The following is a 55,205-nucleotide window of genomic DNA, read 5'->3' on the forward strand; positions in this document are numbered from 1 at the left end:
ATCAGGTCCCGCAGGCTCAGGGTCATGGCCTGCATGGCCTGCATCAACTGGCCCAGTTCGTCGCGGCGGTCGCTCTCGATATTGGTGGTCAGGTCGCCGTCGGCGACCTGCCGGGCGATGCCGACCACGCGCTGCAGCGGGGTGACGATGGCCTGGGTGATGAACAGTGCGCAGAGCACGCCGAGCACGAAGGCGATCGCGGCGGCGATCAGCAGGGTCTGCTTGGCGTGGCTGGAGTCGCTCGCCAGCAGCTCGCGCTGCAGCTTGAGCGACTGGCTCGACGCGGCCGTGACCTCGCGCGCGCGGGAGGTCATGTCTTCTTCGCTCTGGTCCAGCTCGCCCAGGTTGTTCTTCAACTGGGCGAAGTGGCTGCGGTAGGCGGCCAGTTGCTGCAGCGCCTCTTCCACCTCGGCGCGCGCGGCGGCGTCCTGCAGCGTATTGAGCAGTTGCCGGCTCTTGTCGTCGAGCGACTGGAAGTGGCCATCGAGGAGCTGCGCGTACTGGTCGTCGCGGCGCAGCAGGAAGTCCTTCTCGCGGCGCCGCGCTTCCAGCAGCTCGCGTGCCAGTTGGCTGGCCTGGTTGGCGCGGTCCAGGGTGTCGATGCTGCTCTGCGCGCCGCTCAGGCGGATCTGTTCGACGGCCAGTTGGCGCAGCTTGGCCTCCAGCTCGGTGAAGCGCTTGAGCGCTGCACGGGCGGATTCTTCCATGGCTTGCTGCGCCTCGCTGCTGGCCTTGCCGACGGCCTGCAGTTGCGCCAGCTCGTCGCGGTAGCCACTGGCGTCTTCCTGGATCTGGCGCATCAGCGCCTTGTTCTCCGGGCGCGCCAGCTCCGCTTCCTTCGCGGCGGCCTGCTCCTGTATCTGCTGCGACAGGCTCAGGGCCTGCTGCATGGCGGTTTGATCGTCGCGCAGCAGGTAGTTCTTTTCCTGCTGGCGCGCGCGCATCAGGTTGGCGTCGATCTCGCTGACGCCCAGCAGGCTGTCGATGCGATCGAGGGTGCTGTCCAGGCTGGTGTTGCCGATCCAGGCCGTGGCCAGGGTGATGAACAGGATCAGGCCGAAGCCGCCGAGCAGTTTTTTACGAACACTAAGGTCAAGAAGCATGCGAGTGACAGTTTTCATGACGATTCCCTGTGCTGTGTGGCGGCTGACAACCTCGAACTGGCCTGATGGATCGGCTGCGGCGAACGGGTCGTTGCCGCCGAGGGACGCCGGCAGGGTAAGGCGTGCCCCGGCGTCCATGCGGCTTGCTGCGTGTTCCTGCCAGGAAAGCAGCGCTGCCCTGTTCACAAGGCAGCATAGCAGGCGAAAGGGTGATGACAATTTGATGTCAGTTGCGCGAGGCGGGGCCGCGCGGCGTTGCAGGCGACGGCCTGAACGCCGGGGTCAGCGCCGGGGCGAGGCCCCCAGTTCGGCGGCGATCTCGTCGGCGCACTGCTGCAGGCTCTCGCGGTAGCGTTCGCGCGCCACCGGGCTGTCCATCACCGCCTCCGGGCCGGACAGGTTGATCGCCGCGACCACCTCGCCCCGGTTGTTGCGTATGGCGCAGGCGATGGCGGTGGAGTAGTCGGAGCGGTGCATGACCCAGCCACGCTCGCGGTCACGCTCGATCAGCTGCTGCAGTTCGGGCAGGGTCTTCGGCGCGGGCGGCGGGTAGTCGTCGAGGCGCACGTGCTGGTAGAGCTTGTCCAGCTCCATGGGCGTCAGCGCACACAGCAGCATGCGCCCCATGGCCGTGCAGTGGCAGGGGATGCGGGTGCCGATGGGGATGTTCACCGACAGCCGCTGGGCGGCGAAGGCGCGGCCGACGTAGAGGCTGTCGGTGTGCTCGCGGATGGACAGGTGGCAGGACAGCGAGGTGCGATCGCGCAGCGCATTGAGGTGCGGCATGGCGATGTCCACCAGGTCGCGGCTGGCCAGGTAGGCGAAGCCGTCGCAGAGCACCTGCGGGCCCAGCTCGTAGCTGTTCTTGCCGAGCTTGCGCAGGTAGCCCATGTCGGTGAGCGTGATGAGGATGCGGTAGATGGCCGAGACGCTGACGCCCAGGCGCTCGGCGATGGCGTTGCTGCTCAGGCTGCGCACTTCAGCGTTGAACATCTGCAGGATGCTCAGGCCGCGTTGCAGCGCCGGCACGCGGTAGTCCAGCTCGTCTTCGTGGATGCCCATGGCGTTGGCCTCCTGGAGGATGAAGCGCCATCCACCCTGCGCTCGGTCGTGGCCGCGCAGGGTGGATCACGTGGTGTCAGGGCAGGGCGTCGATGCCCACCGGGTGTCCAGCGAATTCCTGCATGGCATCGAGCAGCGCGCCCCAGAAGTAATGCGCCGAGGCGCGGTCGCAGAGGAGGTGCAGGCCAGGCAGTTCGCCCTGGGGCAGGTTGGCGACGATGACGTTGACCCGTGCCGCCGAGGTCTGCGCCACGCTGCCGGGCGGGAAGGCCTCGGCGCGCAGGTCGACGCCGCACAGCTTGGCCATCACCTCGCTGCCGTGGCGCCCGCTCAGCAGCAACCAGGCATGGCTGTCCTGGCGCGGCAGCAGGTAGTTGGGGCTGCCGTCGAACTGCCAGTCCTGCTCCTGCTGACGTACGCGCGCGCCGGCATCGAGCAGGCTGCCCAGCAGCAGGTATTCGTTCTGCGACAGGCGCAGCACGGCACTCCCGTCGGCCTGGGCGAGCGCCTGGTTGGGCGCGCCCGGCAGGACGAAGCCCTGCGCCTGCAGGCAGGCCGCGCTGGCGACGCCGCGAAACCCGACCCGTGGCAGATTGCTCAGGTCCAGCAGCGCGCAGCGGGCGGCAATGACGCGCTCGTCCTGGTCGCCGTGCGCAGTGGCGATGCAGCTGTCGCCAATCCGGCCCAGGCGGGCCTCGGCGTGCAACCGGTAGAGCGGGCTGCGCTCGCTGAAGTGTTCGGCTCCGATGCTCATGCTCACAGCTCCTGGCGTTGGTTTTCAGGGTCGTAGAAGGGCAGCTGGACCACCGTGGCCTGGACCATCTCGCCGCCTTCGACACGGATCGGCAACAGCTGGCCGGGTGTGGCCTGCTCGGGTGCGCAGTAGGCCAGGCCGATGATCTGGCCGAGGGTCTGCGAGTATTCGCAGGAGGTGACGTTGCCGCTGATGTCCGCGCCCTTGAGCACCAGATGGCCTTCCAGCGGCTGGCTGCTACCCCGGGGCAGGGTGAAACCGACCAGTTTGCGGATCGGCGCCTGCGCCTCGAGGATCTCCACGGCGCGCTTGCCGACGAAGAACGGCTTGCTGCGGGCGATGGCCCAGTGCATGTCGATCTCGGCCGGGCTGGTCATGCCGTCGGTGTCCTGGCCGATGATCATGTGGCCCTTTTCCAGGCGCAGCAGGCGCTGGGTCTCGACCCCGAACGGACGAATGTCATGCGCCTTGCCGGCCTCCATCAGTGCGTCCCACAACGCCTCGCCGTAGCGCGCCGGTGCGTGGATCTCGTACCCCAGCTCGCCGACGAAACCCACCCGCAGCAGGCGCACCGGAATACGTGTGCCGCAGAGGGTGAGCAGGCTGCCCTGGCGCACTGCCAGGTAGGGAAAACCCTCGGCGGACAGGTCGACGTCGTGGCACAGCCGGGCCAGCACCTGGCGTGACTCCGGCCCGGCCAGGTTGACGGCGGCCAGGGCGGCGCTGACGTTGGTGATGTCGACGTTCAGGCGCCACTGCGCATTCCACTTGAGCATCTGCTGGTAGACACGGTCGACGCCGCTGGTGGTGGCGCTGACATAGAAGTGCTGCTCTTTGAGCCGCGCGCAGACGCCGTCGTCGATCACCACGCCCTGTTCGTTGGTCATCAGCGCGTAGCGCGAACGGCCCACCGGCTGCTTGGCGAAGGCGAAGGTGTAGAGGCGGTTGAGCAGTTCGGCGGCGTCCGGGCCGCGCACGTCCAGGCCGCCGAGGGTGGACACATCGATCAGCCCGACCTTCTCGCGCACGTGGCGCGCCTCGGCCTGCATGCAGGCCTCGCGTTGCTCGGGCGCGCCGTAGTAGGCCGGGCGCTGCCAGATGCCGGCGGGCATCATCTTCGCCCCCAGCTCCAGGTGGCGGGCGTGCATGGCGGTCTGCCGATACGGGTCGAAGCCACGCCCGGCGACCTGCGCCAGGGTTTCCGGGCTGAACGGCGGGCGCGCCGTGGTCACCCCGGTTTCACTGACGCTGCGCCCGGTGGCCTGGGCCACCAGGCGCGCAGTGGGCAGCGCCGAGTGGCGCCCCTGCGAAGGGCCCATGCCGACGGTGGAGAAGCGCTTGACCAGTTGCACGTCGCGGTAGCCGTGGCGGGTGGCGTTGACGATATCGCGCACCTGCAGGTCTTCGTCGAAGTCGACGAACTCCTTGCCCTTGGGGTGGGGGAAGATCGGCCAGGGGAAGTTGACCCGCGCCTCGCCCGCCAGCTCGCGCAGGGGCTGGCCGCTTTCCAGGCTCAGCGCCTGCAGGGCGCGCAGGGCGCCATTGCTGGCGTCGGCCAGCAGCGTGTCGAGGGCGTTGCGCCCGTTCACCGAGCCGACCACCTGCAGCCCGGCAGGCAGGCCGGACAGACTGAAGGCGGCGCTGGCGTCGTCGTAGGCCAGCTTGCCGCCGGCCTGGCACGGCAACTGGTACGCTGGCATGTAACCGGCGGACATGCACAGCAGGTCGCAGTCGATGCGCAGGCCGCCGTCCGCGACCTCGCCCTGGGCGGTGATGCGGCGCACGTCGACGGCGCTCAGGTGGTTGTCGCCGAGCGCCTCGTACACGGTGCTGCCGACATGGCAGGTAACGCCCCGGGTCTGCAGGGCGGTGACCAGGCTGCCGTCGTTGGCACGCTCGCGCAGGTCCACCAGGGCGGCGACCTCGACCCCGGCATCGAGCAGGTCGAGGGCGGCCAGGTAGCCGTCGTCGTTGCCGGTCAGCAGCACGGCACGGGTGCCCGGCTTGACGGCATAGAGGCGGATCAGGCGCTGGGCGGCGCTGGTCAGCATCACTCCAGGCAGGTCGTTGTTGCGAAACACCACCGGCTGTTCGAAGGCGCCGGCGGCGACGATGCACTGGCGGGCGCGCACCTTGTACAGGCGATTGCCCTGGATCACCGGCAGGTAGTGGTCGGTGAACCAGGCGTTGCAGGTGGCCTGCCTGAGCACACGGATATTGGCGTGGCCCTCGACGGCGGCGAGCAGTTCGCTGCGCAGCTCGCCCGCGCGCTTGCCCTCGACGTCGAAGCGGGCCCAGGCCAGTGCGCCGCCGAGGTAGCTGTGCTGCTCGATCAGCAGTACCTTGGCGCCGGCATTGGCAGCGGTCAGCGCGGCGCTCAGGCCGGCAGGGCCGGCGCCGATCACCGCGAGGTCGGTGAACAGGAAGGCCTTGTCGTGGTACTGCGGCTGCAACGCCAGGTTCAGCACGCCGAGGCCGGCTTTCTTGCGCACCAGTGGCTCCCAGACCTTCCACATGCCTTTCGGCTTGTAGAAGGCGCGGTAGTAGAAGCCCACCGGCATGAACCTGGAGAAATGCCCGAGCAGGGCGTCGCGGTCCCTGTCCAGGCTGCCGCTGTAGTTCTGCGCGCTGACCTGGAGGTCGGCGGCCAGCGGCTGCAGGTCGGCCAGCACATTGGGCTCGTCCGGCAGCTGCACCAGGGTATTGGCGTCCTGCCCGGCCATCGACAGCGGGCCGCGTGGGCGGTGGTACTTGAACGAACGCGACAGCAGCCAGCGCCGGTTGGCCAGCAGCGCGCTGGCGATGCTGTCGCCAGCCAGGCCCTGGTAGGTGCGGCCCTCGAAGTCGAAGCTGAGCGGCTGGTTGCGGTCGATCAGCAGGCCCAGCGGGGCCGGCAGGCGGACGTCGGCGCTCATGCGCTCACCTCTTCAGGCTGCTTGGCGGGGAGGGTGAAGTCGACGCGCTGGTCGAACAGTTCCTTCGGGTCGAAGGTGCGCAGGATCTCGTCGCTGACGGTGTGGCGCTCGGCGAGGAACCAGTAGCTGGAGGCGTTGTGCAGCCACCACTCGGTGACGACCCCGGCGCGGTTGTCGCAGTTGAACACGTAGTCGGCCCATTCGGCGTCCGAGCAGGTGCCTGGATCGGGCATGCGCCTGAGTTCGCCGCCGTAGGTGAATTCGTTGATGTTGCGGGGCCCGTTGAGCGGGCAGGGCATGATCTTCATGGTGATCCCCAGTCATTCAGCTTGCGTAGCGGGTGGCGTCGGAACGTCCCCCGAGCTTCGATCTGTTCCCTCTCCCATGCTCTTTGATCAAGGGCTGGGAGAGGGCTGGGGAGAGGGTGCTTTTGATCAATGCAGCCCTCTCCCCCAACCCCTCTCCCGCAAGCGGGAGAGGGGCGTTCGTTCAGTGGCTCGCCGCCGTGGCGCCCATCTCGTTGACCTGGCGGAAGCTGGCGAAGCGCTCCAGGGCGAAGGGCTGGATCAGCGCGGGCGTCCTGCCGCCGCTGGCGACCAGCTCGGCCATGGTCCAGCCGCAGATCGGCGTGGCCTTGAAGCCCCAGGTGCCCCAGCCGGCGTCCAGGTAGTAGTTGTCCAGCGGCGAGCGGCCCATGATCGGGCTGTAGTCCGGGGTCATGTCGGTGCTGCCGGTCCACTGGCGCATCAGCTTGGCGCCGGCCATGAACGGGAACATCTCGATGGCATGGGCCAGCAGGCTTTCCTTCAGGTCCAGGGTCGAGCGCGTGTTGTACAGCGGGTACGGGTCGGAGCCGCCGCCGAAGACGATCTCGCCACGGCTGGTCTGCTGCACGTAGCAGTGCAGCGCGCTGGAGCTCACCAGCGGGTCGAGGAACGGCTTGAACGGCTGGGTGACCATGGCCTGCAGCGGGTAGGTGTGGATCGGCGCCCTGATCCCCAGCTTGTTCATCAGCAGCGAGCTGGCACCGGCCACCGCCTGCACCACGCAGCCGCAGCGCACGTCGCCGCGATTGGTGCGCAGGGTGGTGACCTTGCCGTTCTCGACGATGAAATCCTGCACCTCGGTGAGCTGGTGGATCTCCACGCCGCGCTTGGCCGCCTGCTTGGCGTAGCCCCAGGCCACGGCGTCGTGGCGCGCCGTGGCGCCGTCGATGTGCCAGAGCCCGGCGAGTACGGGGAGGTGGCCGGGGTCGAGGTTGAGCATCGGCACCAGCTCGCGGATCTGCTGACGGTCGATCATCTCGGTGCGGCCACCGAAGTGCTTGTTCACTTCGGCGCGCTGGCGGAAGGCGCGCACCGTGGCATCGGTGTGGGCCAGGGTGAGCTGGCCGCGCTCGGAATACATGATGTTGAAGTCGAACTCGTTGGACAGCGCCTTGAACATCCGCACCGACTCGGCGTAGAAGCGCACGCCCTCGCTGGTCAGGTAGTTGGAGCGGATCACCGCCGTGTTGCGCGCGGTGTTGCCGCTCCCCAGGTAGGACTTCTCCAGCACCGCGACGTTGGTCACGCCGTGGTACTTGGCCAGGTAGTAGGCGGTGGCCAGTCCATGGCCGCCACCGCCGATGATGACCACGTCATAGGCCGGCTTGAGGTCCTTTGGCGCAGGCAGGTCGACCTCCACGGGGTACTCCGAGGACAGGCCGTACTTGAGCAGGGCAAGGGGCATGGCGGTTACTCCTGGGCGCTCGGCGCATGTTGCTGGCGGGCAGCGGTGACGGTGTTGTGCATCAGCATGGCGATGGTCATCGGGCCGACTCCGCCGGGCACCGGGGTGATGGCCGAGGCCACCGGCTGCACGGCGTCGAAGTCGACGTCGCCGACCAGACGCGAGCGGCCGTCGTCCTCGATGCGGTTGATGCCGACGTCGATCACCACCGCGCCCGGCTTGATCCAGTCGGCGTCGATCATGCGCGGGCGGCCGACGGCGGCGACCACGATGTCGGCCTGACCGCAGAGGCGTTGCGGCTTGACGCTGCGCGAGTGCAGCACGGTGACGCTGCAGTCGGCGGCCAGCAGCAGCGCCGCCATCGGCTTGCCGACGATGTTCGAGCGCCCGACCACCACGGCGTGCTTGCCGGCCAGGTCGCCCAGGGTGTCGCGCAGCAGGCGCATGCAGCCCGCTGGTGTGCAGGGCGTGAGCACCGGGCGCCCCTGGCTGAGGCCGCCGACGTTCTCGCTGTGAAAGCCATCGACATCCTTGGCCGGGTCGATGGCCTGCAGCACCTGCGTCTCGCTGATGTGCGCCGGCAGCGGCAGCTGCACCAGGATGCCGTGCACCGAGGCATCGGCATTGAGCCCTTCGACCACTTCCAGCACCTCCGCCGCGCTGGCTTCGGCGCCCAGGCGGTATTCCAGCGAGCGGATGCCCACCTCACCGGCGCGCAGCACCTTGTTGCGCACGTAAACCTGGCTGGCCGGATCGCTGCCGACCAGCACCACCGCCAGCGCCGGCTCGATGCCGCGCGCCTTGAGCGCGGCCACGTCGCCGGCGACTTCGGCGAGCACGCGAGCGGCGGTCGCTTTGCCGTCGATCAGTCGTGCGCTCATCGGAAGATCACCGTCTTGTCGTGGTTGAGGAACACGCGGTGTTCGAGGTGGTACTTGACCGCCTTGGACAGCGCCACCGTCTCGGTATCGCGGCCCACCGCCACCAGGGCATCGGGGGTGTAGTTGTGGTCCACGCGCTGCACTTCCTGCTCGATGATCGGGCCTTCGTCGAGGTCCGAGGTGACGTAGTGTGCGGTGGCGCCGATCAGCTTCACGCCACGATCGAAGGCCTGGTGGTAGGGCTTGGCCCCCTTGAAACCGGGCAGGAACGAGTGGTGGATATTGATGGCGCGGCCAGACAGCTGCTGGCACAGGTCATCGGAGAGGATCTGCATGTAGCGCGCCAGCACCACCAGTTCGGTCTGGGTCTCCTCGACGATCCTCAGCAGCTCGGCCTCCTGCTGGGCCTTGGTCTCGCGGGTCACCGGCAGGTAGATGAAGCGGATGCCCTCGCGCTCGGCCATCGGCCGCAGGTCGAGGTGGTTGGAGACGATGGCGGTGATCTTCATCTGCAGCTCGCCCTTCTGGTGGCGATAGAGCAGGTCGGCCAGGCAGTGGTCGTACTTGCTGACCATCAGCAGCACGCGCATCGGCTCGGTGCTGTCGTGCAGCTCCCAGGTCATCTCGAAGCGTTCGGCGACATCGACGAAACCGTCGTGGATCTGCCGGATATCGCCGGCGAAATCACTGTTGAAACGAAACACCGCACGCATGAAGAACGCGCCGCTGATCTCGTCGTCGAACTGCGCCATCTCGCTGATGTAGCAACCATGGTCGGCGAGGTAGGAGGTCACGGCGGCGACGATGCCGGACGTGGCCGGGCAACTGATCTTGATCACGTATGGGTGCTTGGCGGGCTGCATGGCGAATCCTCTGCTGGGGGCGGCGGCAGGAAAATCTTCATGAGTGAAAGCGCTGTTCGTCTACGAATAAAATTTACTGTGACGAATCTATTTTTCGTGCTGGTGATTTTTATAAGTGAATGAACGTGCGCTGTCCATGCCTGTTGGGAATTTTTTTATCCCCAGGGGAAATATTGCTACAGAAGGCATCCGGGCGTGATGGGGCGGCATCGGGGGGGCAGGGGAGCAGGCCGACACGGCCCGTCGTGAGGCACCTGCGCGCGTCAGCCTGACGGGCCTCACTGCCGGTTGGTGGGCAGCGATTGCCGGTAGGCGCGTGGCGTTTGCGCGAAGGCGCGCTTGAAGCAACGGCCGAACACGGTGGCCGGGCGATCTTGTGTCGCTCTCGGCGGTGCTGCGCGCGAAGGGTTGTCCATTTGCGTCGAGAATACGTCCGTAGAGATCGAATTTGGTCGATTTTGCCTTGCTAGAGTGAACGCCATCGGCCCGACCCGGTGCCGCGAGTCATCCACAAAGGCCGCCCAGAGAGGACCGAGCATGGACAGAGCCACCGAGATTCGCCTGATCGCGCAACTGCTGGAACTCCACGCACGCGGCGAAACCCAGTACCACGAGACGACCCGGAGCCACGCCACCGAGCGCTACACCAGCGCGCAGTGGTTTGCCCGCGAGAAAGCGCGGATCTTTCGCAACCAGCCGTTGGCCGTCGGTGCCGCCAACGAGGTGCCCAACCCGGGCGACTACCTGGCTCTGGACTGGCTCGACGGCGTGTCGCTGCTGATGGTGCGTGGCGAGGACGGTCAGGTGCGCGTGTTCGCCAATACCTGCCGGCACCGCAATGCACGGCTGGTGGCCAATGGCGAAAGCGGCTGCAGGAACAGGTTCGTCTGCCCCTACCACGCCTGGACCTACGACAGCCAAGGCCAACTGGCCGGCGCGCCGGATTTCGAGCGTGGTTTCGTCGGGCTGGATAAGGGCCGGCTGGGCCTGATCGAGTTCCCCAGCCGGGTCATCGGCGGCATCGTCTTCGTCCATCCGGACCGCAACCGGCGGGTACCTGCAGACCTGCTCGGCGCAGAGATGCTGTCCGGCATGCGCTACCTGGATATCGAGAACCAGCAGGTCTACAAGCGCCGCAGCTATGTGATCAAGGCCAACTGGAAGGTCCTGCTCGAGGGAGGGATCGAGGCCTACCACTTCAACGTGGCGCACAAGCACACCCTGGCGCCGTTCTTCCTGGGCAACCTGTCCACCTGGGAGAGCTGGGGCGGCCTGTACATGCGCATGATCCTGCCGAAGAAGCCGCTGCTCGAAGCGCCCGACCTGCCCGAGACGCAATGGGACATGCGCCGGATGGCCAACATCATCTACACCCTGTCGCCCACCGTGCTGCTGCTCGCCCAGCCGGACAACATCTCGCTGATCCGCATGGTGCCGCTGGCGGTCGGGGAAACCCGCATCGAAGAAGTGCTGCTGGTCGATCGCCCGCAGGACGGCGGCAGCGAGTGGTCGGCTGACGAACTGCGCAGGCACGAGACCAACCACAACCTGGTGAACAAGATCCTCATGGAAGACTGGGTACTTGGCGAAACCATCCAGGCCAACATGCAGAGCGGGGTGGTCGATGAAGTCCACTTCGGCCGCTTCGAATCGGCCCTGACCTGGCTGCACGACGAATGCGAACGCGCGATGGATGTCGAGCAGATGGTCGTCGCCAGGCAGGTATGAGCGGCGAGCGATACAGTACGGAATGAGCGGTGTTCCCTGGACTTGTGTGCCCGGACGGTCGCTGAGCTACGCTCAGTACCGGAGCGCTCGCTTCTTGGGGCCAGGCATTTATCTGCAGTCATCTGGCCTCCTACGGTGTTGTAAAAGTGCGCAATACGATTCGCTATTGGCCTGGACCAGCCTTTTATAGCCGGTCGTTTGCAGCGAGAAGTGCGCAGTCATCCCGATAAATGAACCTGTCTCCCTGTTCGCTCAGCTACCCAAAAACCAGGAGGGTTTTCATGAGCAATGATCATCTCAAGTTCTATGACAAGGAAGATCGCGCTTCTGCGCTGCCGAGATTGTTTGCTGGGGCCATTGTTGGCCACACCACGACCAACACCGCTCGTATCTGGGTGCGCGCCCATACACCGGGAGATTACTACCTGATTGTCTCCGCTGATCCATTGCCAGAAAGCGGCCAACCCTACGACATACATGGCCAGCAATTACGCGTGGAGGACAGTACAGGTTTGACGACTGTGATTGGTGAGTTGCATGAAATCTCACTGAAATACAGTACCGATGTAACCGGTGTGATAGACCTCGACAACTTGAAGGCCGGGACACGCTATTACTACGGGCTTTTCAGTCTGCTCAAAAAGCGCTCTGAGCGTTGGGAGGTTGGCCGGGACGCACAACTATCCTTCTGCACGCAGCCTGCCGACGTCGAGCGCTGTGTTTTTGGCTTCTACAGTTGTCACATGCCCTTTAAGGGTGGCAATGCTTACAACATGGACATGTGGTCCATGTTTGCGGATGTCCTAGAGGACAACGACTCGGACTTTCTGATTGGCGGCGGAGACCAAGTCTATACCGATGGAGACAAGAGCATTGACATCTGGCGCTGGCTCGTCAAGCACCTCAAAGAGGTAGCTCAACTGAGTGACAGCAAACAGCGAGATGTCATGCTCTCCTGGTACCGTGACATTTATCGCTCATATTGGGGCGCTAACTCGACCAAGCAGGTGTATCGCTCCTACCCCAACTACATGATTTGGGATGATCACGAAATCATGGATGGATGGGGCTCTTACACTGATGCTGAATTAGCAGACAAGCTGGACACGATATTTCAGTGGCAGAACACAGCCACCAATCTGACCCTGGCCCGTAACATGTTCTATTGCGCGCGGCAGGTCTATTACGAGTACCAGCATTCCCACAATCCACACACGCCATTCGGTCCCAAGGCAGAAGACTGCCAGTGGGACTACACGTTTCGTTGGGGACCGCTGTCTTTCTTTGTCATGGACATGCGCGGGCATCGTCGATACGACCCGGCACAGAAAGCCAATCCTGCCTATAACCCTGTTCTTGGTGATGACCAGTGGGCACGTCTCACGAGCTGGTTAAGCGGACCTGACAATAACGAGGATGCCTTCTTCCTAGTATCACCGGTACCTGTCATTCATGCCAACGACTATATCGTCAACGTCGCTGATATCAACGCCTTGGGCCTGGCTGACGACCTTCGGGACGAGTGGGATCACTACAGCAACCAGCATGAGCGGAATCGCTTGCTGAAAGGGTGCTTCACATTGTCACAAAACACCGGAAAACCAGTGGTCTTTCTCAGTGGTGATGTCCATGTCGGCGCATCGTTCTCGCTTTTCTGTCGACAGTACCCGGGCGCGCGTCTCTATCAAATCACATCGAGTGCCATAACTTATGCCAAGACACCTGGGGGGTTACTGAAACTTATCGTCAAGAATCGCGGAAAACTTTCCAATTCGGATCTGGATATTGACTATGAGCGGCTCGGCGACGTATTTCCGGGGCGGAATTTCAGTTTGATGAAATATCAAAAGGTCAACGGAAAGCCACAGCTATTCTGGGACCTCTATGGTAAATCTGGCGAAATTGATAATGCGGTGATCAAGTTGAAGCGAGTGCACATCCTGTATCCGTGAGAGCTGGTGGCCGTTGAGTTCATCCATGAGGCCAGCGGCCACTCATTAGCGTACATCAACTAGCAACGCCTGTGTCCCCGATTGTTTAGCTCCTGGCACTGTTGTGTTCGAATCAGAGGCGGTTCAGTACCTCCCGAAGGCTTCGGTTGTCGCAGCTGTCCTGCGCCCCTGACTATCCGACCACAGCGATACTGACCAAATGCAAGCTAGGCAACGCAAGTACAGGAAAATACCTGATGCAACATTCAATTTATGACTTCAGAACATTTACCCTTGTCCCGATCACCATCGGTATCTATAGCTTCAAATACAGAGAGATATAATCATGACGACCCCTGGGAATAAATATAGCAAAATTGAGGTTGTAGAGAAGCTTACGCCACTAATAGTTGGCGGGTTGATAGCAGGTGTCGCAACATTTTTTACGTATTTAAACGATTTGCGAAGGATTGAGGTTTCGCAGATAGAGCTGATTGGGAGCGTTGGGGATTTGATCACATCTGAAAAGGAGTCGGTTCGGGCGATCGGCTATTCGATGTTTGTGGCAATGAAAAACGAAAGTCTAGCGCTGGACATTATAAGTATAAATAAGGATGTGGCTGGTACTTTAGTAACAAGGGTTATACTTGAAAGTGACGAACTTCCGGTTTCTACTAGAAGATATGCTCGAGATATTTTGCTGGAGCTCCCGTGGCCGAACGCTACATCGACCGCTCCAAGGTCTGAAAGGGATGTGCACCTTTTAGCAAATATTATTCGTGACCGTTATGGCTTCAAGAGTCAGGTCTCCCTTGAGTGTTTGAAGTTTGCATTAAATAATCATGATGATATACAGAGACTTATCGCTTTGGTTGGCAGGGCCACAATAGAAAATAGAAATATTGGACTGGAGTTTGAACGAAACTGGCTCCTCAATTTACTTAGAGGCATCCGGGAGTCCTCAAATTTTCAAAGTCGAGATCAAGTGAGAAAAATAAACGAGCTCGAAGCCGAAGTTCTTGACCCTAGCTGGGGTAGTTCTGGTTGACAAATAATTGGGAGTCGAAGAGCGCTGTTAAAACTTGAACGTAGCCGCCATGATAAGCAATTGGGAACAAGCCACGATATTGATGCTGAGGGGGCGATGGAGGTTGATTTCCACCTCCGTGACCGGCGGCACTCTACCCCAAAGGCCGGTCATCGTCGCGGTAAGCAGGCGTTCAATGTTCGGTGGAAGAGTTAGTCGCCTCAATAGGGCCGCGCATAGGATGCGACGTTAAGCCTCGCCTCAATACTCGATTTTATCAAAACAAGACTATATCTTGAATACGACGACCGGGAATATCCTGGTCCAGTTCGATTCTTTCAGAACCGCTAGCGAAAACCACGCTTCAAAAACTTCGGCCCCGGTACGGTGCTTCCCGGAATGATAAACGTGGAATAGATTTCATCCCCGTCGGCGCCCCCTCAGGACGCTCTAGCCGACCTCATCCAACTCTTCAATCTCTGTCCACTCAAGGCAATTAACCGGTTTTGGTTTAGAGGCGTCTAGCAGATAATCCAATAGCGCCTTCACCTTCTCAGCAGATTCTGCATCGTTTTGGATACGGACAAAAGCTCGATATGGCTTCTCGTCCTTGGACTCTTTTCCGAACAATGCCGTCTCAAAGCAGGTACGACACGCAACAAGCCTGACGCGTCCTTCTGCGTTGTCGAGCTTTAGCACGGAGGCGATAGTTCTATTCATTCCCCACGCTGGATTGCCTTTACCTGCTGCCGTGAGCGGAGAATCGGTATCGTGAAGGATCGTAAACTGCTTGGAGAACTGCAGGAGGACTTTCGCTAGGGACGGGATAATCCCCTTGCCACGAGCCCGGATGATCTGGACGTCCTTATACTCGTCAACGTACATGTCCCTGATGATGGAGAAGGCCGTGTACTCGGTATCGCCTTCAACGATGATCTGCCGCCCGCCGAAGAAGAACTCGTTGACGTAGGGATCACACACGTTGAGCATCTTGAGGTTTTTCTTATCCTCGTCGTCCAGTTTGGCGCGGGTAGGTCTGTACAGGGTTGTACTTTCCACCTCGTTAGCTTCGCCACGGTGCACGCGAACAATGGTGGTATTATCCTTGGACAGATCGATGAAGATCGGTGAGTGCGAAGTAATCATGACCTGCCAGTTGCCCGTCTGAGGCAGATCGTAAAGCACTGCTCTGGCCTCCCGGATGGCCGAGGGATGAAGGCAAATCTCAGGTTCATCCAGCAGCAAGACGTGCGGCCTTGTACCCTCGGGATCCTTCGCCTCCGACAGGTATTTCAAGGCTGCCCAGAGCAAGGTTCGACGAGCACCACTACCTTGGTTGGCAATGCCTGACAGGTAACCATCTTTAGGGCCCATCAGCAGATCGGCAGTGGTTTTGAATGGGGTGTAGGCCTTTTCGATGTCCAACTCAGGTTTGGCATCAAACTTAACATGATGGTTCGGGAATAGGCGATCGAGATACTTGGTGATCTCAGACTCGATGGAAGCAACCTCTGCCTCAGTTGCTTCCACAGCTTTTGTCTGGAGCAATTTGATCTTCTCAATCACAAGTTCGTAGTCAGATAACGCTTGAGCGGGATTCGACTTGATTTGTTGAACACGCTCTTTAAGCAAGGAACTGATTAGATTGATAATCTCATTTGCTTGAGCGTCGGGTGAAGCAAACGCGTCGATGCGATGTGGGCGTGGGCGTTTGGCGTTGGCCACGTTTGGAGCTCCCCACGGCACTTGGGCATCCCAATCCCCCTTCTGCACATTGAAGCCCTGCCGCACCGGATCTTTGGTTGGACTGTCCCAGATCCAGCGTTCGCGGATCAGGAATTCTCCGTTGGCCTGGACACCAAGCCAGCGTTCTCCCGGCGCATCACTGAACACGACGGTTTGAAGCTCAATGGTCGGAAGCGCTTCCCTCTCTACTACGCCATTTGGGAAGTCGTTGATGTTCAGTTTTCCGGCAGACGACCCGTGAGACATCACGATTTCATAGGCTCGTAAAATGCTACTTTTTCCTGCGTTATTGGCGCCAACTAACACAACTATGTCATCCAGTTCGATTTCAACTGGAGTTGAACCGATTGATCGAAAGCTCTGAATGATGAGTTTATGCAGTCGTGGACGAGGGGTGCCCTCGTCAAGTAGCGAAACAACTTCGGGTATAGCTGACTTCTTAGCCATAGAAAAACCTGTAATTTTAATTCGAGCATCCAAGAATAGAGAGCTTCAGGCGAAGGTAGTGTCTTTGCCGCGGTGTAGCGTCAATGTTCCAATCATTGCGATTGTTTTCAGCTGTGGAAATCGATAGCGAAATGCTAGAGAAAAGAGCACGCAATGGGACGGATTCCGGATGACCGCTCCTGCCCAGGAACAGTCAAAAAACTAGAGGCAACGACAGTTTCGGGACCTTAGCGTTGAAATCCTGCTTGCTCTTTCATTCGTAGCCGATTGCGGCACTGTGTCTATTTCTTAGCTATCGCGGCTTTCGCACAGTCCTCGGAGAATTTTTCCTTTTCTTGTTCATTATCAATGAACTCTGCAATCTTGATGCAGTTCGCGAGAAATTGGCCTATCGCGAGCCCTCTGCCTTCCTCTGCTATTCCTTCGGTTAAGTTTTGTGCCGCCACGCCTGTTGAGAACATCTTGCCTAATTTGTTGGTTATTGAGCTAGAATTACCTCCAGTCGAAGATCCAAAACTTCCATATACAGACATTGCGTCGCGACGGGTCACATACAATGACTCAGCTAATTCATCTTTGGCACCCTGAACAGCCCCTTTGGCTTGATCATATTTTTTCTGCGCTTCGCCTTGAGCTTCTTTCATTGTGCTTATTACGTCTGCCGGAATTGGATTGCCAGCTTCAGCAGATTGCTTAACCCTTTCAGCAGTAACCGGACTGAAGCTCTTACTATTTTCAACAAAAACCCTTGCTTGATCCTTGTCAATGGCAAACTTAGTGTTGTATTCATTGATCGCATCATTTTCAGCCTTGATGGTTGCCAAGGCTGTGGCCGCTGCAGCCTCGTTTGAAAGCGCCTCCCGAAGTTTATCTACTCTTATCCTTTGTATTTCCGACTCATCTTTTTCTTCAGCCTTCCCATCTCCTTTCCCATAGGACGCGGTAATCTGAATTATATCTTTTCCGCCATCCTCACTCTTTTTCGAAACAGCTACGGGGACATATGCAGCGTCTACGTTCTTGAAGCCCAAGTTCATAGTTACGCCAGTAGATTCTGTGGTGGGGGCCGAGATATCCACCCCAAAAACTTGCTTGGATGTATACATTAATGGTGCTTGTTGTAAAGGCGCACAGCCGGCAATAAGGATCAATGACACGAATATAGTATTTTTCATATCAGTTCCTGCTATGTGTTAGGCAGATTTTATCGGGATCGATGTTGGATTTTTCTAGATAAGCAATCAGCTCGTCAGACTGAGCTTGGCTGTTTGTAAAAATGACAACCGAACATGTGCCAAGTGGAATTCGCGCGTATATTTGTTGGACATATCCAAGAGATGCCCCGCCAGGGCTGGTAATTAGCCCGATGCCAGTGATATCGAAGTATACAGCCCCATTGCTTGGCTCTAATAAATAAATTGGGAGTCCTGCGTAACTACTAACTTTAACGCCTTTGTTGTAGACATTGATAACTGTGCATCCGCCTAGGACGCAAAGCATAGAGATAAGTAATATACGCAAGGGTTTCACCTGAAATTCTTCCTTGAATAACTGGATGGCTGGCTGGATATGTTGAGTAATAGACTAGGTTTTGAGTATGTCAAGGTGATATCAGCGCCCGGCTTGCCCCTCTGGCAAAGCGGCGTTAACAAGTAGGTTCTCACCGTATGCTTGCGATAGATTGCGGTGCGTGGAAATTAGGACATAAGGAAAAAGGGACGTATTTATTTAAAGGCCAGACCGTCCGCTTTTGGCCGAAAGCAGCCAACCTCCTAACCACTGCAACTACCTGAAATCCCGGCTCCGTATATCCAGCCCGGTCAGCAGCTGGGTCAGGTCGATCAGGCGGCCGGCGATGAGGTGGCGTACGCCGTCCACCGTTTCCAGGTGGCCGTCGATGCGCAGCAGTTGTGACTGCACGAGTACGCGGCGTTGGCGTTCGGCGAGGTCGTGCCAGACGACCACGTTGATCATGCCGAACTCGTCTTCGAGGGTGACGAAGATGACGCCGCTGGCGGTTTGCGGTCGTTGCCGGCCGATCACCAGGCCGGCGACGCTGACGGCGCGGCCGTGTTCGACCGCCTGCAGGTCGTGCGAGCTTTTGCAGCGCTCGGCGCGCAGCGTTTCGCGCAGCAGGGCCAGGGGATGGGGGCCGAGGGTGGTGCCGAGGGTGTCGTAGTCGGTGAGCAGGTTCTCGCCCACCGTGGGTTCGGGCAGGCTCAGCGCGCTTTCCTGGGGGGCGGCGATGCCGGCGAACAGCGGTAGTTGTTCCTCGACGCCGGCGACGGCCCAGCGGGCCTGGTAGCGATGCCCGACCAGGCCGCTCAGGGCGCCGGCATCGGCCAGGCGTTCGCTGGCGCTGGCATCCAGGCGGGCGCGGCGGCAGAGGTCTTCCACGCCGCTGAACGCGGCGGCCTGGCGGGCCGTCTCGATCCGTCGGGCTTCCTCTTCACGCATGCCGCGAATCATCCGCAGCCCCAGGCGGATGGCCGGCTGCGTGCCGTCGCTGGCTTCGAGGCTGCAGTCCCAGTCGCTGTGGCGGACGTCGACCGGGCGTACCTGAATGCCGTGGCGCCGAGCATCCTGCAGTATCTGGTCGGGGCTGTAGAAGCCCATGGGCCAGCTGTTGACCAGGGCGCAGGCGTAGGCGGCGGGTTCGTGGCATTTCAGCCAGCAGCTGGCGTAGGCGAGGAGGGCGAAGCTGGCGGCGTGGGATTCGGGAAAACCATAGCTGCCGAAGCCTTCGATCTGCCTGAAGATGCGTTCGGTGAACTCCACCGTGTAGCCCTTTTCCAGCATGCGCGAGGTCAGGCGCTGGCGGTGTGGTTCGAGCCCGCCATGGCGCTTCCAGGCGGCCATGCTGCGGCGCAGTTCGTCGGCCTCGCCGGGCGTGTAGTCGGCGGCGACGATGGCCAGTTCCATCACCTGTTCCTGGAACAGCGGCACGCCCAGGGTGCGCTCGAACACCGGCTTCAATTCCGCCGAGGGGAAGTCGACGGGTTCCTCGCCATTCCGGCGGCGCAGGTAGGGATGAACCATGTCGCCCTGGATCGGCCCGGGGCGGACGATGGCGACCTGGATCACCAGGTCGTAGAAGGTCTGCGGGCGCAGGCGCGGGAGCATGGCCATCTGCGCGCGGGATTCGATCTGGAAGGCGCCGATGGTGTCCGCACGGCTGATCATGGCGTAGGTGGCCGGGTCGTTGGCGGGCAGGGTGGCCAGGGTCCAGAGCGTGCCACGGTAGCGCTCGATCAGGGCGAAGCAGCGGCGCAGGGCGCTGAGCATGCCGAGGGCGAGCACGTCGACCTTGAGCAGGCCGACCAGGTCCAGGTCGTCCTTGTCCCACTGGATGACGGTGCGCTCGGCCATGCTGGCGTTCTCCACCGGCACCAGGGTGTCGAGGGCGTGTTCGGAGACCACGAAACCGCCGGGGTGCTGCGACAGGTGACGAGGAAAGCCGATCAGCTCACCGGTCAGCACCAGCACCCGGCGCAGCAGCGGGTTGTGCGGGTCGAATCCGGCCTCCTGCAGGCGCTCGGCCGAGGGTGGTTCGTTGCTCCAGCGACCGCAGCAGTCGGCCAGCGCGTTGACCTGGTCGGGTGGCAGGCCGAGCGCCTTGGCGACGTCGCGCACCGCGCCGGCTCCGTGGTAGGTGTTGACCACGGCGGTCAGCGCCGCGCGGGTGCGGCCGTAGCGGCGGAACACGTACTGGATGACTTCCTCGCGGCGCTCGTGCTCGAAGTCCACGTCGATGTCCGGCGGCTCGTTGCGCTCGCGCGAGAGAAAGCGCTCGAACAGTAGCCGGTTGCAGGTGGGGTCGAGTTCGGTGATGCCGAGCACGAAGCACACTGCCGAGTTGGCCGCCGAGCCGCGCCCCTGGCAGAGGATGCTCTGCTCGCGGGCGAACTGGACGATGTCGTGGACGGTGAGGAAGTAGCTCTCGTACTGCAGCTCGGCGATCAGGCTCAGTTCGTGTTCCAGCTGGGCGCGCGCCCGTTCGGGCACGGCCTTGGGCCAGCGCCAGCAGGCACCGCGCTCGACCAGGTGGCGCAGCCAGGAGGTGGCGTCGTGGCCCGCAGGCACCAGTTCGCGGGGGTAGCGATACTGCAGTTGGCCGAGGTCGAAGCGGCAGCGTTCGGCGATGCGCAGGGTCTCGTCGAGCAGGGCGCCCGGGTACAGCTCGGCCAGTTCCTCATGCCGGCGCAGGTGGCGTTCTCCGTTGGCGAACAGGTAGGCGCCCGCGTCGGCCACGGGCAGGTGCTGGCGGATGGCGCTCATGCAGTCCTGCAGGGCGCGGCGGCCACGGGCGTGCATGTGTACGTCGCCGCAGGCCACGGCGGGCAGGGCGCAGGTACGGGCCAGGTCGAGCAGTCGCTGCAGGCGAGCGTTGTCGTCCGCGCCCCGGTGCAGTTCGACGCCGAGCCACAGACGTTCGCGGAAGCGGCTGCGCAGCCAGGGCAGGGGCTGGGCATCCTGGGCTTCCAGCCAGATCGCCAGCAGCCCATCGAGCGGGGCCTCGAAGTCTTCGCGCAACAGGCGGTAGGTGCCTTTCGCGGCCCGCCGTCGGGCACGGGTTATCAAGCCGCAGAGGGCCTGATAACCCGCCAGGTTCTCGGCCAGCAGCACCAGCTTGGGGCCACCCTCGATCAGCACTTCACTGCCGACGATCAAGGCCACGTTCTGTTTCTTGGCCGCCTGCCAGGCGCGCACGATGCCGGCCAGGGTGCATTCGTCGGTGATCGCCAGGGCTCGGTAGCCGAGGCGGGCAGCACGCTCGAACAGCTCCTGGGCGCTGGAGGCGCCGCGCTGGAAACTGAAGTTCGACAGGCAATGCAGTTCGGCGTAGCCGTTCATGCGAACCAGCCGTGCAACTGCAGGGGGCCACTGCTGCCGACCGGGCGGAAGGCCCAGCCGCGCTGGCCGCTGCGGGTCTCCACGACGTAGTAGTCGCGGCGTATGTCGTCGCCGTCCCACCAGCCGGATTCGATGCGCTCCGGGCCGCAGAGGATGCGCAGCGATGCCTCCTGCAGTGCCTGTGGTTCGGCGAGCAGCCAGCCGGGGCGCGGCGCACTGGCGGGCAGCGCTGCGGCGATTGGTTCCTGCGTCCAGGCGCGTTCGGGGCGGTGATCGGCACGCGCGCCGAGGCCATGTACGGCCTCGTCACCGAGTCGGGCACGCAGGCGTTCGCGCAGCTGTTCCCAGGGTTGGTTCTGCTGCGGGCGTTCAGTGAACAGCTGATGATGCTGCGGGGCGAAGGCGGGCAGTTCGCGTGCGACCAGGCGCACCGCCAGGACCGGCGCGGGCAGTTGCTGGTGTTCCAGCCGGCCACGGGTCAGTTCGAAGAGCATGCCGGCGTCGCGCTCGGCGCTGAGCAGGCCGATCTGCACCCGGGTTTCGTTGCCGGTGCGGTGTTCCAGGTGCAGGGTGAAGCGCTGCACGCCACTGTCGCGGCCCGCCAGGTAGGCGGCGAGGTCAGCGGTCAGGCGGCGTAGCGGGAAGAGCAGGGCCTGGTGCGACGCCACTTCGAAGTTCAGTTCGATGCGGGTGTCGAAGACATCCGGCGGTGTGTAGAACTCCAGGGCCAGGGGGCGCTGCCCGAGCAGGGTGTCGAGCTGCGCCAGCACCTCGGCCGGGAAGCGCCTGGCCACGCTGGCGCGCGGCAGTTCCCAGAGTTGCCGCAGCTGTCTCAGGCCCATGCGGTTGAAGGCGCTGCTCGCGGTGGCGCTCAGGCCGAGGCGATCCACCGGCAGCGGGGCAAGCAGCTGCTGCAGGCCATGCGCATCGCTGGCCAGCAGACCGTCGCCGACGTTGACCAGCACGCGTGCCGCCGCCGGGTTAGGGGCGGCGGCGATGCGGTGCTGAAAACCCAGGGCGGCGAGCTCCGTGCGCAGGCGCGTCTCGAAGGATGGCCAGGGGCCAAACAGACCCAGGCTGGATTGCACCTCCAGCAGCAGGCAGCGTGGGTAGTGCAGGCTGACCTGGGCACTGAAACCATAGGCCCAGGCCGCCAGGAAGCGGTGCCAGCGTTCGATCTGCCCGACGTCGTATTCGCAGGTGGCGAAGTCGTGCGTCAGGGCCTGCGCGGCGGTCAGCGACAGGCCCGGTTTCAGGCCGAGCGCACGTGCGGCCGGGTTGACGGCCTGCAGCACGCGGCGCTGAGGCGAACCGCTGAGCAGCGCCAGTGGCGTCTCGCTGTCGCTGCGCTGGCGCAGCACGCCGTCCATGGCCAGTTGCGGCAGCAGGATGCAGGCCCAGAGCATGTGCGCCTCAGTGCCAGGGGGCGGCGATGGGGCGTGCAGGGGCGAGGCCGCCACGGCACTTGAGCACGCGAATGCGCGCCGGCTGGCTCTCCACGGCCAGGCGCAGCGCCGCTGGCGAAGGGTTTGCGGCTTCCTCGAGCGGGCGATAGGCAAAGGCCAGGGTCTGCCCGGTCGCGGCGGCCACCTGCAGGCGGCGCAGCGCGCGGTCGTCGGCCTGGCGCAGCCAGCACAGCACGGCGCCGCAACTGCCCGAGCGCAGGCACTGCTCGGCGGCCCAGAGGGCATCGCGTGCCTGGGCGCGGATGATGCTCAGGTAGCGCAGGTCGATGCCGGCATCCTGCCAGGCCTGGGGATAGGGCAGGTGGGGCGGAGCCACCAGCACCACGCGCTCATTCGCCTGGGTGAGGCGCGCCAGGGTCGGCCACAGCAGGCGCAGTTCGCCGATGCCGGTGGCGGCCGTCAGCACTTCGCTGAGCGCCGCAGCCGGCCAGCCGCCACCCGGGAGTGCGGCATCCAGCATGGCATGGCCCGTCGACGGATTGGACGGTGAAGGGGCGGAGACGACCTGCCCGCGCCAGACACGGCGGGCATCGAGCAGGCGATCGAGAGCGACCACGGATGACATGCGGGTAATGCACCAAGAATACTGTATGGATGAACAGTATTTGCTGCCGGCTGGCCAGGGTCAAGTCGCGGGCGATGAAGCGTGCAGCTCGCTGCCCGGGGGCGCCGCTCGCGGACTCAGGAGGGCGCCCGCTCGACCCGGTTGCGTCCGGCCGACTTGCCTTCGTAGAGCGCGGCATCCGCGCGGGCGATGCTGTGGCTGAGCGATTGCCCGGCGTGGTGCTGGCTGATGCCGATCGACAGGGTTACGCCGATGTGGCTGCCGTTGCCGTCGATCCGCAGCGCCTGGACGGCCTCGCGAATGCGCTCGGCGCTGGCCGCTGCCTGGTCCAGGTCGGTGTGCGGCAGCAGCGCGAGGAATTCCTCGCCTCCCCAGCGACCGATGAAGTCCTGCTCGCGCATCGAGTCCTTGAGCACGCGGCTCACGGCTTTGAGTACCTGGTCGCCCATGTCGTGCCCGTAGGCGTCGTTGATCGCCTTGAAGTGGTCGATGTCCATCAGCATCAGGGTCATCTCGGCCGGCTGCTGCACCTTCTCGGCCAGGCTGATCAGGTGGCGGCGGTTGAACAGTCCGGTCAGCGGGTCGGTGGTGGCCATGCGTGCCAGCTTCTTGTGCGCGCGGGTCACGGTGACCACGTAGAACAGCGCCAGGTAGCTGAACATGCAGAACACCACCGTCAGGTTGAAGACATGCACGGCCAGCAGGGCGTTCGACGAGATCGGCTGCAGCGGTGGCAGGTACCACATCAGGACGTCCAGCCCCACGTAGTAGGCCCACAGGCAGATGGCGAGTATCCAGGCGCTGCGTGCCCGCATGCTGACGAACAGCGCCGGGATGAACATCAGCAGGTAGTAGTGAAAGCCACTCTCCCAGCCGACCATCAGCGTGCCCAGCCCCGCATGCACCAGCACTTCGATGCGGATCAGCATCACCGCCAGGCGGTTGCGCCGCTGCTTGAAGGCGCGATAGGCGTAGACGTACATGGCCACGCTGATCACGTTCACCCAGCCGAGGATCGGGGAGCCGAGGCCGAGGAAGATGAACAGGAAGGCGACGTCCACGCAGGCCGCCAGCTGGCAGCAGCGCATGGACAGTTGCCAGAACTCGGGGCGGGCCTCGCGTTTATGAGGGTTGTCTGAGGGCATCGCTGAAGGCTTCCTGGCCGTTGCTGGAGCGCCCGGCGCACAGGCGTCGGGTCAGCGCGGCGACGCCGTCGCCGTGCCGGGCCACATTACGAGGCCGCTCGTCGTACGTCCAGTGGCATTCGGCCATGTGCGCGATGTGGCGTTCAGGCGCTGACCCAGCGCTGGCGTGCCCAGCCGCTCAGTGCATCGACCGCCAGCACCAGCAGCAACATGGCGAGAATCACCGTGGCCGCCTGGGCCTCCTGGAACAGGCTGAGGGACATGTAGAGCATCTGCCCCAGGCCGCCGGCGCCAACGAAGCCGAGCACGCTGGCCATGCGGATGTTGTTCTCCCAGCGGTACAGGCTGTAGGCCACCAGTTGCGGCCAGACCCCCGGCAGGGTGCCGTAGCAGAAGGCGAGCAGGCGGCCGCCGCCGTTCTCGCGGATGGCGTCGGCGGGCTCGCGCGGGGTGTTTTCCAGCGCTTCGGCGAACAGCCGGCCAAGCACGCCGGCGGTGTGCAGGGCCAGGGCCAGGGTGCCGGCATTGGGGCCGAGGCCGGCGGCCAGCACCATCAGCGCCGCCCACACCAGCTCGGGAATGGCGCGCAGGGCGTTGAGCAGCAGGCGCGTGGCGTGCAGGGCAAGGCCGCCGAAGCGCCCGGCAGCCGGCAGGGCCAGGGCCAGGCCGAGCAGGGCGGCGAGCAGGGTGCCGATGGCGGACATGGCCAGGGTTTCCAGCGCGCCACGGCCAATGGCCTGCAGGTGCGCGGCGGAGAAGTCCGGATGCAGGAAGCCACTGGCGTACTGGCCCATCTGCGCCAGGCTGTCGCCGGCCACCAGCGCGCCGAGGTCGATGCCCAGGTAGACGAATGACGCAACCACCGCGCCGAGAAGGGCGAGGAGCAGGATCAGGTTGCCGCTTCTCATGTCAGCCTCGCGCGCAGCAGGCGGCTGAGCTGGTCGGCGAGCAGCACCAGCAGCAGGAAGGTGAGCAGCATGCTGGCCACTTCGCCGCCCGCGAACATGCGCAGCGACAGGTCGATCTGCTGGCCCAGGCCGCCGGCGCCGACGAAGCCCATCACCACCGAGGCGCGAATCGCGCACTCCCAGCGGTACACGGTGTAGGAGAGCATCTCGCCAGCGGCATTGGGCAGCACGCCATAGGCGAAGGCCGCCAGGCGGCTGCTGCCGGCGCCGAGCAGGGCGCGGGCGGGGCGGGTATCGACCGACTCGAAGATTTCCGCGTAGACCTTGCCGAGCATGCCGGCGTAGGTGATGGCGATGGCCAGCACCCCGGCGGTGGGGCCGAGGCCGACGGCACGCACGAACAGCAGCGCCCAGACGATCTCCGGCACGCTGCGCAGGAAGATCAGCAAACCGCGCACCGGCCAGCGCGCCAGGCGGGCCCACCAGGCCGGGCGGCCGCCACGGTGCAGCGCCGACAGCGACAGCGCGCGGCTGGCCAGCAGCGAGGCGGGAATGGCGATCAGCAGTGCCAGGCTCATGCCGGCGGTGGCGATGGCCAGGGTTTCCAGGGTGGCGCGGCCGAGCAGGGCGAGGAACTCGGCATCATGCGCGGGCGGCCAGAAGCCGGCGAGGAAGTTGCCCATGGCGCGGGTGTTGTCGCCCGCCACCAGCACGGCCAGGTTCAGCTCGCTGAGGTCGATGCCCGGCCACAGCAGGAGCAGCGCCAGTAGCGTGATCAGCAACCGTGGCAGGGCGGCGGGGTCGCGTGGGGCGGTTGTCAGCATCGCGGGATGTGCACCGGCTGCACCTGCACGGGCAGGCTGGGCGAGGCTTGCAGTTGCTCGTTGGCGTACAGCGCCTGCAACTGTGCGGGCTGCACGTCGGCGGCCGGCAGGTCGAAGGCGATGCGTCCGTCGCGAATGCCGATCACCCGTGGGAAGTGCGCCAGGGCCAGGTCGACGGCATGCAGGCTGGCGAGCAGGGTCATGCCGCGCTCGGCGGCCTCGCGGTTGAGCACGGCCAGGGTGTGCCCGGCCAGCACCGGGTCCATGGCCGAGACAGGCTCGTCGGCGAGGATCAGCTCCGGCGCCTGGTACAGCACGCGGGCGATGCCGACGCGCTGCAGCTGGCCACCGGAGAGCTGGTCGCAGCGTTGGTAGAGCTTGTCGGCGATGTCCAGGCGCGCCAGGGCCGTCTGGGCGCCGGAGGCATCCAGCGGGTAGAGCAGGTTGAGCAGGCCCTTGGCCAGGGGCCACTGGCCGAGCTTGCCAGCCAGCACGGCGGTGACCACGCGCTGGCGCGGTGGCAGCGGCGGCGCCTGGTGGATCAGGCCGATGCGCGCACGCAGGCGCTGGCGCTGGCCGGCAGCCAGGCGCCAGGGGTCGTGTTGCAGCAGGTCGAGCGTGCCGCGCGTGGGTTGCAGGCTGGTGGCCAGCAGGCGCAGCAGGGTGGTCTTGCCGGCCCCGGAGGGGCCGATGATGGCCACCCGTTCGCCGGGGGCGATGTGCAGATCGATGGCCTCGAGCGCGACCTTGCCGTTGGCGTGGGCCAGGCCCACGCCACGCAGCGTGACACTCACTTCAACAGGCCGGCGGCGCGAGCGGCCTCTTCGATGCCTTCGTAGTTGGCGGGCTGGGTCTCGATGAAGCGGCTGGCAGCCTGCAGGTCGAGAATCGCCTTCTGCTCCGGCTTGGCCGGGTCGAGGGCGAGGAAGGCGGCCTTGATCTTCGCCTGCAGGTCGGCGTCGAGGTTGCCGCGCACGGTCCAGTTGTAGTCGTAGTAGGTCGGGGTGGTGGCGAAGACCTTGACCTTGTCGGTGTCGACCTTGCCGGCGTCGACCAGCTTCTGCCACACCGAGGCGTTGAGCACGCCCGCGTCGGCCTTGCCGGCCTGGACCCAGGCAGCGGTGGCGTCGTGGGCGCCGGAGTAGGCCACGCGGCTGAAGAAGTCTTCCGGCTTGATGCCGTCCTGCAGCATGAAGTAGCGCGGCATCAGGCTGCCGGAGGTGGAGGACACGGAACCGAAGGCGAAGGTCTTGCCCTTGAGGTCCTGCAGCGATTTCACCGCCGGGTCGGAGGTGATGAACTTGCTGGTGAACTCGGCATCCTGTTCACGCTGTACCAGCGGCACGGCGTTCCCGGTTTTCAGGCGCGCCTGGACGAAGGTGAAGCCACCCAGCCAGGCCATGTCGATGCGGTCGGCCGCCAGCGCTTCGACCACGGCGGCGTAGTCGGCCACCGGCACGAACTCCACCTTCATGCCCAGCTCCTGCTCCAGGTAGGCACCCAGCGGCTTGAACTTGCGCAGCAGCTCGGTGGGGGCTTCGTCGGGGATGGCCGAGACCTTGAGGACGTCGGCGGCGTGCGCGAATACTGCAGATACGGACAGAGCGATGCCGGCGGCGAGTGCCAGGGTTTGCTTGAACATGACGGATTCTCCGGTTCAATAGCGGGGAAGGCGTGCGCAGTATAGTGGCCGAACGACGCGCTTGCAGCACGCGCGCGCTGACTGCGGGGTTAAGATGCGCGCTGGATACGAACTGCCTGGAGTTGATCGATGACTGCAACGCTGCCCGCCCTGGCTTTTGCCGGCATTGGCCTGATGGGCCTGCCGATGACCCGCCGCCTGCTCGCTGCCGGCTACCCGCTGACCCTGTGGAACCGCTCGCCGGACAAATGCGCGCCGCTGCTGGAGCTGGGGGCGCATCGCGTGGAGAACCCGGCGGAGCTGTGCCGCGATGCCAGCGTGGTGATGCTCTGCCTGGCCAATACCGAGGTGGTGCGCGAGGTGGTGTTCGGCCCCGGCGGGATAGTCGAGAGCGCGCGCCCGGGCCAGCTGCTGGTGGACTTCTCCAGCCTGGACCCGGCCGCCACGCGGGAGATGGCCGCCGAGCTGGAGGCGCGCAGCGGCATGCGCTGGGTCGACGCGCCGGTGTCCGGCGGCACGCCTGGCGCCGAGGCCGGTAGCCTGGCGATCATGGCCGGTGGTCGCGACGAGGACGTGGAGCGGGTGCGGCCGATCCTGGCACACCTGGGCCAGCGCCTGACGCGCATGGGCGACGTCGGTGCCGGGCAGGTGACCAAGGTGTGCAACCAGATGATCGTGGCCTGCAACGCGCTGGTGATCGCCGAGGTGGTGGCGCTGGCCGAACGCTCCGGGGTCGACGCCAGCCAGATCGCGCCGGCCCTGGCGGGCGGTTTCGCCGATTCCAAGCCGCTGCAGATCCTGGCGCCGCAGATGGCGGCCAGCCAGTTCGAACCGATCAAGTGGCACGTGCGCACGTTGCTCAAGGATCTCGACACGGCGGTGAAGCTGTCGCGCGAGCAGGGCGGCGCCACGCCCATGAGCGGCCTGGCGGCGCAGCTGATGCGCCTGCACGGCAGCCAGGGCTTTCTCGAGCGCGACCCGGCCACGCTGGTGGAGCTGCTGCGGGAGCAATGCCCATGAAGATCGCCGCCAACCTGTCCATGTTGTTCACCGAGTTGCCGCTGCGCGAGCGTGTGCTGGCGGCGATGCGTGAAGGGTTCGACGGCGTGGAAATCCAGTTTCCCTACGAACTGCCTGGCATCGCCCTGAAAGAGGTGCTGGCGCTCAGCGGCTTGCCGCTGCTGCTGATCAACGTTCCTGCAGGCGATCTGATGAGCGGCGGCCCGGGCCTGGCCGGCGTGCCCGTGCGCCAGACCGAGTTCGACGCCGCCCTGCAGGAGGCGCTGAGCTACGCGGCCATGGTCCGCCCGGCGTGCGTCAACGTGCTGCCGGGGCGCCTGGCCGAGGGCGTGAGCCGCGAGCAGGCGCTGGACTGCCTGGCCGCCAACCTGCGCAAGAGTGCCGAGGCATTCGCCGTGCTGGGCATCCGGGTGCTGGTGGAGGCGATCAACCCCATCGACATGCCGGGCTTCCTGATCAACACGCCGGAGCACCTGGATGAGCTGCTGCGCGCGGTGGATCACCCCAATCTGGCGGCGCAGTACGACCTCTACCACATGGCCCGGCAGGGGCTGGACGTCGCCGCCGGTGTGCGCCTGCTGGCCGGGCGTGTCGGCCATGTGCAGTTCGCCGATGTGCCGGGGCGGGGGGCGCCGGGGACCGGGGAGCTGGCCTTCCCGCCGTTGCTGAGCGCGCTGCGTGACAGCGGCTATGACGGCTGGCTGGGCGCCGAGTACAAGCCGGGAGAAGCGGGTACGCAGGCCAGCCTGAGCTGGTTGCCGGCGTTCAGGGCTTGAGTGTGAGCTGCCTGGATCGCGGCTGAAGCCGCTCCTACGACCCGCCCCGTAGCCCAGATGAAATCCGGGAATGTAGGGTGGACGTCGCTTTTCACGTCCACCGCAACGGTGGATCGGTGAAGCGTGATCCACCCTACGTTCGCTGGCGTGAGGTGTACGTTTCGCGGCTGAAGCCGCTCCTACGGGGTTTGCATGGCTGCTTGTGGGAGGCGCTTCAGCGGCGAGCGTCTGCTCAGGGCGTGAGGGCTCAGGAGCCGCTCGCTACCCGCTCCAGCGGCCGATAGTGTGGCGGGAACAGCGAGATGATCTCGGCCAGCGGCACCGGTTTGCTGAACAGGTAGCCCTGCACCTGATCGCAGCCGCGTTCCTGCAGGAAGGCCAGTTGTTCGACGGTCTCCACGCCTTCGGCGACCACTTTCAGATGCAGGGCGTGGGCCATGGCGATGATGGCGTGGACTATCTCGCGGTCCGGGCTGGAGTTGACCACGTCCTGGATGAACGAACGATCGATCTTCAGCGTGTCCAGCGGCAGGCGGCGCAGGTAGGCAAGGGATGAATAGCCGGTGCCGAAGTCGTCGATGGACAGGCTCAAGCCCAGCGCCCGGATGCTTTCCAGCAGGCCGATGGCTCGGTTGATGTTGCTCAGCAGCGCGCTCTCGGTGACCTCCAGTTCCAGGCAATGGGCCGGGCAGTGAGTCGAACGCAGCAGCTGTTCGATGCGGCCAGGCAACTGGTCGGTGCCCAGGTTGAGTGCCGAGCAGTTGACCGCGATCTTCAGGCCGGAATACCCCATGTGCTCGAGGTTGTTGAGGTCCAGGCAGGCGCTGCGCAACACCCAGTGGTCGAGCAGGTCGATGAAGCCATTGGCTTCGGCGATGGCGATGAAGCGGTCCGGCGTGAGCAGGCCGTGCTGCGGGTGGTGCCAGCGCACCAGCGCTTCCAGCTTGCTCAGCGCGCCACTGCGCAGGTCGATGATCGGCTGGTAGTAGAGCAGCAGGCCGCTGTCCTGCTGCAGGGCCAGGCGCAGGTCTTCCTCCAGTTGCAGCTCGAAGGAGGCCTTCTGCTTGAGGTGCGGGTTGAAGAAGTGCACCACGTTGCGACCGCTGCCCTTGGACTGGTACAGCGCCAGGTCGGCATGCTTGAGCAGCTCGTCGGCATTGCTGCCGTCCTGCGGGAACAGGCTGATGCCGACGCTGGTGGTCATCACGATCTTGCGCCCGGCCAGGCTGATCGGCTCTTTCATCTGCTCCAGCATGCGATTGGCCAGGGCACGCGGGTCGGCATTGCTGTCGAGGCTGGCGACCACGCAGAATTCGTCGCCGCCGAAGCGGGCGATGATGTCACGCTCGCGCAGCGCCAGGCGGATGCGCTGCGCGACCATGCGCAGCAGCTCGTCACCGGCGTCGTGGCCGAGGCTGTCGTTGATGCGCTTGAAGTGATCGACGTCGAGGAACATCACCGCCAGGCTGCGGTTGGTCACCGCATGCTCCTCGAGGGCGGCGGCGAAGACCCGGTTGAAGCCTCGGCGGTTGAGCAGCTCGGTCAGGGGGTCGTAGTGCGCCACCTGTTCCAGCGAAGCCTTGGCCTGGTCGAGCTGCACCAGCAGGCTGTTCACCCGTTGCAGGTCACGGTCCTTGTCATCCAGCTTGTGCCCGATCCACGCGGCCGCCAGGCTCAGGCCCAGGATCAGCAGGGTGATCGAGGCGACGATCAGCCCCAGCTGCAGGCTGTTGTCGGCACTGCGCAACTGCAGGGGCGTGCCATCCGGCACCACGAGGTTGAGCGCCGCCATGCCGGTGTAGTGCATGGCGGCGATGGCCGCGCCCATCACCAGGGCAGCGCAACAGCGCATCCAGCGCTGTTGTCTGGGCGAGCCGACACGCACGTAGCGGTCGATCAGCAGCGCCGCGAAGCTGGCGCTGATGGCGATGAGGATGGACAGGCTGAACAGGCCGCCATGGTAATAGGCGTGCGCCGGCGAGCGGATGGCGGCCATGCCGCTGTAGTGCATGGCAGTGATGCCCAGGCCGATGATCAGGGCCGCCAGCAACTGCCGGCCCAGGCCGGCCTGCGCCATGCTCATGCAGTAGAGCGCGAGCAGGGCGGCGGCCAGCGCCACCAGCAGTGACAGTGCGGTGGTGGCCAGGTGGTAGTGAATGACCACCGGGGCCTGGAACGCCAGCATGCCGATGAAGTGCATGGACCAGATGCCGCCCGCCAGGCACAGCCCGCCGACCAGGCCCCAGATCAGGCGCATGCTGCGCCTGTGAACCTGCTCCAGGTGCTTGGTGATGGTCAGCGTGCTGAGGCTGCCGATGGTGGCGATGGCGTACGACAGCAGCACCAGCCAGGGGTCATGGCTGCAGTCCAGCAGGAGCTGCCCCTGAACGGGCAGGTCACTGAGGAACCTGATCGAGAGTCCTTCCATTACCACCCCCGCTTGCCTGCGGTATGCGTGCCCGGTTCAGTGAAGCACAGGCTCGCCGTTACGGCCTACTTGCCGTAATCGTTGAGCGAGATCACCCGGGTCTTGCCGATGCGATGGCGGTAGATCTCGCGCAGGTACTTGATCGCCTGCTTGACGCTCTCGCGCGACAGGCGGATGTCGTTGATCGAGACGAACTTCTCGGCATCGTGGATCAGCTCGCGGTACTTCTTCTCGTACATCGGCTTGATCGCGTACCAGTTGGTGTCGAGGATCTTCGCCGGGTCCTCGTGTTCGTTGAGCATGGCGTCGAGCTGCGCCTCGTTGAAGCGCTCGGCGACGATGAAGTCGAGCATGGCGTCGTCCAGGCTGTCGTCGAAGCGGTACTGGTCGCGGGCGAAGCAGCGCTTGATGTAGGCGACGATCAGGGTCAGGAAATCGTCCGACAGGCAAGGGCTCTTGACGATCAGGGTGGTCAGCGAGAGGTTGGCCGAGGCGCCGATCACCAGCGCATAGCGCTTGAGCGTGGTGTTGGGGAAGAGGTTGTTGAGGTGGGTCTTGAGCCGGTTCAGGTCCATGTAGGACAGCTTGTAGTCCTTGGGCAGGGAGACGATGGACACCACCGACGAGCAGTTCTTGAAGAAGTGCAGGTCGCTCAACTGCGCCGCGTCGTAGCCGCTGGCCTTGTACTGCTCGAGGGCCTGGCGGTAGCGCTTGGATTCGATCGGCAGCAGGCTGATGCCCTCGATGGCCTGGGTGACCTTGTTGAAATGCGGCAGGTCGATGGAGCGGAAGAACAGGTCGTCGATGTTCAGCCGGGGCGGGTGCTGTTCCTTGTCCAGCACGCGGAATTTCTCCGATAGCTGGGCGTGCTGCTCGGGCACCACGGATTCGGCGTAGGCCACGGCCACCGGGCCTGCCAGGCTCATGAACAGGTCGTTGGCATCGAGGCGGATGGTCTCGCCGATGTCGATGCCGGCGCGGCGGAAGTAGTTCTGGTCGTAGTCGCTGGTCACCGCCTGGGCGGTGAGGATGTTGAAGATCTGCTGCGAGATGTACTGGTTGGCGTGGCGCTCCATGGCGGTCACGTCGATGTTGTGGATGCTGCCGTCACCGCTTTCCTCGGCGTAGCGCATGATGTCGTTGGAGATCAGCATCATGGCGTTCCACGGACGGATGCGGCGCATCACGCTCTCGGCGCTGTTCTGCTCGTTGTCGAAGTTGTAGGAGAAGTCCCATTCCTCGGCCAGGTACTTGCAGAGCAGGCGCCCGGCGTTGATGTGCAGGGCCTCGGACATCTCGCTGCGCTGGTCGGAGATGTTCGGCAGGATGCAGATGCCGCTGGTGAAGATCGGCTCGAAGACGAAGCCACGATCGCGCTCCGTCTCGGCGTCCTCCGGCGCCTTGCTGTCGAAGGTCTTGCTCATGTAGGCAAACTGCTGCGCCAGGCCGAACTCCGAGGCCATGCCGGAGCCGGTGCCGCCGCCGGCGCTGAAGATATAGAAGTACAGCCGCGACTGGTTGGCCTTGATGCCGCAGGAGTCGATCAGGTAGCTGTGGATGAACTTCCAGTCTTCGTTGGAGAAGCGCTGGGTGTCCTTGTTGAGGATGATCTTGGCCAGGTACTGGCCGAGGATCGGCGCGTTGCCGGCCCCACCGGCATGCACCTCGGACAGGTCCATGATCTTCATCTTGCTGTAGTCGTCGAGAAAGCCGCTCATCTCGCCCTTGCGCGAGAAACGGATGCGCCCGGCGATGTCCTTGTCCAGGTCGCCGAGCATCACCAGCGGCTCGATCAGGAACACCGGCTTGCTGCTCTTGCTCGGCGCGCGCAGCAGGTTGCTGCGAATCCAGCGGCTGGGACGGGAGGCCTGCTCGATGGCCGCCGTGGCTTCGCTGTGAAACTCCTCCAGGTAGAACTGGCGGGCGTTGTAGACCAGCGAGGCGACGTCCAGGGCGATGTTCGAGCCGCAGCGCCCCAGGCCGATCAGGCACACCGAGGGGAACTGCTGGATGCGACTCGACTCGCTGTCGTCCAGTGGCTCGCCCAGGGGGAACACCATGTTGCGCAGGCCATCGAGGTTGTCGAGGATGCGCTCGATGTCGCGTTCGGTGAAGTACAGGTACTGCTCGCCAGTGTCGCTTTGCACCGCCAGCGCGGATGGCGCCAGCAGGGTGTCGGCGAGATCGGCCAGGGTGGCTTCCTTGGCGGGGGCTACGGCGTCTTTTTTAGTTTTCATCAGCGACAGTCCGGCGAGTCAGTGGGATGTTGGCCATTGGCCATGAAATGACCAGTCCCATTGGTTCTAGCACGGAAAAAAACACTTTGCGTTGTTCGGCCGGATATTGGCGCTGGTTGGCCGTCGCTCCCATCGATCTGCATAAATCAAGCGAATGGTCGCAGACAAAGCCAGGCAAAGCCTCTAGATTGCGCATCACTCAGCGTTCGGTCGGTGCTGCCAAGGTAGGCGCCACCGCAGTAGGCCGCACGCGGACAACAACATGGAGACCTTGCCGTGCAGCCCAATCAGCAAGCCGCGAATGCCTGGCGCATTCTGTTCCTGCTCTTCCTGGCCAACCTGTTCAACTTCTTCGATCGCACCATTCCCGCCATCATCATCGAGCCGATCCGCCTGGAGTGGGGCCTGAGCGACCTGCAGCTCGGCCTGATCGGTACCGCGTTCACCATCGTCTACGCGTTGGCCGGCGTCCCGCTCGGACGCATGGCCGACACCGGCGCCCGGCGCAAGATCATGGGCTGGGGCCTGGCGGCCTGGAGCGGCCTGACGGCGCTCAACGGCATGGCCTGGAACTTCTGGAGCTTCCTGCTGATTCGCATGGGCGTCGGCATCGGCGAGGCCAGCTACGCCCCGGCGGCCAACTCGCTGATCGGCGATCTGTTCCCCGCGCACAAGCGCGCACGGGCCATGGGCATCTTCATGCTCGGCCTGCCACTGGGCCTGCTGCTGGCATTCTTCAGCATCGGCGCCATGGTGCAGGCCTTCGGCAGCTGGCGGGCGCCGTTTCTCATCGCGGCGCTGCCGGGGCTGATTCTCGCGCTGTTCCTGTTCTTCATCCGCGAGCCGGCGCGGGGCGCTGCGGAAAGCATGCCGGTCAGCAGCGCCGCGGTGCAGCAACCGCTGCGCAAGGTGCTGGCGATCCGCACCTTCTGGTGGCTGGTGCTGGCGGGGCTGGCGTTCAATTTCGCCGCCTATGCCTGCAATGCCTTCATGGTGCCGATGCTGCAGCGCTATTTCGGCCTGGGCCTGCAGCAGGCGGCGATGGCCACCGGGGTGATCGTCGGGCTGACCGGGCTGGTCGGCCTGACACTGGGCGGCTGGGTGGCGGACAAGGTGCACCAGCGCTGGGCCAATGGCCGTCTGTTGTTCGCCGCGCTGAGCATGCTGGTGGCCTGCCTCTGCAGCACGTGGGCGCTGACTGCGGGACGCATCGATACGGCGCTGTTCGTCGCGGTGTTCAGCCTCGGCTGGCTGTTCTCCTACAACTTCTACACCTGCGTTTACACGGCGATCCAGGATGTGATCGAGCCGCGTCTGCGTGCCACGGCCATGGCGCTGTTCTTCGCCGGCCTGTACCTGCTGGGCGGAGGGCTGGGGCCACTGGCGGTGGGCTGGCTGTCGGATCACTACGCGCAGGCGGCGATGCAGGCCGCTGGCGCCAGCGAGATGACCGAGGCCTTCAAGGCCGTCGGCCTGCATGATGCGATGTTGCTGATCCCGGTGGCGCTGCTGCTGACGCTGCTGGCATTGCTGCAGGCTGCGCGCTGCTTCCAGATGGACGCCGTGCGCATGCGCGAGGGCCTGGGCGGGGCGGTGCCGGCCTGAGACAGAAGCTGCGCGCAGCGCACCCGGCAGACTGGCGCATCCGTGGATGCGCCATGCAGGGCTGTCGCCGGATGCCTCAGGGCACCAGGAGGATCTTGCCGTCCCGCTCGCCGCTGGCGGCAGCGGCCACGGCATCCTTGATGTGTTCCAGGTCGTAGGTCGCCGCGACACGGGTCTTCAGCTTGCCGCTGGCGATCAGCTGCACCAGTTCGCCGAACACCTTCATCTGCTGCGTCGGGCTGGCCTGCTGGAACCACTTGGCCAGCCAGAAGCCGCGCAGCGTCACGTCACGGAACACGAATGAGGCCGGCGACACCTGGCAGGCCTGGCCGCTCATCATGCCGTAGTTCACCAGCACGCCACCGTTGGCCAGGACGGCAGCCAGGTTGTCGGTGCTGACGCCGCCGACCGCATCGATACCCAGGCGCACCTCGGCACCACCGGTGGCCGCACGCACGCGCTTGGCCAGGTCCGGCCCGTCCACCAGCACCAGATCGGCGCCTTCGGCCTCCACGCCGGCGACCGCCGACTCGCGGCGTACCACGTTGATGGTCTTGAAGCCGCGCAGCTTGGCCAGCTGGATCAGGTAGCTGCCAACGCCGGAGTTGGCGGCGTTCTGGATGACCCAGTCACCCGGCTTGAGGTCGACGAACTCGCTGAGCAGCAGCGAGGCGGTCGGCGGGTTGACGGTGAGCATGGCCAACTGCAGCGGATCGGCGTCCGGCAGGGGGATCAGCTTGTCCGCCGGGGCATTCATGGCGCTGACCCAGGTACCGCTGCCGACCGGCAGGAGCACGGTCTGGCCAACCTTGAACTGGCTGACGCCGGCACCGAGCGCCTCGACCTTGCCGACCCCTTCGTTGCCGCCGACAGCAGGCAGCGGCGGCAGCATGCCGTAGGCACCGGTCAGCGTGAGCACGTCGGAGGGGTTGATCGGCGCCGCCAGCACCTTGACGCGCACCTGCCCGGCAGCAGGCTCCGGCAGTTGCAGGGCAACCGCGCTGATGACGTCTTGCGGCACCGGGCCGCGCTGTTGGTATTCGGCTTTGAGCATGGTCAGGGTCTCCAGAAGGCAGGCGCAGAAATGCGTGGAGCCAGTCTAGTCGCGATAGTGCACAACGGAGTGAATCGACCTGCATCCACTCTGGTGATGACTCCCGCGAGCCGTCTATGCTCAGCTGGACCGACAACGGGGACCGTGATGTTCAGATGGTGGGTAGCAGCGGCACTGGCATGCCTGAGCCTGACGGCGCCGGCAGATGTGCTTAACGTTGGCTTCGGCACGCACAAGCCGCCTTACATCTACGAGGGCGAGCGGCGTGGACTGGAGTACGAGTTGATCGAGCGCGCGGCGCAGAACGCCGGCTTCGAGGTCACCGTCTACTATGCGCCGATGGAGCGCCTGCACCTGATGCTGCGCCGTGGCGAGATCGACGCGATCGCCACCACCCACCAGCGCAGTGGCGTGAAGGCCTACTACTCGCAGACCTACATCTATTACCACAACGTGGCGGTGGCCCTGGCCAGCCGCGGCTATCGCATCGAGCACATCGCCGACCTCGGCAACTACTCGGTCAGCGCCTTCCAGCGTGCGCGGCTGCTGTTGGGCCCCGAGTTCGAGCGCATGGCCCTGAGCAACCCGCGCTACCGCGAGGAGGCCCTGCAGATCAACCGCAACCGCCTGCTCTACAGCGGCCGTGTGGACGTGGTGGTGGGCGACAAGCGCATCCTCCGCTACTTCAATCGCGAGGTGGCCGACCAGGTCGACGTGACGCAGGCGCTGTCCTGGTTCGAGATATTCCCACCCACGCCGTACCGGGTCGGCTTCCGCCTGGATCGACAGCGCCAGCGCTTCGACGAGGGCCTGCGCAAACTGCGCGAGTCGGGCGAATACCAGCGCATCGAGCAGCGCTACCTGGCGGACTGAAATCTGAGGAAACTGTTGCGCGGCTGCCGGCGGACAGGGCCTGTTGCACTATGACGCCTCGCTCGCCACCTGCATGGAGACGCCAGGATGCCGCTCAAGTCGCTCGCCACCTTCGCCGTGCTCGCCCTGTTCGGCAGCCAGCCCGGCCTTGCCGAGGAGCGCCAGCTGCCCTCCGAACTGGGGCCCGTGGACGTCGTTACCGTCGCCGAGGGCCTGCGCAATCCCTGGGCCGTCGCCGTGCTCCCGGATGGCCAGGGGTTCCTGGTCAGCGAGCGGCCGGGGATGCTGCGGCGAGTCAGCGCCACGGGGGAGTTGTCGCCGCCGCTGCGTGGGGTGCCCGGCGTGTTCGCCGTGGGCCAGGGCGGGCTGCTCGATGTGGTGCTGTCACCCGACTTCGTCGAGGATCGCCTCGTCTACCTGTCTTACGCCGAAGCCGGTGACGGTGCGGCGGGCACCGCGGTCGGGCGCGGACGGCTGTCCGCCGACAGCCGCGCGCTGGAGAACTTCACGGTGATCTTCCGCCAGCAGCCCAAGCTGTCCACTGGCACGCACTTCGGCTCGCGCCTGGTGTTCGACCAGCAGGGCCACCTGTTCATCGCCCTGGGCGACAACAACGACCGTCCCACCGCGCAGGCGCTGGACAAGCTGCAGGGCAAGCTGGTGCGCATCTACCCGGACGGACGCATCCCCGAGGACAACCCCTTCGTCAAGCGTGCTGGCGCCCGCGGCGAGATCTGGTCCTATGGCCATCGCAACCAGCAGGGGGCGGCGCTCAACCCCTGGAGCGGCCGCGTGTGGACCCACGAGCACGGCCCGCGCGGCGGCGACGAGATCAACATCCCCGAGGCCGGCAAGAACTATGGCTGGCCAATGGCGACGCATGGCATCAACTACTCGATGCTGCCGATTCCCGAGGCCAGGGGCAAAACCCTGGAAGGCACCGAACCGCCCCTGCATGTCTGGGAGAAGTCGCCGGCCATCAGCGGCATGGCGTTCTATTCGGGCGAGCGCTTCGCGGCCTGGCAGCACAGCCTGTTCATTGGCGCGCTGTCCGGCCAGGCGCTGATTCGCCTGCATCTCGATGGCAACAGGGTCGTGCGCGAGGAGCGCTTGCTGGAATCACTCAACGCACGGATACGCGACGTGCGGCAAGGGCCGGACGGCTATCTCTACGTGCTGACGGATGCGCCGCAGGGGCGCTTGCTGCGCCTGGGGCTGGCGAGCGAATAAGGCGGGGGAGGGGTGTCGGGTGCGCGAGGCGCACCCGCGAACGATCACTTCTTGCTGATGGTGATCTGGCGAGTGCCGCCGTAGGTCTGACCGCTTACACCCTTGGCGATCTGCTGGATCTCGCCACCGCCCTGCAGGAAGGCGGCAATCTGCGCCTCGATGGACTCGCGGGTTTCCACTGCTGGAGCCGGCTTGCTGACTTTGCTGGCGGACGACTTGACGCGAAGGGTGGCCATGACCTTGATCTCTTTTCGATGGGCGGCCGGCCATTATGCCTCAATCAGCCCCATTCTGCTGGGTTAATCGCCAATCAGTCACCTGTGCAAGGCCCTGGCAGGCCCCTGTTCACCGCCTTTAATGGCTTGTTTTCCAGCGACTTAGGCCTCGTAGTGACCGGCTGTCGAATGACTGCACGGCAGGCCCGGAGAGCCGCGAACTCGGGTAGAATGGCCGGCTGTTTTAGCGAGGTGGAACACGATGGCCGTAATCGGGCGGATGAATTCTCTACAGGTGGTCAAGCACACCGACTTCGGGCTGTACCTGGACGGTGGTGCGGATGGCGAAATCCTCCTGCCCAAGCGCTACATCCCCAAGGACACGCCGAGCGAAGTCGAGGACTGGCTCAACGTGTTCATCTACCTCGACAGCGAAGACAAGCTGATCGCCACCACCCTGAAACCGAAGATCCAGCTCGGCCAGTTCGCCAGCCTCAAGGTGGTGGACATCAACCGGGTCGGCCTGTTCTTCGACTGGGGCCTGCCCAAGGACCTGCTGCTGCCGCACTCGGAAGAGAAGCGCCCGCTGCAGATCGGCGACTACTGCGTGATCTACCTCTATCTGGACAAGCGCACCCGCCGTCTCACCGCGACTGCGCGGCTGGACCGCCATCTGGACCAGGTGCCCGCCGACTATCAGGTGGGCCAGGAGGTCGACCTGCTGGTGGTCGAGCGCACCGACCTGGGCTTCAAGGCCATCATCGACGGCAAGCACTGGGGCCTGATCCACAAGAACGAACTGTTCAAGTTCATCCGCAGCGGCATGCGCGAGAAGGGCTACATCAAGGAACTGCGCGCCGACGGCAAGATCAGCCTGAGCCTGCAACCGATCGGCCGTGAGGCCGCCAGTGGCCTCGCCGAGCAGATCGTCGAGCGCCTGCGCGAGCAGGGTGGTGTGCTGGCGCTGGGCGACAAGAGCCCGCCCGAGCTGATCGCCGAGCAGTTTCGCGTCAGCAAGGGCAACTTCAAGAAGGCCATCGGCGGGCTCTACAAGCAGGGCCTGATCCGCATCCACGACGACCGTATCGAATTGCTCGACAATTGAGCGCGTGGCGACTTGAGCGCGGGCGCGGCAACTCGCATAATGCCGGCGACTTGTAGCCGGTGTAGCTCAGTCGGTAGAGCAGCGCACTCGTAACGCGAAGGTCGTAGGTTCGATTCCTATCTCCGGCACCATTTCCAGCAAAGGGTTGGCTTCGGCCAACCCTTTTTCGTTGTGGCGCTGCAAAATCCCTGGCGTTGCTGTCCAAGCAGCTGTGACGATGGCTTGCGGGTTGCCGGCCTGGCGCCGGGCCTGCCCTGATGGGAGTTGCTCATGTTCGCACGTTCGCTCGTCCTGATCCTGGCTGCGGCCTGCGCCGGCGTTGTGCTGGCCGACGAGCCGCAGACCATTCGCGTCATCCCCAAGAGCTACATCAGCCCGGGCGCCAGTGGCAGCGTTTCCGGCTCGGTGCGCTACGAGCAGCACAATCTCTATGGCGGGCAGCGTCTGCCGCAGGGCAGCGTGAGGCAGGAGAGCCGCTACGGCAGCCAGTCCAGCGAGACGCGCGGCGGCATTCGGCAGAGCACCGAGTACCCCGGTGGGCTGATCATCGAGCGTCAGCCAGGCAGTGGCAGCTATCAGCAGCAGCGCAGCCGCTGACGCATCAGCGGTTGGCGGCGAGCTTGTCGGGGTGGCCCGGCGCGTCGGCGATCACTGCGCGATTGCGCCCCTCGCTCTTGGCCCGGTACAGGCATTCGTCGGCGCGCTGTAGCCAGCTTTCCCAATGCTCGCCGCTGTGCAGGATGGCCCCGCCGATGGACACCGTCACGCCACCGCCTGGGCTTTCCAGCTCCTGCTGTACGCTGCGCAGCAGGTTCTGCGCGGCCGTATGCAGGCCTTCGAGGCCGGTGTTGGGCAGCAGCAGGAGGAATTCCTCGCCACCGAAGCGGAACAGGCGGTCCTCCTTGCGCGAGCAGCGCTTGATCAGCTCGACGAAGGCCACCAGTACCTGATCGCCCACGTGATGGCCGAAGCGGTCGTTGATCTGCTTGAAGTGGTCCAGGTCCATCACCAGCAGGCCGTAGCTGTCGCTGTGGCGGCGATGGCTGGCCATGGCGATCTTCAGTTCTTCGTTCATGGCGCGCCGGTTGCGCGCGCCGGTCAGCGGGTCGTGGATGGCCAGCAGCTGCAGGCGGTCGCGCTGATTGCGGGTGCGGAAGGCGAAGATGAAGCTGAGCACGCTGGCCATCATGCAGGTGACCAGGAACGAGATCATCTGGTAGTGACTCTCGAACACGCTGCCAGGCACCAGCAATGCGTAACTGACCAGGCTGACCAACACCACGCTGGTCGCCAGCAGCGCCTTGCCGGGCGTGACCATGAAGAAGTTGAAGAGAATCAGCGGGTAGATCCAGAACAGGCCGTTGACCCCCAGGTTGATGGCGATCAGCGTGGCGCCGAGGGAGAACACGCCCGCCAGGTAGATGCCGGGCTTGACCGTGTCCCGCGTGGCCCAGGCGTAGAATACGGCGAAGAGGGTGGACAGGACGATGACCGTGTCCGCGATGCCGACCAGGTAGTTGCCGTGCAGCAGGCGATAGACGGCATACGGGGAGATGCCGATGATGCCGAACAGCCCCATCAGGGTGATGATCGAAAGCTGAAAATCATTGCGCAGGCGCTTCAGCAGGCGAGCGGTCTGGGTAGCCATAGCGTTTCTTTTCATTGTTGTGGACCAAGCATGCAGAGCTTCGACCGCTCATGGCAAGGGGCATTCCTGAGCAAAGTGCCAGTATTCCTGCCCTCGGCGAAAGGTGGCTCAGTGAGCGCGCAGCGATACTAACGGCTTGTTGCGTCGATAGCGGGCCAGCCGTTCGGCTAGTTCGGCCGGCAGCGGGTCGCAGTCGACGAATCCCTGGCGCTGATAGAAGCAGCGTAGCTGTGGATGGCAGAACAGCCAGATGGCTTCGGGATGCTGCGCCAGACAGGCGCGCAGCAGTTCGCCGGCCACGCCCTGACGCCGCAGCGCGGGCGCGACGAACAGGCCGGTCAGCCACTGTCCGGCGCTGACCGGGCGCAGGCTGAGGGCCGCGACGATGTCCTCGCTGCTCTGGGCGACCCACACCTCATCGCCTGCCTGGCCGCGCATGGGCGAGCGATGGCTGCGATAGAACTTGTTGAGCAGCGGCTGCAGCTCGGAGGGCAGGCAACGGTAGTGAGGGGTGGACATCGACCGGCACGGGTGAGGACAGGGCCTGCCATTTAACCGCAGATTTTGGTTAACGACTGCGCATTTGCGCCCTGTCGGTCCGTGACAGCTCTCCGGCAGCACCGCATCATGAGCGCGCTCGTCCATCGCTCAAGGATTCCCGCGTGTCCCGACCGTCGCCCCCCACCATCGTGTTCGCCGCACAGAGTTCGGCCGGGCGGGTGCGTACGCACAACGAAGATGCGCTGGCCTGTCGGCCTGAACTCGGCCTCTGGGCCGTTGCCGACGGCATGGGCGGGCACGCCAGTGGCGAGGTGGCCAGTGCCAGGGCGCTCGATGGCCTGATCGCCGCCTTGGAGCAGGGGCAGACACTGGAGGCGGCGGTGCAGGCTGCCCACCAGGCCGTGCTGGCCGCCGCCGCGTCCAGCGATGGCGCGGCGGACATGGGCAGCACCCTGGTGGCGGTGCGCATGCAGGGCGATGCCTTCGAGCTGGCCTGGATCGGCGACAGCCGCGCCTATCGCATCGCCGCTGACCGCATCGAGCAGCTCAGCCACGATCACAGCTGGGTGCAGGTGATGATCGACGCCGGCCAGCTGAGCGTCGAGGAGGCGCGCGAGCATCCACGGCGCAACCTGATCCTGCAATGCCTCGGCCAGGGTGAGCCGGTGCTCGACGTCGGCCTGCTGCATGGTCACCTGGCGGCCGATGAACTGTTGCTGCTGTGCAGCGATGGCCTGACCTGCGAGCTGGATGACCCGGCCATCCAGCACTGCTGCGCCGAGTCGGCCACCCTGGAGGCGATGGTCGAACAGTTGCTGGGGCTGGCAAATGGCCATGGCGGTAGAGACAATATCAGCTGCATCGTCCTCGGCCTCGCTGCGCCTACCTCGCCCTGCGAGGCGCCGGCGCGCAGCCTGCTGAGCAAACTGTTCAAATTCCGTCAATCCTGAGTGCCAGTCGAGCCGTATGAACCAGCCTTCGATCAACGTACCCGGTTACAGCATTCATGGTCGCCTGGGCAAGGGAGGCATGGCGGAGGTCTACCTGGCCACCGAAGAGGCCCTGCAGCGCCAGGTGGCGCTGAAGGTGCTGCTGCATCGCGAGGATGAGGAATTCACCCAGCGTTTCATCAAGGAAGGCCACATCGTCGCCTCCTTGCAGCATCCGTCGATCATTACCATCTACCGCATCGACCAGCTGGCCGATGGCCGCCACTTCCTGGCCATGGAGTACCTGGCCGGTGGCGACCTGGCCCAGTACAAGGGGCAGCGCCTGGAGCCCGCGCGGGCCTTGCGCATCGTCCGGCAGATCGCCAGCGCCCTGGTCGTGGTGCACGACAAGGGGCTGGTGCACCGCGACATCAAGCCCGGCAACATCCTGTTCCGCGACGACGGCACGGCGGTGCTCACCGATTTCGGCGTGGCCAAGGCGCTGCAACTCGACAGCGACCTGACCCAGTCGGGGATCGCCGTCGGCAGCCCGGCCTACAGCAGCCCGGAGCAGGCGCAGTGCCAGGCGCTGGATGCGCGCAGCGACATCTACAGCCTGGGCGTGATCCTGCTGGAGATGCTCACCGGGCATAACCCCTTCCGTGGCGAGAACTACACCCAGACACTGATGAACCAGCTGCAGCTGGAGCCACCGCAACTGCCCGAGCCGTTGCGCGAGCTGCAGTGGCTGCTCGAACGCATGCTGGCCAAGGCGCCGGACGAACGCTTCGCCGACTGCCACGTGCTGCTGGCCAGCCTGGACGAGCTGCAGGATGCCGAACAGGAGCTGACGCGCATGACGCCGGCAGTCAAGGCGCCGCCACGCCAGGCCCGCCGGCGCTGGTTGCCCTGGGCGCTAGTTGGCGTGCTGCTGCTGGCGGGGGCGGGCGCCGGTGGCTACTACTGGCAACTGCAGCAGCGCATCGCCGGCTTGCTCGTGCTGGGCGAGGCGCGTCTGGCCGGCGGGCAGCTGCTGACCCCGGCGCAGGACAACGCCGACTACTACTTCCGCCAGGCGCTGCTGCTGGATGCCGACAACGCCCAGGCCAGCGATGGCTTGCAGCGCGTGCTGCAGGCGCGCATCCAGGGCTATCTGCAACTGGCCGAGCAGCGCCTGGCCGAGGGCCTGCTGATCCTGCCCGAGGACGACAGCGCGGTGCACTATTTCCGCCAGGTACTGGGCTGGGAGCCGGACAACCTGCTGGCGCTGGCCGGGATCAACCGCGTGGCGCAGCGCTTCATCGATCAGACCGAGGCGGCCTATGCGCGGCGCGAGTACAACCTGGCCCTGGAGCAGATCAAGCAGGGGCTCGAGGCCGAACCCGACAACGAGCGGCTGCTGGCGCTGTACGACGGCCATCAGGAGCGCGTGCGCCAGGCCGCGCAACCGGCTGCACGGCCGGCGCAGCGTTCCTCGCAGAACCCGATCAAGCGCCTGCTGAACAACCTTTTCGACTGAACCGAGGCATTGACGATGCTCAGACTGCAGTTCCTGGATAACCGCCAAGCGCCGGTCTGGTTGAGCGACGAGCGCCTGACCATCGGCCAGGACAGTCGCAACCAGCTGGTGCTGGGCGATGCGGGCATCACCAGTTTTCATGCCGAGATTCGCCAGCACCAGGGCTACTACTACCTGAGCGATGCCAGCCAGGGGGCCACCTGGGTCAACGAGCAGCGCATCGGCAGCCGTTTTCAGCTGCGTGACGGCGATCGCCTGCGCCTGGGCAGCGTGGAGCTGCAGCTGGTCGACCCAGCCAAGGCGAGCGTCAGGACGGATGCCCCGGCGCCGCGCTGGTTTCTCCAGGTCATCCAGGGCGAGCACCAGGGGCGCAAGTTCCACATCCACGGCTCGATGACCTTCGGCCGTTCGAGCAAGTGCGAGTTGTGCTTCAGCGACCTGGAGCTGTCACGCCGGCACTGCGAGTTCTTCCTCAAGGATGACGTGCTGGAGATCAAGGACCTGGCCTCGGCCAACGGTGTGCTGGTCAACCAGCAGAAGGTCAGGACCGCCATGCTGCAACCGGGGGACCAGCTGAAGATGGGCTCGGTGACGCTGCTGGTGATCGGCCCCAAGGTCGACGTCAGCGAGGAGCCCGACGAGGACGCCACCCAGTTCATGCGCGTCGCCGACCTGCCCAAGGCGCTGGCGGGCAAGGGTGCTGGCACGGCCACGCAGGCCGCGCGCCGCCAGGCGGGCGCGTCACCCGCTGCGGCCAATCCCCTGCGCGCCGCTGCCCAGGCAAAGGCCGTTGCCGAGGCCACGCCTGCTGCGCCCGGCAGCGCTCGGCTGTGGCTGGGCGGCGCGCTGATCCTGGTGCTCGGCGTGGTCCTTGGCGCGCTGTCGATGCGCCTGCTCGGCTAGACCGCCAGGCGCGACGATTCAGGCCGAGGCCAGGCGCCGGCGTTCGGCATGGATTTCCGGCAGGTCGCTGCGGCGCAGATAGACCCGCAGCGGTTCGCTGAGATTGACCCGGTCATCGATGCGCTGCTCCTGCAGCCAGGCCAGGCGCTGGCGGTCCAGGCGCATCAGCTCGCCCTCGGCTTCGTGCCAGACGTATTCGCAGGTGGGGGTGATGGTCTCGGCGGGGACATCGAGGCCGAAGCTGTCTTCGGAGAAACGCAGCAGGTACTGCCCGGTCTTGGCGTTGTAGCCGACGAAACCCTGCAACTGGTCGGCGGCCTGGCAGATCTGGGTGGACGTGATACTCATGGCAAACCTCGTTTCCTGTGGGGTTTGCAGGCAAGGCGAATGGTTCTGTTTATCGGCGCAGCCTAACCGCCGGGGCTGACGCTCGCGTTGCCGTGGATCAAGAAACCGCCGGGCGTCGAGGGTGGCCCTACAGGGTGCGCGGGTTGCCAGGCAGGCGTTGCAGGGCCGGCAGCACCTGTTCGCGCAGCAGCGGCGCGAGGTCGTCGGGCAGGGGCGCATCGAGGGCCAGCCAGCGCAGCTCTTCCAGCTCGGCAGCCGGTTGCACGGGGTGGGGCAGGCTGGCGCGGTAGATGTCCGCCTGCAGCCAGGTGTCGGCTTCGTTGGCAGCCGCCGCCTGGAATTGGCCAAGCGCGTGCAGCGCATCGGCGTCCAGGCGCAGTTCCAGCTCCTCGAACAGCTCGCGGCCGAGTGCCGCCAGCGCGTCCTCACCGGCTTCGCGCTTGCCGCCGGGCAGCATGAAGAAGCGCGTGTTGCGCTTGCGTACCAGCAGCAGGTGGCCGCGTTCGTCGAACAGGCAGGCGGCGGCGATGTGCAGGGTGGTGGTCATGAGTCAGGCAGCGGGCGTCCGGGGACGCCCGCCAGGCATCAGCCGGCGAGGCCGACGTAGACGTTCTGCACGTCGTCGTGACCGTCGATGGCCTCGAGGAAGGCTTCGACTTCTTCCATCTGCTCCGGCGTCAGGCTGGTGACCGGGTTCTTCGGACGGTAGCCGAGCTTGGCCGAGTTGACGGTGAAACCTTGCTCCGGCAGCGCCTTGCACACCGCGTCGAGGTCGGTCGGGTCGGTGATGAACAGGGTCGCGCCCTCGTCATCGGGCACGAAGTCCTGGGCGCCGGCTTCGATGGCGGCCAGCTCCGGGTCCGCGCCGTCGTCGCTGCTGGCCTCGATCAGGCCGACATGCTCGAAATCCCAGCTCACCGAACCGGAGGCGCCGAGCTGGCCCTTGCGGAACAGCACGCGGATTTCGGCGACGGTGCGGTTGACGTTGTCGGTCAGGCACTCGACGATCAGCGGCACCTGGTGCGGCGCGAAGCCTTCGTAGAGGGTGCGCTCGTAGTTGACCACCTCACCGGACAGGCCGGCGCCTTTCTTGATGGCGCGGTCCAGGGTGTCCTTGGGCATCGAGGCCTTCTTGGCCTGGTGGATGGCAAGGCGCAGCTTGGGGTTCATGTCCGGGTCGGCGCCGTTGCGCGCAGCGATCATGATTTCCTTCACCAGCTTGCCGAAGATCTTGCCTCGGGCATTGGCGGCGGCTTCTTTGGGTTTGGCTTTCCACTGGGCGCCCATCTGGGGTCTCCTGGCCGATAGGTGAAAAGGCGTCGGCACGTAAGCGCGGCCTGACGATCGGATAGGCTGCGGATTCTAGTGCCTTGCGCGCCTCAGGGCACCTGCAATTTCGCCTGGCTGTCGTGCCGGCGTTCGCGTTGCGACGCCGTGGCGCTTGCCTGGGCCGGCATGGCGGCAGAACATGGCGGCCCCGCGCAATCGTCAGAAGGAGTTGCTCATGCCGCGTTGGAGTCCGTTCATGGCCTTGTGGGTCGCCGCCACGGCGCAGGCCGCGCCCGAACAGGTGCCGCTGTACCGCGAGATCAAGGATTGGGTGGTCGCCTGCGACAACCTGCGCGGCTGCGAGGCCATCAGCGCTGCCGACGGTTTCGACTACAGGCCCCTGAGCCTGAACCTGCAGCGCGCTGCGGGGCCCCGGGCACCGTTGCAACTGTCCTTGCACTATGCCGAAGCGGGCGGTTACACGCCGCTGCAACTCGATGGCCGGCCCCTGGCGAGTGCCGGGCGCCTGCGCCTGACGGAAGAGGACGACGGGGCCGCGTTGCTGGCCGAGGGCGCCGATGCCCAGGCCGTGCTGGCCGAGCTGCGCAACGCCAGTCAGTTGCGCATGGACGGGGAGCGCGAGCACGAGGCGGTGGTCTCGCTCAGCGGCCTTTCCGCCGTCCTGCTGCTGATGGATGCCGTGCAGGGGCGGGTGGATACCCAGGGTGCCCTGTACCGCCCGGGTTCGCGCCCGGACAGCGAGGTGCCGGCTACGCCGCCAGCACCTGAGCTGCGCGCTCATCCCGGTGTCACGCCGCTGAGCGAGCACGAAAGCCAGGCCATCGCCGCTGCGGTGATGGCGCAAACCCGTGACCAATGGGCCGAGGAGGACATGGGCGGCGAGCCCGAGGCCGAGGCTTACGCGCTCAACGAGCGCGAAGCCCTGGTGCTGATCCAGACCTGGTGCGCGGCCTACAACTGCGATTTCGCGGTGTACCGCGTCGACCGTCAGGCGCCGCATGCGCAGCGCGATCTGCAGCTCGACCCGCTGCCGCTGGGGCATGACGGGCTGTCCGGGTGGGTCAGCTACGACAGCGGCGAGCTGGCCTACCTGTACAAGGGCCGCGGCATTGCCGACTGCGGCGAGGCCGGCAGTTGGCGCTTCGATGGCGCGCGCTTTCAGCTGGCCTCGTTCAGCTATCTGGGGCGCTGCGCTGGGCGCAATCCCGGCGAATGGCCCGTGCTGTGGCGAGTGGCCGAGCCCGACTAGAGGTAACGCCAGATCAGCTGCACGCCCGCCAGCAGGATGCCCAGCCGGGCGATGCGGTAGAACCACAGGTGGTTGATCCGCGATTGCAGCCACAGGCCGCTCCAGACCCCCAGCGGCACGATGGGGGCGAGCATCAGGCTCAGCAGCAGGTTGTCCCGGCTGAACTGGCCCAGCGCGGCGTAGGGGAACAGCTTCGCCGCGTTGGTCAGCAGGAAGAACAGGTTGACGGTGGCGACGAAACGCACCTTGTCCAGCTGCTGCGGCATCAGGTGCATCATCACCGGCGGGCCGCCGGCATGGGCGACGAAACTGGTGAAGCCGGCCAGCGTCGACAGCAGCGTGCCGCGCCCCTTGTGCAGCGGTCGTGGGGCCGGGTGGCTGACGATCAGGCCGAGGCCGACGAACAGGATGGCGATCACCCCGATCAGCAGGCCGATGGCGCGCTCGTCGAAGAAGCCGAAGGTCAGCGAACCGATGGCGATGCCCAGTGCCGCGCCGGGCAGCATGACCCTGAGGTTGGCCGTGTCCCACTTGCGCCAATAGGCCTTGAGGCCGACCACGTCGGCCAGGCAGAGGATCGGCAGCATGACGGCGACGGCCTGCTTCGGCGACGTCGCCAGGGCCAGCAGCGGCACGGCGAGACCGCCCAGGGCACCGCCGAAGCCGCCCTTGGACAGCCCGGTGAGGAAGATCGCCGGCAGGGCGAACAGCAGGAAATCGTGCAGGGTCATGGCGGGCCACGGGCAGGAGACGAGGGCGCAGGTTAGCAGGCGGGCGAGCGGCTGGCTGCGTGGCCGGCGCGAGATCGAGAACGGCGTGCCACGCACTGTGTGGTGTTTTTCGCTGCGTTCTGTGTCTGCCGGCCTGTCGCCTGCGCTGCTCTAATGGCCGCCCCCTTCATTCGAGGACTGTCTCCATGTCGCCCAAGGATCTGCTACTGGCGTTGCTGGTGATCGTCGTCTGGGGTCTGAATTTCGTGGTCATCAAGGTCGGCCTGCACGGCATGCCGCCGATGCTGATGGGGGCGCTGCGCTTCATGCTCGCCGCCTTTCCGGCGATCCTCTTCGTGCGGCGCCCGCAGGTGCCCCTGCGCTGGATGCTGGCCTACGGCATGACCATCTCGCTGGGCCAGTTCGCCTTTCTGTTCTACGCCATGTACGTCGGCATGCCGGCGGGCCTGGCGTCGCTGGTGCTGCAGTCGCAGGCCTTCTTCACCCTGTTCTTCGCCGCGCTGTTTCTCGGTGAGCGCCTGCGTGGCAGCAACCTGTTCGGTTTGCTGGTGGCGGCCAGCGGCCTGGCGCTGATCGGCCTGCAGGGCGGCCAGGCGATGACCCTGGCCGGCTTCGCCCTGACCATCGCGGCAGCGTCGATGTGGGCGCTGGGCAACGTCGTCACGCGCAGGCTGGGCAAGGTCAACCTGGTCGGCCTGGTGGTATGGGGCAGCCTGATACCGCCGCTGCCGTTCCTGGCCCTGTCGTTCTGGCTGGAAGGCCCCGAGTTGATCCTGCATTCGCTGCAGAGCATCAGCCTCGACTCGATCCTGGTGCTGGCCTACCTGGCCTTTGGCGCCACCATCCTCGGCTATGGCCTGTGGAGTCGCCTGCTGTCGCGTTACCCGGCCAGCCAGGTGGCACCGTTCTCGCTGCTGGTGCCGGTGGTGGGGATCAGCTCCTCGGCGCTGCTGCTGGGCGAGCGCCTGGGCAGCCTGCAGATGGTCGGCGCGTTGCTGGTCATGGCCGGGCTGCTGATCAACGTCTGGGGCGGGCGCCTGCTCGACAGCTGGCGCCAGCGCGCACCCGGCGCCGTCTGAACCGGCGTGCCGTCGTGGATCAGGCCTCCGGGCGCTTCTCTGGCAGGCGCTCGAGGATCTGATCCAGGCGTTGCTGGATGCGCTGATCGATCTTCTCGTGCAGACGCATGATCTCCAGCTCGGCCCGCAGGTTCACCTCGAAATCCAGGCGCGCGGCCACGCGGTCCTTCGCCGCCTGGCGGTTCTGGCTCATCATGATGATCGGCGCCTGGATCGCGGCCAGGGTCGACAGCATCAGGTTGAGAAAGATGTAGGGGTAGGGATCGAACGCTAGGCCGAAGTGCGCCAGCACATCGCTGTTGAGCAGCATCCAGCCGAGCATGGTCAGCGAGAAGCAGACGATGAAGGTCCAGGACCCGCCCACCGAGGCGACCCGGTCCGACAGGCGCTCGCCGAAGGTCGATTCGGCATCCGAGGCATCGGCCACGTCGCGGCTGATCGGGCGGCGCTGGCGTAGGGTTTCCAGGACGTGGGTTTCTTCCGGCTCGAGCTCGTGCAGGGCTTTGCCGAGCAGGTGCTGGGCGAGTTGTTGCAGAGGGTGCGGGGTATTCATCGGGCGCAGCTCGCGTGAGGGGATGGCGAGATGCTGAACCGGATGCGCGCCGCTGTCACCGGGGACAGCGCGGAGAAGGGCGCGAAGGGCCGTGTCGACAGCCCTCCGCTGGCGGCAGGTCAGTCCTGGCGGCTGGTGACTTCCAGCAGGTGGTAGCCGAACTGGGTCTTCACCGGGCCCTGCACCACGCCGACCGGCGCGCTGAATACCACGGTGTCGAATTCCTTGACCATCTGGCCCGGGCCGAACGAGCCCAGGTCGCCGCCGTTGCGGCCGGACGGGCAGCTGGAGTTGTCTCTGGCCAGTTGGGCAAAGTCGGCGCCACCTTCGATGGCGGTTTTCAGTTCGTTGCACTTGTCTTCGCTGGCAACCAGGATGTGGCGGGCAGTGGCGCGGGCCATGGGATACCTCCTATGAATTGAGCGGCAGAGCCTAGCGCAATCGACCCGACAAGCAAACGGTCGGCTTCACGCTTGGCTGCGCCAGGGCGATTACAGCAGGTCCTTGTCGACGGCCTGTTGCAGGGTGCTCTGCGTCAACTGCCGGAGCAGGTTGTCGCTGCGGTCCTGGAAGGGCACGGCAAAGATCAGGAACAGGTGCATCCAGGTCGTCAGCGACTCCTGCTGCTGGGCGGTGCCGAGTTTCTCTCCATTGCCGTCGCGTACGGCCATGCTCATCGTCAGCGTGTTGTCGAAGGCGCCGGGAATCAGGAAGAAGGTCGCCCCGGTCAGTACGGCCAGCCCCATGTTGCCCGTCTCGTGGTTGTGCAGAGTGACGGTCAGGTACAGGTCGGACTCCTCCTGGGCGGTGGTCACGCGCGAAAAGCGACCGCTTTCGGAGAGCGTCTGCGAGATCACTTGTTCCAGCTTGGCGACGTCGGCCGTGCTGACGCGCGGGTTGTCATTGACCTGGTATTCGCCGAAGACCTTCAGGTAGACGCTCGGTTTCTCCTGTTCGGGCGAGGCGAGCGGCCATTGGTCGACCGTCTGCAGCGAGTGATGGGAGTAGGTCATGCAACCCTGCAGGCTGGCCGAGGCGATCAGCAGGATCAGTGCAAAGAGTTTCTTCATGGGGAAATCCTTTTCAGTGGGTCAGTTGTCGGGTGCCGTCCTGCAGCAGCTGCTCGACCAGCTCGGTCAGCTGCTGTCCGCCAGACGGGAACATGTAGTCGTAGTCCCAGAGGCCGGTGTTCTTGTCCACCACCAGGTTCTTCTGCGACAGCGCCAGTTGCCGGCCCTGGTTGTCGAGGATCTGCAGCTCGGCCGCCAGGTCGTACTTGTCGACGTAGATCGGTCCGTTCACCCAGATCCAGATCGTCAGCGTCAGCAGTGCGCCGGGGACGTAACCCGGGTGTGGCGTGCGTTTGCCTTTCAGCGAGGAGAAGTCGAACTGCAGCTGGACGTCCTGTTCATTCAGCTTGGCGGGGAAGCTGATGACGCGCTTGAAGTACTCGCCCTTCTCGATGTGCTGGCTGATCTGGGCGGTCAGCTGGTTGCCGATGTTGCGCCGGGTGTTTTCATCGATACGCGTGTCCGTGACCTTGACGTCCTTGATCATCGCGCTGCCCGGCAGGGAGTGTTCGATGATCTGGCTGGGAGGGTAGATCGGACCTGCCGGGGTGAACGACATGCAGCCGGTCAGGGTCATGCCGGCAAGGCCGGCCGCGAGAAAGCGTGCTTTGAACATCGATGAAGCATCCTTGGCGTATTGCTGAAAGGGCAGGTATCCGTCGGTGGTATCTGGATTTCCGCCTGAGCGCTGTCCCTCTGCCATCCTTCGGCGCGGCGGGATATTAGCGTCAAAATGCCATCATTGGAATGGCGAGCTGCAGTGTCTTTCCGCTTCGCCTGGCAACGGATTGCCTCGCGTCGGCAACGTGCTGCCGACGCGGGCCTGGAAGCCCCGTGGATACTGGCTTTCAGAGCTGGCCCGTAATCTGCTTTATCAGGAGCGAACGCTTTTCGCGGAGGCCCCATGACCAGTATCAACAACAGCACGCCTGCCATGCTCAGCTACTACGGCAGCCAGCTCAACAACCGTTCCAGCGCTGCCAGCGGCGACAGCGACACCTCGAGCAGCCAGGACCCGCTGGCCGATCTGCGCCGTTTCGCCAAGCAGGTGGTGGCGCGCAGCGAGGGTGGCTTGCTGCGCGCGATGCAGGGTGGCACGGCGCAGGCGGCCACCGGCCTGCAGGGCCTTGGCGAGAGCAAGGCGGCATCGTCTTCGGCGATCCAGTTGCCGGATGTCGAGGACCTCGACCGCGACGATGCGGCCAAGCTGCTGGAGCAGGTGCAGAAGATGGTGGATGGCGGCATGGACGGCAGTGTGCTGATCGCCGGACGCAACGGCGAGCAGCAGACCGACTCGCTGGAAACCTACCGCCAGTGGCTGCAGGAGAAGGGCGGGCTGAGCGTCTACGCCTGATGCCGCTGGCTCAGCCGGGGACCACGTCGATCGCGCTGGCCTCGTCTTCGTCCGCGACCACCTGATTGCGCCCGGCACGCTTGGCGGCGTAGGTGCGCCTGTCGGCGGCCCGCATCAGTTCGTCCAGCGACTGGCCGTCGCTGCCCAGGCTGGCCACGCCCGCGCTGAGCGTCATGGGCACGGCGCTGCCGGCCACCTCGAGCGGTTTGTCCGCCAGGCGCTGGCGCAGGCTTTCCGCGATCTCCCGTGCGCGCCCCGGCGGGGTGCCGGGCAGCAGCACGGCGAATTCCTCGCCACCCATCCGGCAGAACAGGTCATTGATGCGCAACCGCTGCGTCAGCACCGTGGCGAAGTGGGCCAGGGCGCGGTCGCCGACCTCGTGACCGAAACGGTCGTTGATCTGCTTGAAGTGATCGATATCGACGAACACCAGTGACAGCGCGGTGTCGTTGCGCAGGGCATGCGCGCGTTCGCGCTCGAACACTTCGCTCAGCTTCATGCGGTTCGCCAGGCCGGTCAACGTGTCCGTGGTGGCTTGCTCGATCAGGCGCTTCTCGTTGAGCACCCGGCTGCGTTCGTAGATATGGGCGAAGATCATCACCGCCAGGCTGGCCAGGCCGAGGTTGGCGAGTATCACGGTGTTGACCAGCTGCTGCTCCGCCGGCAGGCGCTGGTTGAAGGTGAACAGGCCGATGCCGACGAACAGGATCGAGCCGTACAGGCCCAGGCGCAGCCCGAGTAGCATGTAGCAGATGATCGGAATGGTCTGAATCCAGGCGAACACGGCGAAGGTGGTATGTGGGCGCGACAGCGCCACGATCATGATGCTGAAGAACGGCAACAGGTAAATCGTGGTCAATAGCTGCAGATTGCGCGTTCGATCGATGATCATCAGCATGTACAGCGACACGCCGGCGTAGCCGATCTCGAGCGTGGCCAGCAGCCAGTTGTCGCGCAGCAGGTTGACCACGAAGAAGAACAGGCCGCCGACCAGGGTGATCCAGAGCAGGGCTTTGAGGACCAGGCGTCGATGTTGTTCGTTCTTGGCGAAGTGATCGGGCATTGGCTGTTCTCTGGCAGGATCGGGCAATCGTCTGGGTGGTTCGAGAGTACACCTGGGGCTTATGCAGGAACCCTGCCGTCTGCGCGGCAAACCCGCAATCACTGAGGGTTTCGCGCAGGTCGGCGCTGATCATGATGCTGTGCTGGAGATGGCGACAGAATCACGACGTTAGTGGAGAGAGGGCGGTATGACAACGGCAGGCAAGAGGTGGGGACGCGGATCAGGGCTGCTGGCGCTGCTGATGGTGGCCGCCGTCACCTCGGTACAGGCGAGCGAAGATGTGGCATTGATCGACGCGATCAACGCCTATCGGGGCGAAATACAGCGCTGCGGCGTGCAGGCCTCGGAGCCATTGCCACCGCTGGCGGACGACCCGCGCCTGGTGCTGCCGGCCAATGGCACGGCGGACCTGCAGGACGCGCTCGGCGCCGCCGGCTATCCGCTGGTCAACGTCAAGGCCATCACGCTTTCCGGGCCGCGTGATGCGCGTTCGGCCATGCAGGCGCTGAGCGAGAGTTTCTGTCGGGTGCTGCTCGACCCGCAGTTCATCGACGTCGGGGTCAGCCAGCAGGGGCGTGACTGGCGCATCGTGCTGGCGCGGCCACTGCTCAGCGGTCGCCTGCAACCCTGGCAGGCCGAGGGCGAGAAGCTGCTGATGGCGATCAACCGGGCGCGGGCCCAGGCGCGCCATTGTGGTGCCCAGGCCTTCGGCGCAGCCGACCCGCTGGCCTGGAATGCGCCGCTGGGCAGCGCGGCCGAAAGCCACAGTCGGGCCATGGCCAACGACAACTTCTTCGCCCACCAGGGGCGCGACGGACGCACTCCGGGTGATC

General features: G+C 64.9%; 50 protein-coding genes, 1 tRNA gene and 1 pseudogene (2 of these 52 cut by a window edge). 18 read left to right on the plus strand and 34 right to left on the minus strand.

The genetic code is table 11. The annotated features are described in order from the left end of the window. From E4487_RS24790 to purU, 9 genes and pseudogenes are all read right to left on the minus strand, one after another. Window positions 1-44, minus strand: the start of a protein-coding gene (locus E4487_RS24790; RefSeq protein ID WP_373921503.1) for a methyl-accepting chemotaxis protein. It extends 841 nt beyond the left edge of the window; 44 of the gene's 885 nt are visible here — the first part of the coding sequence; its start codon is at window positions 42-44; its stop codon lies beyond the left edge, outside the window. Beyond that, window positions 18-1,241: pseudogene (locus tag E4487_RS24795) on the minus strand (HAMP domain-containing protein); the annotation flags it as partial. The pseudogene E4487_RS24795 and the gene E4487_RS24790, both read right to left, overlap by 27 nt. 144 nt (window positions 1,242-1,385) lie before the next feature. Continuing rightward, entirely contained in the window at window positions 1,386-2,165 is a 780-nt protein-coding gene (locus tag E4487_RS04755) for an IclR family transcriptional regulator (protein WP_175252809.1), read from the minus strand. A gap of 76 nt (window positions 2,166-2,241) precedes the next feature. Further along, window positions 2,242-2,919, minus strand: a complete 678-nt coding sequence (locus E4487_RS04760; protein ID WP_081876439.1) for a sarcosine oxidase subunit gamma — start codon at window positions 2,917-2,919, stop codon at window positions 2,242-2,244. Window positions 2,920-2,921: 2 nt separating this feature from the next. Continuing rightward, the gene (locus E4487_RS04765) at window positions 2,922-5,834 is read right to left on the minus strand and encodes a 2Fe-2S iron-sulfur cluster-binding protein (RefSeq protein ID WP_175252810.1); all 2,913 of its coding nucleotides are present in this window, start codon (window positions 5,832-5,834) and stop codon (window positions 2,922-2,924) included. Then, window positions 5,831-6,142 carry a sarcosine oxidase subunit delta gene (locus E4487_RS04770; protein ID WP_037049167.1) on the minus strand — a complete coding sequence of 104 codons (312 nt, stop codon included), beginning with the start codon at window positions 6,140-6,142 and terminating at the stop codon, window positions 5,831-5,833. Before E4487_RS04770 ends, E4487_RS04765 begins: the two co-directional genes overlap by 4 nt. 181 nt (window positions 6,143-6,323) lie before the next feature. After that, window positions 6,324-7,565 carry an FAD-dependent oxidoreductase gene (locus E4487_RS04775; RefSeq protein WP_134677112.1) on the minus strand — a complete coding sequence of 414 codons (1,242 nt, stop codon included), beginning with the start codon at window positions 7,563-7,565 and terminating at the stop codon, window positions 6,324-6,326. Window positions 7,566-7,570: 5 nt separating this feature from the next. Next, window positions 7,571-8,446 carry a bifunctional methylenetetrahydrofolate dehydrogenase/methenyltetrahydrofolate cyclohydrolase FolD gene (folD, locus tag E4487_RS04780; protein WP_037049163.1) on the minus strand — a complete coding sequence of 292 codons (876 nt, stop codon included), beginning with the start codon at window positions 8,444-8,446 and terminating at the stop codon, window positions 7,571-7,573. Beyond that, window positions 8,443-9,309, minus strand: coding sequence for a formyltetrahydrofolate deformylase (purU, locus tag E4487_RS04785; RefSeq protein ID WP_037049161.1), 867 nt, complete (start codon window positions 9,307-9,309; stop codon window positions 8,443-8,445). Before purU ends, folD begins: the two co-directional genes overlap by 4 nt. Window positions 9,310-9,846: 537 nt before the next feature. Here purU and E4487_RS04790 point away from each other — a divergent pair. The 3 genes from E4487_RS04790 (at window position 9,847) to E4487_RS04800 (ending at window position 14,016) form a co-directional block, all read left to right on the plus strand. Beyond that, on the plus strand, window positions 9,847-11,037 hold the full coding sequence (locus E4487_RS04790) for an SRPBCC family protein (RefSeq protein WP_175252811.1): 1,191 nt from the start codon (window positions 9,847-9,849) through the stop codon (window positions 11,035-11,037). A gap of 281 nt (window positions 11,038-11,318) precedes the next feature. Continuing rightward, window positions 11,319-12,989: an alkaline phosphatase D family protein gene (locus E4487_RS04795; protein WP_175252812.1), complete on the plus strand. Its 1,671-nt coding sequence runs from the start codon at window positions 11,319-11,321 to the stop codon at window positions 12,987-12,989. 325 nt (window positions 12,990-13,314) lie between these two features. Further along, complete coding sequence (locus tag E4487_RS04800; protein WP_175252813.1) at window positions 13,315-14,016, plus strand: hypothetical protein; 702 nt, start codon at window positions 13,315-13,317, stop codon at window positions 14,014-14,016. Between the two features lie 429 nt (window positions 14,017-14,445). Here the strand turns inward: E4487_RS04800 and E4487_RS04805 are convergent, their stop codons facing one another. The 10 genes from E4487_RS04805 to E4487_RS04850 all read right to left on the minus strand — a co-directional run bounded on the left by E4487_RS04805 (window position 14,446) and on the right by E4487_RS04850 (window position 27,592). After that, the gene (locus tag E4487_RS04805; protein ID WP_175252814.1) at window positions 14,446-16,188 is read right to left on the minus strand and encodes an ATP-dependent endonuclease; all 1,743 of its coding nucleotides are present in this window, start codon (window positions 16,186-16,188) and stop codon (window positions 14,446-14,448) included. A 281-nt stretch (window positions 16,189-16,469) separates the two neighbouring features. Continuing rightward, entirely contained in the window at window positions 16,470-17,363 is an 894-nt protein-coding gene (locus tag E4487_RS04810; RefSeq protein WP_175252815.1) for a hypothetical protein, read from the minus strand. 610 nt (window positions 17,364-17,973) lie between these two features. Then, window positions 17,974-21,042, minus strand: a complete 3,069-nt coding sequence (locus E4487_RS04815; RefSeq protein WP_175252816.1) for an error-prone DNA polymerase — start codon at window positions 21,040-21,042, stop codon at window positions 17,974-17,976. Further along, window positions 21,039-22,448, minus strand: a complete 1,410-nt coding sequence (locus tag E4487_RS04820) for a DNA polymerase Y family protein (protein ID WP_175252817.1) — start codon at window positions 22,446-22,448, stop codon at window positions 21,039-21,041. The genes E4487_RS04815 and E4487_RS04820 overlap by 4 nt, the downstream gene beginning before the upstream one ends. Before the next feature lie 7 nt (window positions 22,449-22,455). Next, window positions 22,456-23,073, minus strand: a complete 618-nt coding sequence (gene imuA / locus E4487_RS04825; RefSeq protein ID WP_175252818.1) for a translesion DNA synthesis-associated protein ImuA — start codon at window positions 23,071-23,073, stop codon at window positions 22,456-22,458. A 116-nt stretch (window positions 23,074-23,189) separates the two neighbouring features. After that, a complete protein-coding gene (locus tag E4487_RS04830) occupies window positions 23,190-24,218 on the minus strand; it encodes a diguanylate cyclase (RefSeq protein ID WP_152489340.1) in 1,029 nt (342 codons plus the stop codon). A 143-nt stretch (window positions 24,219-24,361) separates the two neighbouring features. Continuing rightward, window positions 24,362-25,126, minus strand: coding sequence for a phosphonate ABC transporter, permease protein PhnE (gene phnE, locus E4487_RS04835; RefSeq protein ID WP_134677125.1), 765 nt, complete (start codon window positions 25,124-25,126; stop codon window positions 24,362-24,364). Continuing rightward, entirely contained in the window at window positions 25,123-25,950 is an 828-nt protein-coding gene (locus tag E4487_RS04840) for an ABC transporter permease (protein ID WP_175252819.1), read from the minus strand. Before E4487_RS04840 ends, phnE begins: the two co-directional genes overlap by 4 nt. Next, window positions 25,944-26,744, minus strand: a complete 801-nt coding sequence (locus tag E4487_RS04845) for a phosphonate ABC transporter ATP-binding protein (RefSeq protein WP_175252820.1) — start codon at window positions 26,742-26,744, stop codon at window positions 25,944-25,946. The genes E4487_RS04840 and E4487_RS04845 overlap by 7 nt, the downstream gene beginning before the upstream one ends. After that, window positions 26,741-27,592: a putative selenate ABC transporter substrate-binding protein gene (locus tag E4487_RS04850; protein WP_047586185.1), complete on the minus strand. Its 852-nt coding sequence runs from the start codon at window positions 27,590-27,592 to the stop codon at window positions 26,741-26,743. Before E4487_RS04850 ends, E4487_RS04845 begins: the two co-directional genes overlap by 4 nt. A gap of 129 nt (window positions 27,593-27,721) precedes the next feature. Between E4487_RS04850 and E4487_RS04855 the strand changes: the two genes are divergently transcribed. Beyond that, a complete protein-coding gene (locus E4487_RS04855; protein ID WP_175252821.1) occupies window positions 27,722-28,612 on the plus strand; it encodes an NAD(P)-dependent oxidoreductase in 891 nt (296 codons plus the stop codon). Then, window positions 28,609-29,388, plus strand: a complete 780-nt coding sequence (locus E4487_RS04860) for a hydroxypyruvate isomerase family protein (RefSeq protein ID WP_175252822.1) — start codon at window positions 28,609-28,611, stop codon at window positions 29,386-29,388. The genes E4487_RS04855 and E4487_RS04860 overlap by 4 nt, the downstream gene beginning before the upstream one ends. A gap of 247 nt (window positions 29,389-29,635) precedes the next feature. Here the strand turns inward: E4487_RS04860 and E4487_RS04865 are convergent, their stop codons facing one another. Both E4487_RS04865 and E4487_RS04870 read right to left on the minus strand, forming a co-directional pair. Then, window positions 29,636-31,816 carry a bifunctional diguanylate cyclase/phosphodiesterase gene (locus tag E4487_RS04865; protein WP_175252823.1) on the minus strand — a complete coding sequence of 727 codons (2,181 nt, stop codon included), beginning with the start codon at window positions 31,814-31,816 and terminating at the stop codon, window positions 29,636-29,638. A gap of 65 nt (window positions 31,817-31,881) precedes the next feature. After that, a complete protein-coding gene (locus E4487_RS04870; protein ID WP_134677130.1) occupies window positions 31,882-34,053 on the minus strand; it encodes a hypothetical protein in 2,172 nt (723 codons plus the stop codon). A gap of 276 nt (window positions 34,054-34,329) precedes the next feature. Between E4487_RS04870 and E4487_RS04875 the strand changes: the two genes are divergently transcribed. After that, a complete protein-coding gene (locus E4487_RS04875) occupies window positions 34,330-35,658 on the plus strand; it encodes an MFS transporter (protein WP_175252824.1) in 1,329 nt (442 codons plus the stop codon). A gap of 76 nt (window positions 35,659-35,734) precedes the next feature. On the opposite strand, the gene E4487_RS04880 is transcribed toward E4487_RS04875, so the two are convergent. Next, a complete protein-coding gene (locus E4487_RS04880; RefSeq protein WP_037056122.1) occupies window positions 35,735-36,712 on the minus strand; it encodes a zinc-dependent alcohol dehydrogenase family protein in 978 nt (325 codons plus the stop codon). 147 nt (window positions 36,713-36,859) lie between these two features. On the opposite strand from E4487_RS04880, the gene E4487_RS04885 reads away from it, so the two are divergent. Both E4487_RS04885 and E4487_RS04890 read left to right on the plus strand, forming a co-directional pair. After that, window positions 36,860-37,585: an ABC transporter substrate-binding protein gene (locus tag E4487_RS04885; RefSeq protein ID WP_175252825.1), complete on the plus strand. Its 726-nt coding sequence runs from the start codon at window positions 36,860-36,862 to the stop codon at window positions 37,583-37,585. A gap of 87 nt (window positions 37,586-37,672) precedes the next feature. Then, entirely contained in the window at window positions 37,673-38,815 is a 1,143-nt protein-coding gene (locus tag E4487_RS04890) for a PQQ-dependent sugar dehydrogenase (RefSeq protein WP_175252826.1), read from the plus strand. Between the two features lie 44 nt (window positions 38,816-38,859). Here E4487_RS04890 and E4487_RS04895 read toward each other — a convergent pair whose 3' ends face one another. Continuing rightward, on the minus strand, window positions 38,860-39,051 hold the full coding sequence (locus E4487_RS04895; RefSeq protein ID WP_013716575.1) for a hypothetical protein: 192 nt from the start codon (window positions 39,049-39,051) through the stop codon (window positions 38,860-38,862). A 241-nt stretch (window positions 39,052-39,292) separates the two neighbouring features. On the opposite strand from E4487_RS04895, the gene E4487_RS04900 reads away from it, so the two are divergent. The 3 genes from E4487_RS04900 (at window position 39,293) to E4487_RS04910 (ending at window position 40,732) form a co-directional block, all read left to right on the plus strand. Beyond that, window positions 39,293-40,135, plus strand: a complete 843-nt coding sequence (locus tag E4487_RS04900; RefSeq protein ID WP_134677137.1) for a S1 RNA-binding domain-containing protein — start codon at window positions 39,293-39,295, stop codon at window positions 40,133-40,135. A 55-nt stretch (window positions 40,136-40,190) separates the two neighbouring features. Next, a tRNA-Thr gene (locus E4487_RS04905) sits at window positions 40,191-40,266 on the plus strand. Between the two features lie 139 nt (window positions 40,267-40,405). Continuing rightward, the gene (locus E4487_RS04910) at window positions 40,406-40,732 is read left to right on the plus strand and encodes a hypothetical protein (RefSeq protein ID WP_134677146.1); all 327 of its coding nucleotides are present in this window, start codon (window positions 40,406-40,408) and stop codon (window positions 40,730-40,732) included. 4 nt (window positions 40,733-40,736) lie between these two features. Here E4487_RS04910 and E4487_RS04915 read toward each other — a convergent pair whose 3' ends face one another. Next, on the minus strand, window positions 40,737-41,783 hold the full coding sequence (locus tag E4487_RS04915) for a GGDEF domain-containing protein (protein WP_175252827.1): 1,047 nt from the start codon (window positions 41,781-41,783) through the stop codon (window positions 40,737-40,739). Window positions 41,784-41,891: 108 nt separating this feature from the next. Continuing rightward, window positions 41,892-42,302, minus strand: a complete 411-nt coding sequence (locus E4487_RS04920) for a GNAT family N-acetyltransferase (RefSeq protein WP_175252828.1) — start codon at window positions 42,300-42,302, stop codon at window positions 41,892-41,894. Between the two features lie 143 nt (window positions 42,303-42,445). On the opposite strand from E4487_RS04920, the gene E4487_RS04925 reads away from it, so the two are divergent. The 3 genes from E4487_RS04925 to E4487_RS04935 are packed head-to-tail and all read left to right on the plus strand — an operon-like array spanning window position 42,446 to window position 45,635. Further along, complete coding sequence (locus E4487_RS04925) at window positions 42,446-43,234, plus strand: protein phosphatase 2C domain-containing protein (RefSeq protein ID WP_175252829.1); 789 nt, start codon at window positions 42,446-42,448, stop codon at window positions 43,232-43,234. A 16-nt stretch (window positions 43,235-43,250) separates the two neighbouring features. Next, window positions 43,251-44,732: a serine/threonine-protein kinase gene (locus E4487_RS04930; protein WP_175252830.1), complete on the plus strand. Its 1,482-nt coding sequence runs from the start codon at window positions 43,251-43,253 to the stop codon at window positions 44,730-44,732. A gap of 15 nt (window positions 44,733-44,747) precedes the next feature. Next, window positions 44,748-45,635: an FHA domain-containing protein gene (locus E4487_RS04935; protein ID WP_175252831.1), complete on the plus strand. Its 888-nt coding sequence runs from the start codon at window positions 44,748-44,750 to the stop codon at window positions 45,633-45,635. A gap of 18 nt (window positions 45,636-45,653) precedes the next feature. Here the strand turns inward: E4487_RS04935 and E4487_RS04940 are convergent, their stop codons facing one another. The 3 genes from E4487_RS04940 to E4487_RS04950 form a co-directional block, all read right to left on the minus strand. Next, window positions 45,654-45,983: a DUF2025 family protein gene (locus tag E4487_RS04940; RefSeq protein WP_152489303.1), complete on the minus strand. Its 330-nt coding sequence runs from the start codon at window positions 45,981-45,983 to the stop codon at window positions 45,654-45,656. Between the two features lie 127 nt (window positions 45,984-46,110). Then, window positions 46,111-46,530 (minus strand): NUDIX domain-containing protein, encoded by a 420-nt coding sequence (locus E4487_RS04945; protein WP_175252832.1) that lies wholly within the window; start codon window positions 46,528-46,530, stop codon window positions 46,111-46,113. A gap of 38 nt (window positions 46,531-46,568) precedes the next feature. Beyond that, window positions 46,569-47,270: a YebC/PmpR family DNA-binding transcriptional regulator gene (locus tag E4487_RS04950; RefSeq protein ID WP_175252833.1), complete on the minus strand. Its 702-nt coding sequence runs from the start codon at window positions 47,268-47,270 to the stop codon at window positions 46,569-46,571. A 217-nt stretch (window positions 47,271-47,487) separates the two neighbouring features. Between E4487_RS04950 and E4487_RS04955 the strand changes: the two genes are divergently transcribed. Next, window positions 47,488-48,522: a DUF1176 domain-containing protein gene (locus E4487_RS04955; protein WP_257229338.1), complete on the plus strand. Its 1,035-nt coding sequence runs from the start codon at window positions 47,488-47,490 to the stop codon at window positions 48,520-48,522. Here the strand turns inward: E4487_RS04955 and E4487_RS04960 are convergent. Next, a complete protein-coding gene (locus E4487_RS04960; RefSeq protein ID WP_175252835.1) occupies window positions 48,519-49,253 on the minus strand; it encodes a sulfite exporter TauE/SafE family protein in 735 nt (244 codons plus the stop codon). The two genes, E4487_RS04955 and E4487_RS04960, sit on opposite strands and share 4 nt — an antisense overlap. Window positions 49,254-49,438: 185 nt before the next feature. Between E4487_RS04960 and E4487_RS04965 the strand changes: the two genes are divergently transcribed. Next, a complete protein-coding gene (locus tag E4487_RS04965; protein WP_150605972.1) occupies window positions 49,439-50,332 on the plus strand; it encodes an EamA family transporter in 894 nt (297 codons plus the stop codon). Between the two features lie 19 nt (window positions 50,333-50,351). Here the strand turns inward: E4487_RS04965 and E4487_RS04970 are convergent, their stop codons facing one another. The 4 genes from E4487_RS04970 to E4487_RS04985 form a co-directional block, all read right to left on the minus strand. Then, window positions 50,352-50,885, minus strand: coding sequence for a DUF1003 domain-containing protein (locus E4487_RS04970; RefSeq protein ID WP_175252836.1), 534 nt, complete (start codon window positions 50,883-50,885; stop codon window positions 50,352-50,354). Window positions 50,886-51,004: 119 nt separating this feature from the next. Next, window positions 51,005-51,286, minus strand: coding sequence for a peptidylprolyl isomerase (locus tag E4487_RS04975; RefSeq protein WP_037056152.1), 282 nt, complete (start codon window positions 51,284-51,286; stop codon window positions 51,005-51,007). A gap of 90 nt (window positions 51,287-51,376) precedes the next feature. Then, complete coding sequence (locus E4487_RS04980; RefSeq protein ID WP_037056153.1) at window positions 51,377-51,955, minus strand: hypothetical protein; 579 nt, start codon at window positions 51,953-51,955, stop codon at window positions 51,377-51,379. 13 nt (window positions 51,956-51,968) lie between these two features. Continuing rightward, window positions 51,969-52,571 (minus strand): hypothetical protein, encoded by a 603-nt coding sequence (locus tag E4487_RS04985; RefSeq protein WP_150605969.1) that lies wholly within the window; start codon window positions 52,569-52,571, stop codon window positions 51,969-51,971. A gap of 288 nt (window positions 52,572-52,859) precedes the next feature. Between E4487_RS04985 and E4487_RS04990 the strand changes: the two genes are divergently transcribed. Further along, window positions 52,860-53,309 (plus strand): hypothetical protein, encoded by a 450-nt coding sequence (locus E4487_RS04990; RefSeq protein ID WP_134677162.1) that lies wholly within the window; start codon window positions 52,860-52,862, stop codon window positions 53,307-53,309. Between the two features lie 10 nt (window positions 53,310-53,319). Here E4487_RS04990 and E4487_RS04995 read toward each other — a convergent pair whose 3' ends face one another. Beyond that, window positions 53,320-54,372 (minus strand): GGDEF domain-containing protein, encoded by a 1,053-nt coding sequence (locus E4487_RS04995; protein WP_175252837.1) that lies wholly within the window; start codon window positions 54,370-54,372, stop codon window positions 53,320-53,322. A gap of 241 nt (window positions 54,373-54,613) precedes the next feature. On the opposite strand from E4487_RS04995, the gene E4487_RS05000 reads away from it, so the two are divergent. Then, window positions 54,614-55,205 carry the 5' portion of a CAP domain-containing protein gene (locus E4487_RS05000; RefSeq protein WP_037056161.1) on the plus strand. 215 nt of this gene lie beyond the right edge of the window, so only the first 592 of its 807 coding nucleotides appear in the window; it begins with the start codon at window positions 54,614-54,616; the stop codon falls past the right edge of the window.

The sequence above is a fragment of the Pseudomonas sp. BMW13 genome, from assembly GCF_013357275.1.
In the GTDB taxonomy this organism is placed as follows: Bacteria; Pseudomonadota; Gammaproteobacteria; order Pseudomonadales; family Pseudomonadaceae; genus Aquipseudomonas; species Aquipseudomonas khazarica.

Excerpts from the sequence above, each read along its gene's own strand:
- E4487_RS04755 (WP_175252809.1), bottom strand. The coding sequence starts at position 2,165 with ATGGGCATCCACGAAGACGAGCTGGACTACCGCGTGCCGGCGCTGCAA.
- E4487_RS04760 (WP_081876439.1), bottom strand. The coding sequence starts at position 2,919 with ATGAGCATCGGAGCCGAACACTTCAGCGAGCGCAGCCCGCTCTACCGG.
- E4487_RS04765 (WP_175252810.1), bottom strand. The coding sequence starts at position 5,834 with ATGAGCGCCGACGTCCGCCTGCCGGCCCCGCTGGGCCTGCTGATCGAC.
- E4487_RS04770 (WP_037049167.1), bottom strand. The coding sequence starts at position 6,142 with ATGAAGATCATGCCCTGCCCGCTCAACGGGCCCCGCAACATCAACGAA.
- E4487_RS04775 (WP_134677112.1), bottom strand. The coding sequence starts at position 7,565 with ATGCCCCTTGCCCTGCTCAAGTACGGCCTGTCCTCGGAGTACCCCGTG.
- folD (WP_037049163.1), bottom strand. The coding sequence starts at position 8,446 with ATGAGCGCACGACTGATCGACGGCAAAGCGACCGCCGCTCGCGTGCTC.
- purU (WP_037049161.1), bottom strand. The coding sequence starts at position 9,309 with ATGCAGCCCGCCAAGCACCCATACGTGATCAAGATCAGTTGCCCGGCC.
- E4487_RS04790 (WP_175252811.1), top strand. The coding sequence starts at position 9,847 with ATGGACAGAGCCACCGAGATTCGCCTGATCGCGCAACTGCTGGAACTC.
- E4487_RS04795 (WP_175252812.1), top strand. The coding sequence starts at position 11,319 with ATGAGCAATGATCATCTCAAGTTCTATGACAAGGAAGATCGCGCTTCT.
- E4487_RS04800 (WP_175252813.1), top strand. The coding sequence starts at position 13,315 with ATGACGACCCCTGGGAATAAATATAGCAAAATTGAGGTTGTAGAGAAG.
- E4487_RS04805 (WP_175252814.1), bottom strand. The coding sequence starts at position 16,188 with ATGGCTAAGAAGTCAGCTATACCCGAAGTTGTTTCGCTACTTGACGAG.
- E4487_RS04810 (WP_175252815.1), bottom strand. The coding sequence starts at position 17,363 with ATGAAAAATACTATATTCGTGTCATTGATCCTTATTGCCGGCTGTGCG.
- E4487_RS04815 (WP_175252816.1), bottom strand. The coding sequence starts at position 21,042 with ATGAACGGCTACGCCGAACTGCATTGCCTGTCGAACTTCAGTTTCCAG.
- E4487_RS04820 (WP_175252817.1), bottom strand. The coding sequence starts at position 22,448 with ATGCTCTGGGCCTGCATCCTGCTGCCGCAACTGGCCATGGACGGCGTG.
- imuA (WP_175252818.1), bottom strand. The coding sequence starts at position 23,073 with ATGTCATCCGTGGTCGCTCTCGATCGCCTGCTCGATGCCCGCCGTGTC.
- E4487_RS04830 (WP_152489340.1), bottom strand. The coding sequence starts at position 24,218 with ATGCCCTCAGACAACCCTCATAAACGCGAGGCCCGCCCCGAGTTCTGG.
- phnE (WP_134677125.1), bottom strand. The coding sequence starts at position 25,126 with ATGAGAAGCGGCAACCTGATCCTGCTCCTCGCCCTTCTCGGCGCGGTG.
- E4487_RS04840 (WP_175252819.1), bottom strand. The coding sequence starts at position 25,950 with ATGCTGACAACCGCCCCACGCGACCCCGCCGCCCTGCCACGGTTGCTG.
- E4487_RS04850 (WP_047586185.1), bottom strand. The coding sequence starts at position 27,592 with ATGTTCAAGCAAACCCTGGCACTCGCCGCCGGCATCGCTCTGTCCGTA.
- E4487_RS04855 (WP_175252821.1), top strand. The coding sequence starts at position 27,722 with ATGACTGCAACGCTGCCCGCCCTGGCTTTTGCCGGCATTGGCCTGATG.
- E4487_RS04860 (WP_175252822.1), top strand. The coding sequence starts at position 28,609 with ATGAAGATCGCCGCCAACCTGTCCATGTTGTTCACCGAGTTGCCGCTG.
- E4487_RS04865 (WP_175252823.1), bottom strand. The coding sequence starts at position 31,816 with ATGGAAGGACTCTCGATCAGGTTCCTCAGTGACCTGCCCGTTCAGGGG.
- E4487_RS04870 (WP_134677130.1), bottom strand. The coding sequence starts at position 34,053 with ATGAAAACTAAAAAAGACGCCGTAGCCCCCGCCAAGGAAGCCACCCTG.
- E4487_RS04880 (WP_037056122.1), bottom strand. The coding sequence starts at position 36,712 with ATGCTCAAAGCCGAATACCAACAGCGCGGCCCGGTGCCGCAAGACGTC.
- E4487_RS04885 (WP_175252825.1), top strand. The coding sequence starts at position 36,860 with ATGTTCAGATGGTGGGTAGCAGCGGCACTGGCATGCCTGAGCCTGACG.
- E4487_RS04890 (WP_175252826.1), top strand. The coding sequence starts at position 37,673 with ATGCCGCTCAAGTCGCTCGCCACCTTCGCCGTGCTCGCCCTGTTCGGC.
- E4487_RS04895 (WP_013716575.1), bottom strand. The coding sequence starts at position 39,051 with ATGGCCACCCTTCGCGTCAAGTCGTCCGCCAGCAAAGTCAGCAAGCCG.
- E4487_RS04900 (WP_134677137.1), top strand. The coding sequence starts at position 39,293 with ATGGCCGTAATCGGGCGGATGAATTCTCTACAGGTGGTCAAGCACACC.
- E4487_RS04910 (WP_134677146.1), top strand. The coding sequence starts at position 40,406 with ATGTTCGCACGTTCGCTCGTCCTGATCCTGGCTGCGGCCTGCGCCGGC.
- E4487_RS04915 (WP_175252827.1), bottom strand. The coding sequence starts at position 41,783 with ATGGCTACCCAGACCGCTCGCCTGCTGAAGCGCCTGCGCAATGATTTT.
- E4487_RS04920 (WP_175252828.1), bottom strand. The coding sequence starts at position 42,302 with ATGTCCACCCCTCACTACCGTTGCCTGCCCTCCGAGCTGCAGCCGCTG.
- E4487_RS04930 (WP_175252830.1), top strand. The coding sequence starts at position 43,251 with ATGAACCAGCCTTCGATCAACGTACCCGGTTACAGCATTCATGGTCGC.
- E4487_RS04935 (WP_175252831.1), top strand. The coding sequence starts at position 44,748 with ATGCTCAGACTGCAGTTCCTGGATAACCGCCAAGCGCCGGTCTGGTTG.
- E4487_RS04940 (WP_152489303.1), bottom strand. The coding sequence starts at position 45,983 with ATGAGTATCACGTCCACCCAGATCTGCCAGGCCGCCGACCAGTTGCAG.
- E4487_RS04945 (WP_175252832.1), bottom strand. The coding sequence starts at position 46,530 with ATGACCACCACCCTGCACATCGCCGCCGCCTGCCTGTTCGACGAACGC.
- E4487_RS04950 (WP_175252833.1), bottom strand. The coding sequence starts at position 47,270 with ATGGGCGCCCAGTGGAAAGCCAAACCCAAAGAAGCCGCCGCCAATGCC.
- E4487_RS04955 (WP_257229338.1), top strand. The coding sequence starts at position 47,488 with ATGCCGCGTTGGAGTCCGTTCATGGCCTTGTGGGTCGCCGCCACGGCG.
- E4487_RS04960 (WP_175252835.1), bottom strand. The coding sequence starts at position 49,253 with ATGACCCTGCACGATTTCCTGCTGTTCGCCCTGCCGGCGATCTTCCTC.
- E4487_RS04965 (WP_150605972.1), top strand. The coding sequence starts at position 49,439 with ATGTCGCCCAAGGATCTGCTACTGGCGTTGCTGGTGATCGTCGTCTGG.
- E4487_RS04970 (WP_175252836.1), bottom strand. The coding sequence starts at position 50,885 with ATGAATACCCCGCACCCTCTGCAACAACTCGCCCAGCACCTGCTCGGC.
- E4487_RS04975 (WP_037056152.1), bottom strand. The coding sequence starts at position 51,286 with ATGGCCCGCGCCACTGCCCGCCACATCCTGGTTGCCAGCGAAGACAAG.
- E4487_RS04980 (WP_037056153.1), bottom strand. The coding sequence starts at position 51,955 with ATGAAGAAACTCTTTGCACTGATCCTGCTGATCGCCTCGGCCAGCCTG.
- E4487_RS04985 (WP_150605969.1), bottom strand. The coding sequence starts at position 52,571 with ATGTTCAAAGCACGCTTTCTCGCGGCCGGCCTTGCCGGCATGACCCTG.
- E4487_RS04990 (WP_134677162.1), top strand. The coding sequence starts at position 52,860 with ATGACCAGTATCAACAACAGCACGCCTGCCATGCTCAGCTACTACGGC.
- E4487_RS04995 (WP_175252837.1), bottom strand. The coding sequence starts at position 54,372 with ATGCCCGATCACTTCGCCAAGAACGAACAACATCGACGCCTGGTCCTC.